Below are 57671 nucleotides of genomic sequence, written 5' to 3' on the forward strand. Positions count from 1 at the left end.
TTGATGGAGCCGATGGCGCAGAACTGCTTCCGGCCGGTGTGCTGGCGGAAGGACTCCGTGAGCGCCTGGAGCTCGATGGGGTCGCCCAGCTTCGTGCCGGTGCCGTGCGCCTCCACGTAGCCGATGGTGTCCGGGTGCACGCCGGAGCGCTCGTAGACCTCCAGCTCCAGGGCGCGCTGCGAGGGCGCGCTGGGCGCGGTGATGCCGTTGGTCCTGCCGTCCTGGTTGATGCCCGAGCCCCGGATGATGCCGTGGATCCGGTCCCCGTCCGCCAGTGCCTGATCCAGGCGCTTGAGCACGACGACGCCCACGCCCTCCCCCGTCACGATGCCGTCCGCCGCGTCGTCGAAGGTCCGGCACCGGCCCTGGGGCGACAGGATGCCCGCCTTGCCGAGCACCACGTGGGTGCGCGCCGTCAGCATCAGCGCGATGCCGCCCGCGATGGCCATGTCGCACGAGCCGCTCCGGATGCTCTCGCACGCCAGATGGACGGCGACCAGCGAGGACGAGCACGCGGTGTCCACCGGGACGCTCGCGCCCCGGAGGTTCAGCAGGTACGACAGCCGGGCCGGGAGGATGGCCGCGCTGTTGCCGCTCAGCGTGAACGCGTTGAGCTCCTGTCCCTGGAGCTTCTGGACGTACTCGCCCTCCTTGCAGCCCACGAAGACGCTGCAACGCCGGCCCTCGAGCGTGCCCGCCGCGCAGCCTGCGTCCTCCAGCGCCTTCCACGCCTCCTCCAGGAAGAGGCGGTGTTGGGGATCCATCCACTCCGCTTCGAGCGGGGAGATGTTGAAGAAGAGCGGATCGAACCGATCCACGTCGTCGATGAAGCCGCCCCACCGGCTGACGCTCTTGTTGTGCGCGTCCGGATCCGGGGCGTACCAGCGGGCGTGGTCCCACCGCTCGCGCGGCACCTCCTGGATGGAGTCCCGGCCCTCGACGAGGTTGCGCCACAGCTCGCGCACGTCCCGCGCGCCGGGGTAGCGGGCGGAGAGGCCCACCACCGCGATGGGCTCCTGGCGGCTCATGACGCGCCCCCGACGAAGCGCTCCACCGCGTCGAGGTTCAGCTCCCCTGCCTCGATGCGGTCCAGCAGGCCCAGGAGCCCGTCGTCACCGGCCGGTGCCGGTTCAGGCTTCGCCTGCACGACGATGGGGGTCCCCGCGGAGACAGGCTCCGGCGCTGGCGCGGGCCGTGCTCCCGGATCGGCGGCCGGGAAGGTGGCGCGGATGTGCTCGGCCAGCTTCGAGACGCTCGCGTAGTTGAAGAGGTCCGTGGAGCGCAGCGCGATGCCGAGCGCCGCGTTGATGCGCTCGATGATGCTGACGGCGAAGATGGAGTCCACGCCGAAGTCCTGGAACGGCTTGGACGGATCCAGCTGGACGGCGCCGTTCGCGACGACGGCCTCCACGCACGAGGCGATCACCGACTCCAGGTCCGGCCGTGCGCCCCTCGGCGTGGAGACCGGAGTCCCCTGCCCCACGCTGGCATGGCCGTTCGTCACCACGCTCGGCGACACGGTGGCGGGCGCGGACAGGGTCCTCGCGGCGGTGGCGAGGCTCCGGCGGTCGCGCTCGCCGATGATGATGTTCTGCCCCAGGTCGGAGCGGTGCTGATCCGGGTGGCCCAGCACGACGACCTTCGGGAAGCCCTCGGCGCCCAGCACGGAGCGCCACTGGTCGCTGCTGAGCAGCGGCGCGTCCTGGAGCCGCAGGTCGTCCTTGAAGCGCCACCAGCCGGGCAGCAGGCCGAAGGCCACCGTGGAGAAGTCGTGCACGGTGGTGACCTCGTTGAGGAGCAGCCAGCCACCGGGGCGCAGCAGCGTCTTCACGTTGCGCAGCGTCTGGCGCAGCTCCTCGGTCGCGTGCAGGACGTTGGCGGCGAGCACCACGTCGTAGGCGCCCGCCGCGTAGCCCTGCGGCACCACGTCCTTCTCGATGTCCAGCACCGAGTACTCCATGAACCCGTAGCGGAAGTTCTCGCGGCCGTACTGGACGAACGAGCGCGACACGTCCGTGTACGTGTAGACGATGCGGTCCGCGTACTGGCTCAGCGCCTTCAGGGCCAGGTCGGTGGTGCCGCCCGTGCCGGCGCCCACCTCCAGGATGCGGATCTTCCCACCGTCGGGAAGCTGCGCGAGCCGCTCGGCGACGTACTGGCGCAGGCTGTCTGCGACCAGCGCGTTGAAGTAGTCCGCGACGGGGTTGCCCTTGTACATGGGGCCCATCAGCCGCATCGACGACTGGGGGAACAGCAGGTCCGTGGCGGGAATCTCCCCGCGCAGCACCTCGCCGTAGCGTTCCGAGCACGCCCACATGATGGCGACGTGCGGAGCGGTCATCGGCGCCTGCGCGACCAGGCGCTCACCGCGAGCCTGGAGGCTCTGCCGCTCCAGGTGCGGCGCGGCCGCGTCCAGCGCGGGCAGCGTGGTGACGTCCGCTCCGGCCAGCTGGACGTAGCCGGCCCGGGCCAGGATGTTCAGCAGCGCGGAGAACAGGCGCGTGTAGCCCGGCGCGACACGGAGCTTCGTGCGCAGGCCGTCCACCGTGTACCGCTCGCCCGAGCGGAGGAGGACGCCCATGCGCTGGAAGAAGCCCAGCAGCATGAGCGAGTTGAAGCGCTCATAGTCCTCGCGGCTCGCGGGCGGAGGCAGCTCGCGCACCGTGCTGTCGCGCAGCGCCTGCTCCACGCGCGGCGTGAGCAGCGACACGGCCTCCTGCGTGACGGGACGCGACTCCGGGAACCAGTGGCGCACCCGCGCGAACGGGTACGTGGGCAGCGACACCTTCCGGGGCCGCTCCGCGCCGTGGAGCGTGCGCCAGGGCAGCTCCACGCCCATGCTCCAGAGCTGCGCCAGCGTGGAGAGCTGCCGCTCCTCCATCGCGACCTGGAGGAAGGCCGTGCCTGCGCGGCCCTCGGAGAGTAGGCCCGCGAGCGGCAGGGCCGCGTCCACCTTGCCGGTGAAGAGGCCCGGGGCCGTCTGCCCCTGGGCGAAGCGGGTCAGCGCGTCGATGGCCTCGGTCACGTCCCGGGCCACCACCGCCAGCCGCTCCGGCATTGCTTCGCGGCCCACCTGGAGGGTGTACGCCACGTCGGAGAGCGAGACGGGCGTGCCCTCCGGGAGGACCTCCACGCTGGCGCCGCGCTGACGCTCCGCCAGGTGCCGCTCCAGCGACGCCAGGGTCGGGCACTCGATGAAGAGACGCGGGCGCACCTCGACGTCCAGCCGGCGGCCAATCTCATCCGCGAACGCCGCGAGCTGGACCACGTCGAAGCCGGCCTCCTCGAAGGGGCGCTCCGGATCCAGGGCCGAGGCCGGGACGTCCAGGATGCTCGCGGCGGCCTCCAGCAGCGCCTCGCGGATGCGTGAGCTGTCTCCCCTTGCCGCGCTGGGACGGGAGGGCTGCTGACGGCGCAGCAGGTCCGCGAGCCGCGTGGCGGCGGCCTTCAGGGCCTCCGGCGTCCGGGCCGACAGCGGGAGGAGCTGCGGGCCGTGCGCGGCGGAGGGCGCGGGCTGCTCGGGCGGGGCTTCGATGAGCAGGTGCGCGTTGGTGCCGCTGAAGCCGAAGGAGCTGACGGCCGCCCTGCGGGGCGCCGACGGCGCGGGCTCCCAGGGCTTCAGCCGCGTGTTGACGACGAAGGGGCTGTTCTTGAAGTCGATGAACTCGTTGGGCGTGTCGAAGTGGAGCGACGGGGGGATGGCCCCGTGCCGCAGCGACAGCAGCACCTTCAGCACGCCCGCGATGCCGGCCGCGGCGATGGTGTGCCCGACGTTCGTCTTCACCGAACCGAGCGCGCAGTAGCCGCGCTTGTCCGTCCAGCGCCGGAACGCGTCCGTGAGCGCCTTGACCTCGATGGGGTCGCCCAGCCGCGTGCCCGAGCCGTGGGCCTCCACGAAGGTGATGGTCGCCGGGTCGCAGCCCGCCGCCTCGTAGACGGACGCCTCCAGCTCCGTCTGGGACGCGGCGCTGGGTGCGGTGATGCCGTTCGTCTTGCCGTCCTGGTTGATGGCGGAGGCGCGGATGACGCCGTGGATCTGATCGCCGTCGCGCAGCGCCGCCTCCAGCGGCTTGAGGACGACGACGCCCACGCCCTCGCCCGGCACGAAGCCGTTGGCACCCGCGGCGAACGACTTGCACTTGCCGTCCACCGACAGCATCTGCGCGTTGCTCGCGTAGATGTGGAAGTTGGGCATCGTGGAGACGTAGACGCCGCCCGCGAGCGCCATCTCCGTCTCACCGGCGAGCAGGCTCTGGCAGGCCAGGTGGATGGACACCAGCGACGAGGAGCAGGCCGTGTTGATGGCCATGCTCGGGCCCTTCAGGTTGAGGAAGTACGCGATGCGCGCCGCGAGGATGGACGTGTCGTTGCCCCAGATGGCCTGGGCCTCGCGCTTGATGCCGGCCTGGGCCATGCGCAGGCCGTAGTCGCCCACGTCGACCCCGACGTAGACGCCGCAGCGCTTCTCCGACATGGACCGCGCCGCGTAGCCCGCGTCCTCCAGCGCCTTCCACGCCTCCTCCAGGAACACGCGCTGCTGCGGGTCGGACAGGTCCGCCTCGCGCCCCGCGATGTTGAAGAAGGCCGCGTCGAACTTGTCGATGTCGTCGAGCACCGCGCCGTAGCGGCAGTTCGTCGCGTCGAGGTTGCGCGGATCCGGGTCGTAGTACGCGTCGATGTCCCAGCGGTCCTTGGGAATCTCGCCGACCAGGTTGTCGCCCGCGGCCAGCCGCTTCCAGAAGGTGTCCAGGTCGGGCGCACCGGGGAAGCGCCCGGACATGCCGATGACGGCGATGGAGCGCGAGGACGGACGGGACGCGGGGGCCTCACGCACCGGCTGTGCCTGGGGCGCGGGAGGGGGCACCGTCGCGAGGACCGGCCTCGGAGCTTCCACTTGCGGCCGGGGCGCGTACGCGGGCGGCGGCTCCGGGTTGACGAAGACCGGTTCAGGCTCCCGCGCGGGCGGCGCCACCGCGGCGGCCTGGGGCTTCGCCGCGTCGAGGAGGGACAGGATGTGGCGGGCCAGGGCGCGGACGCTCGAGTAGTCGAAGACGACCGTGATGGGCAGTTCGAGGTCGAACGCCTCGCTGATCCGTTCGATCATCCCGGCGCCGGTGATGGAGTCGACGCCGTAGTCCGAGAACGGCACCTCCGGGTTGATGACGTCCGAGCTGACGCTGAGCGCCTCGCTGGTGAGCTGGCCGATGCGGCGCTCCACCTCCGCGAGCGACGGCCCCGTCCGCACGGGCACCGCCTGCGGTGGCGGACGGGCCTCCACGGGTGCGCGGACCGGCTCCGGGGGCCGGGCGACCTCGCGCCCCTGCGCCGGACGGCGGCCCGCGACCGCGACGGGCTCCTCCTGGGAGACGCCCAGCTTCGCCAGCGCCTCCAGTGAGCCCTTGAAGGCGACCACCTGGGGCGCGCTGCTCGCGAGCACCTGGCGCAGGGCCTCCAGACCCTCGGCGACCTCGATGGAGTGCACGCCACGCAGCTCCATGGCGCGCTGGTACTTCGGATCCGTGACGGCGCCCACGGAGCCCCAGTAGCCCCAGTTGACGACGCTCACGGGGAAGCGCGCGGAGCGGCCCAGCCACCCGGCGAAGGTGTCCTGGAACAGCGAGGCCGCGGCGTAGTTGCCCTGCCCCGCGTTCCCCGAGAAGGACTGGATGGACGAGAAGAACACCAGGAAGTCGAGCGGCTCGTCCTTCAGCACCTGGGCCAGCACCGCGCTGCCCCGGACCTTGGCATCCATCGCCTCCACGAACGCCGTGACGTCCATGCGCTCGATGGGCGCGTCGCGGAGGACCAGCGCGGAGTGCACCACGCCATGGACCGCCCCGAAGCGCGCCTTCGCCTGGGCCATCACGTCCCGCATGCTCGCGGGGCGCGTGACGTCCGCGCGGACGTGCAGCACGCGGGCCCCGCGCGCCTCCATCGCCGCGATGCGCTCGCGCTGTCCTTCCGTCAGTGGGCCGCGTCCGGTGAGGACCAGCCGCGCCTGGAAGCGCCCGGCCAGGTCCTCCGCGAGCGCCAGCCCGATGCCGCCCAGGCCGCCGACGATGACGTAGACGCCGCCCTGGCGCAGGACTCCGTCCCCCGCCGCCTCGAGCCTTGCGGGAACGAGCTGCCGGACGTGACGGCGTCCCTCGCGCAAGGCCACGTCCAGACGGCCCTTGTGCTCAGGCTCCGCGACCAGCTGGGAGACGAGGACGCCCGGGGCATGGAGCGCGTCGCGCGCCCCCACGTCGATGCAGCTCACCGCCAGTTGCGGGTGTTCCTTCGCCAGTGACTTGCACAGGCCGTGGAGGCTGGCGCCGGACGGACGCGCCTGCTCCGTGCCGGTGACGGGGAACGCGTCCGCGGTGACGACCACCAGCTCCAGACGCTGCTGGAGCACGCCCAGCCGCGACAGGCCCTTGAGCATCCGGAACAGCGCCAGCACGCCGCGCTCCTGGCTGGCCTCCAGCGCCTCCACGTCCTCCAGCGCGGCCGCTCGCGCGTCGATGCCCGCGAGGAAGTAGAGCCGCCGGGGCTGCCCTGCCTCGTTCCACCACGCCTCGACGCCGGCCTCGTCCGCGCTGGACCACTCCCAGCGGCCCTCGGCCTCGCGCCGGGTGCGCGCTCCCAGGCGGACCCGCAGCACGCCCGCGCGGGCATGGACCGCAGCCAGGCCGTCCTCCAGGCCCAGGCTGTCCGCCCCCGCGACGATGACCGCGCGCCCCAGTTCCCGGTCCTGCGCCGGCAGCGGCGCCTCCGCCCAGCGGGGCAGGTAGAAGAAGCTCTGCGGCCGCGCCTTGCGCTCGCGGAAGCCCAGCTCTCGCAGCTCGACGCATACCTCGCCCTGCTCATCCAGCAGCGCGACGTCGAAGCGCGCGGGGTCCTGCATCCGCACCCGCGCATACGCCCTGCCCGACGCCGGCAGCGGGCGACGCACGTCCACGCCTCCCAGCGAGAAGGGCAGCATCAGCGCGCCGGAAGACGACGTGAGCGCGGCGACGGCCTGCGCTGCCGCGTCCAGCAGCTGTGGCGGGAGGCTCCAGCGGCTGCCCTCCGGCGCGGTGCCCTCCAGGCGGCCCAGGGCCTCGCTTGCGTCGCTCCACACCTCGCGCAGGGCGCGGAAGGTGGGGCCGTAGTGGATCCCCATCCGGGCGAAGCGCTGGTGCAGCACCTCGCCGTCGACGTGGTGCGTGCTCCGGGCCTGGAACGGACGGAGCGCGAACGGTTCGGAGCCCGCGCGCTCGACCGCCGCCTCGATGCGTCCCTTGCAGTGCAGGACCGCGTCGTCGCCCTCGCCGGAGCGGACCTCGAAGAGGGCGTGGGCGCCCTTCTCCTCCAGCGTGGTCCACAGCACCTTCTGCCCACCGTCGAGGACGCAGGGCTGGAGCCAGAGCACCTGCGAGAGGGACACCGGCCCCTCGCCGTGCGAGGCCGCGAAGGCCTCACGGGCCAGTTCGAGGTAGGCCATGCCCGGCAGCACGCCCGCGCCGTTCACGCGGTGATCCGCCACCAGCGGCGACGAGGCCTCCAGCACCGTGCGGCGACGGACGGCCGCTGCCGGTGCCTGCACGGTCCGGGGCGCTTCGGGGAGGGCCGCGCCCATGACGGGCGTGACCCAGTGACGCTCCTGCGCGAAGGGGTACGTGGGCAGCGGCACGCGCAGGTGGGGACCCGGGAACAGCGCCGCCCAGTTCAACGGCGCGGCCTTCACGTAGAGCGACGCCAGCGAGGAGAGCTTCTCCTGGGCCCCTTCCCCGACCTGCGCGTCCGGCGAGGCCAGCTCCGCCATCAGCGTGCGGCCCAGCTCCTTGAGGAGCGGATCCACCTTCCGCCCCGCTTCCTGCGGGTCGGACGTGAACTGGTACGGCACCTCGCGTCCCGCCAGGGCCGCCTCGATGCCGTCGAGCAGCTCGCGGTGGCTGCGCACCACGAACGCCGTGCGCGCCTTGTGGTGGGCCCGCCCCACGAGCAGCGTGTAGGCGATGTCGCCCAGCCGGTGCGACTCACCGTGGCGGCGAAGCCAGGTGGCCATGTCCTCCAGCCGCCGCATCAGGGCCTCCTCCGTCTTGCCGGAGAAGACGACGAGGCGCGCGGTGCCCCTCGCCTCCCGGGGCACGGAGGCCCGCGCGGGGGGCTCCTCCAGCAGGACGTGCGCGTTGGTGCCGCTGAAGGCGAAGCCGCTGAGGGCCGCGCGGCGGGGACCGTTGCCGGGCACGGTCCAGTCGCGCAGCGTGGTGTTCACGACGAACGGCGTCGCGGCGAAGTCGATGTTGCTGTTCTGCCGCTCGAAGTGGAGAGAGGGCGGCAGCTGCCGGTGCTGGAAGGACAGCAGGACCTTGATGAGGCCGGCCACGCCCGCGGCGGCGGACGTGTGGCCCAGGTTCGACTTCACCGACCCGAGGAAGCAGAACTGCTTGCGGTCGGTGTAGCGCGAGAAGGCCTCCGTGAGCGCCTCCACCTCGATGGGGTCGCCCAGCTTCGTGCCCGTGCCGTGCGCCTCCACGTACGTCACGGACTCCGGGCTGATGCCGGCGCGCTGGTAGACCTGGAGCTCCAGCTCCGTCTGCGCGTCCGAGCTGGGCGCGGAGATGCCGTTCGTCTTGCCGTCCTGGTTGGTCCCGGAGCCCCGGATGACGCCGTACACGTGGTCGCCGTCACGGAGCGCGTCCGCGAGCCGCTTGAGGACGACGACGCCCACGCCCTCGCCGGGGACGAAGCCGTCCGCCCGGTCGTCGAAGGCGCGGCAGCGCCCGTTGGGCGAGAGCATGCCGGCCTTGCTCATCTGGATGTACGGATCCTCGGTGATGTAGAGCGTCACGCCGCCCGCGAGCATCAGGTCCACGTCGCCCGCGAGCAGGCTGCGCACGGCCAGGTGCGTGGCCACGAGCGACGACGAGCAGGCGGTGTCCAGCGCCAGCGCGGGCCCCTTGAGGTTCAGGAGGTACGCGATGCGCGCGGCGAGGATGGAGTTGGAATTGCCCAGGAGCTGGAGGGCGGGGCTCCGGTCGGGGTCCGCCAGGCCCACCAGCCGGTTGTAGTCGTTGTTCATCACCCCGACGTAGACGCCGCAGCGGGCCTTGCTGAGCTGCTCCGGCGAGTAGCCCGCGTCCTCCAGCGCCTTCCAGGACTCCTGGAGGAACAGGCGCTGCTGCGGGTCCATCAGCCGGGCCTCGGCCGGGGAGATGCTGAAGAAGAGCGGGTCGAACTTGTCGATGTCCGACAGGAAGCCGCCCCACTTGCTGTAGGAGCGCTCCTTCTTCTTCGGATCCGGATCGTAGTAGCGCTGGATGTCCCAGCGCTCCGGGGGAATCTCCGTCACCGAGTCCACGCCCGCCGCGAGGTGGGCCCAGTATTCGTCCAGGTTCCGGGCGCCCGGGAAGCGCGCGGACATGCCGATGATGGCGACGTCGGTGGACGCGGCCACGGCGGGGGCCGGAGCGGGAGCCGGAGTCGGCTCGGGAGCGCTCGCCGTGGGCTTGCGCTTCAGGGTCACGTGGAACGGAGGAGGCTCAGCCTCCAGCGCGTCAGGTGCGCGCGGGCGGTCAGCCACCGGGTTGGACACGCGCGGCGCGGTGGTGGAAGCGCGGGGCTCCGGCTCGGGAGCACGTGGCGCGGGGATGGGCGCGCGAGTGACCGGCTCGGCGGCCTGCGGTGCGGGCGCCGTTGCCGACGCGGCGGCGGGGACCTGCGCGGCCAGGTACTCGGCCAGCCGGAGGACCGACGGATGGTCGTAGAGCTTGTTGACCTTGAGCTTGAGCTGGAGGTCCTGGCTCAACCCCTTGGTCAGCTCCACCATGAGGATCGAATCCAGCCCCAGCTCGAGGAAGTTCTTCTCCTCGTCGATGTCCCCGGGCTCGCAGAAGAGCACGCGCGCCAGGGCCCCCTTCACGGTCTGCTTGAGACCTTCCGACCGGGCCCGGGCCTCCGCTGGCTTCACGGCGGGAGCAGCCGGCGGCGCGACGACCTCGGGCGCGGCGGCGCGGACGGTCTCGACCGGGGCCACGGGGGCCTCCTCGCGCGGCGTCTCCCTCGCCGAGGTCTGCCCGGGCCGCCGCAGCTGGATCTTGGGTCTGTTCACGATGGGGACCTCATGTCGGGGGGGCGGCGGGGACGCCGGAGCGACCTCCGCGGCGGAAGGCGTGGGCCGGCTGGAAACAGCGGGCGGCAGGACGACGGCGGGTGCGGAAGCCACGGGCTCCGCCGCGCGCTGGACCGTTGGCGCGCGGTGCTCGCCAATCCAGTGGCGCTTCCTCACGAACGGATAGGTGGGCATCGAGACGCGCTGCCGCGAACGCCCCGCATGCAGGGCCGCCCGCCAATCCACGCGCGCCCCCGCCACCCAGGCACGCGCCAGCGCTTCGGCGTCGGCCGTCTCCGCCGGAGGCGATGCGGCCGCCTCCGAGAGCCCCCGGACGCGGCCGTGGAAGACAGGGCCCGAAGCAGGCTGCTCGGACGCGAAGGCCTGGAGCGCGTCCGCCAGCGCCTCCTCCGTGGAGGCCACGACCGCGAGCCGCTCCTCCATGGCCTGCCGTCCCACCTGCGACGTGAAGGCGATGTCCGCCAGCGCCGCATGACGCGCCCCACGGCCGCGCGCCCGCGCGTTCCCCACCAGGAACGCCGCCACCTGCCGCGCATGGACCCGGAGCCGCTCCAGGTTCTTCGCGGAGAGCACCAGGACGACCGGCCCGGCCCCGGGCGCGTCCGGCCGCGGCGGCGCCACGTACTCCTCGACCAGGACGTGCGCGTTCGCCCCGCCCGCCCCGAAGGAGCTGATCCCCGCCCGGCGCGGCACCTGCCGCACGCGCCCGCCCTCCTCCACCTCCGGCCTGCGCCACTCCGTCAGCTCGCGCTGCACGTAGAAGGGCGACGCGTCGAAGTCGATCTTCGGGTTGGGGCGCTCCGAGTGCGGCGACGGGACGAGCATCCCCTCGCGCAGCTGCAGCACGACCTTGGTCAACGCCGCGATGCCCGCCGCGGACTCCAGGTGCCCGATGTTCGCCTTCAGCGACCCGAGCGCGCAGAAGCGCCGCTCCTGCGTGTGCTCGCGAAACGCGCGCTGGAGCGCGGCCACCTCGATGGGGTCCCCCAACGACGTGCCCGTCCCGTGGGCCTCCACGTAGCTCAGCGTGCGCGCGTGGACGCCGGTCTCCGCCAGCACGCGGGAGATGACCCGCTGCTGCGCGTGCGGATTGGGGACGGTGTAGCCGCTCGTCTTGCCCCCGGCGTTGACCGCGCTGCCGAGGATGACCGCGTGGATCCGGTCGCCGTCGACGAGCGCCTGCTCCAGCGTCTTCAGCAGGACGGCGCCCACGCCCTCGCCGTCCACGAAGCCGTCCGCGCCCTCCCCGAAGGCGCGGCACGCGTCCCCCCGGGACAGCATCTTCATGCTGCTGAGGGCGTGGTAGTGCATCGGGTGGAGGATGAGGTTCACCCCTCCCGCTATCGCGGCCCGGCACTCGCCACGGCGCAGGCTCTCACACGCCAGGTGCAGCGCCGTGAAGGACGACGAGCAGGCGGAGTCCACCGCGAAGCTGGGACCGGACAGGTTGAGGTGGTACGAGACGCGGTTGGCCACGGACCAGTACGGGCTGCGCGCGGCGGTCCGCTGTCCGGCGCCCCACGCCTCCGACGCCACCCACCCGTAGCCGCCGTTCATCACCCCCACGAACACGCCCACGTCCCGGTCCAGCGACGGCGCGCTCACGTCGTAGCCCGCGTCCTCGAAGGTGGCCCACGCCACCTCCAGGAACTGCCGCTCCTGGGGATCCATCGCGTCGGCTTCACGCGGGGAGAGGTTGAAGAACGCCGCGTCGAACGCGTCCGCGTCCGCGATGAACCCGCCCCACCGGCTGTAGATGGCCTCCGGCGCCTCCGGGTCATCCGAGTGGAAGCGCCGCCAATCCCAGCGCGTGGGAGGGATTTCGCTGATGCAGTTGCGGCCGGCCTTCAGGTTCTCCCACAGTGCGTCAAGCTTTTCCGCCTGGGGATAGCGGCCACTCATCCCAACGATGGCGATGGCCTGGGCGCGAGCCCCCGGACGGCGGCCCTGCAGAAGGCGGATCAGCAGCTCCCGCTTCTCCCCTTCCGACAGCATCGGGCCTCTGGTTCCGTCTCCGCTCACGAGCAGCACGCGCGGCCATCCCCCGGCCGTCCCTCATTGAATGGCCCACCCCGGATCCCCGATCCGGGTGCGGCTAGATAACAAATGGAAACGCAGGTGGAAACCAGATCTCGCCGATTAATCCCGTGACCTGAACTTCACCGGCATCCCATTGATTCCTGAGTTGCGGGACGGTGTGGTTCTTTCCCAGATCGCTCGGGGAGTGTGGGCGGAGGATCACGACTGCAATCCCTCCCCAGGAACGCTTATGCTGTTCTCCTTGTTTAAGCCCTGAAACGCGCTGTCACGGCGCACTCCGCCCACCCCGCAGCACCGTTCCCACAGGACACCACATGACCGAGCCGCATCTTTCGAATGGCCGTTACGTCGTCGTCACCTCGGACGGCCACGCCGGACCGCCGGCCCGCACGTTCCGGGACTACCTGGAGAAGAAGCACTGGAGCGCGTTCGAGGACTACCTGAAGGAGAGCCGGGGCACTCCGGATGGCAAGCCCGCCGCCCCCGCCGGGGCGCCCGCGGAGGCTTCGTCGGACACCTTCGTGGAGAGCATGAAGACGATTGGCCTCTCCGAGGAGGCCGCGTCCGAGTTCACGGCGACCGTGTCCTTCGCGGACGCATCGGAGAGCCTGTGGGACCCGGCGCGTCGGCTGGCGGTGCTGGAGAAGGATGGCGTGGTGGGTGACGTCATCTTCCCGGACGGCAACGTGGACAACGAGCCGCCCTTCGGCGCGGGGTACGCACATGGCCGGCGCGGCATTGGCCAGATGGGCGGCGGCGAGCCGGGCAAGCAGCCGCAGCTGTACCCGGTGGAGCTGGTGGCCGCGGGGGCGCGCGCCTACAACCGGTGGCTGTCGGAGTTCTGTGCCACCAACCCGGGACGTCACGCGGGCGTGGCCATCCTCCCGACGCATGACGTGGGCTTGATGGTGGAGGAGGTCAAGCGCGCGCATGCCTCCGGGCTGACGGGCGGCGTGCTGCTGCCGCTGCTGCTGCTGACGGAGATGCGCGGCTACAACGACCCCATCTACGAGCCGCTCTGGTCGGTGTGCGAGGACCTGGGCATGCCCGTGAACGTGCACGCGGGCGGTGGCCAGCCGCCGTACGGCACGTCGCCGGACGCGTTCCTCATCCGGATGACGGAGCTCAGCTTCTACGGCTCCGCGCCCCTCTGGTACATGATGTGGGGCGGCGTGTTCGAGCGGCACCCGAAGCTCAAGGTGGTGTTCACCGAGCAGTCCGCGTACTGGGCGCCGCAGAAGCTGGCGGAGCTGGACTTCTTCTACGACATGCCGTGGTTCGCGGCGGTGCGCCAGACGCTGCGCATGAAGCCCAGCGAGTACTGGGCGCGCCAGTGCTACGTGGGGACGTTCATGTTCCGCGAGGAGGCGGAGCAGCGGCACGCCATCGGGTTGAAGAACATCCTCTGGGGGTCGGACTTCCCGCACCTGGAGGGCACGTGGCCGCACTCGAAGAAGTCGATGCAGTTCACCTTCTCCGGGATGCCGTCGCTGGACGTGTCGATGATGGTCGGAGGCAACGCCATCGACGTGTACAACTTCGACCGGCAGAAGCTGGCCCAGGTGGCGGCGAAGGTGGGCCCCCTGGCCGAAGAGGTCAACAAGCCCCTGACGCAGAGCCCGCCCGGACACCTGGGCATGGGCTTCCGCTACGGCCTGAAGTCGGCCGCGCCGCCGTCGACGTCCGCGGCGTAGCGCTCCATCCGGGGGCCCCTTGCGTGCGGGCCCCCTGGGTCGTTGAAGAGGGGTGGTAGCGTCCCGGGCGTGACCCCTGCTCCCAACCCACTGGCCTCCGCCTTCCTCGCGGCCTCTGGCTGCGCGCCCGCTTCGCTTCCGGAGCCCGCGCGGCTGGAGGGCCTGCTCTCCCTGGCCATCGAGCGCGCCGGCTCGCGCTGGCCCGGCCTGGGGATGGAGCCCCGGACGTTCGTCGCGTTCGTCGCGGAGCGGCTGACGTCCCCTCCGGCCCTGCTGGCGGCGCTCGCCGGGGACTCCCCTGCCTTCTCGGAGCTGTACCTGACCTTCGGGTGCCTGCGGCGCCAGCGCGCCGCGCTCCAGTTCTTCGAGGACGACTACCTCCGCGAGGTCGGCGCTTTCGTGTCCGGTGTGGACCGCTCGCCCGCGTTCGTGGCGGAGGTGCGGCAGCTGCTGCGCGAGAAGCTGTTCACCGCGGAGCCGGGCTCCGAGCCGAAGATCGCGGAGTTCACCGGCAGCGGCGCGCTGGGCGGCTGGGTGCGGGTGGCGGCGCTGCGCATCGCGCTCAACCTCAAGCGCTCCGAGGCGCGGGCCGACGCCGCCGTCCAGGACTCCGTCGAGACCGCGTTCGGCGAGCAGCTGGGGCCGGAGCTGGAGCACCTCCGCTCGCGGTACCGCGAGGCCTTCACGGAGGCCGTGCGCGCGGCGCTGGCGCAGCTGTCCGACCGGGACCGCACCCTGATGCGCCTGTACCACGTGGAGGCGCTGGCCCTGGAGGCCATCGCGGCGCTCTACCGCGTGCACATGTCCACCGTCTCGCGCTGGCTCAGCCGCGCCCGCGAACAGGTGGCGGAGACCACGACGCGGCAGCTCTGTGAGCGCCTGGGCGTCGGCGCGTCGTCGGTGGACAGCATCGCCGCGCTGGTCGTGAGCCAGGTGGACTTGAGCCTCACGCGGCTCTTGGGCCCGGGGGGCTGAACTTTCGCTGCAAGGGTTTTTCCGGCCGGTGTCAGGGCGTCAAAAGGCCCCCTTCCGGGCCTCACCGAGGAAAGCCCATGCGCATCCCTTCCTGGCTGTCCGTCGTCACCCTCGCCGCCGCCGTCTCCGCCTGCGAGCCGTTCCCGGAGGCCCCCGACTCCGGCCTGACGCAAGTGCAGTGGCCCGGCGAAGACTTCTATCCGGAGGGCATCGCGGCCGCGAAGGACGGCACGCTCTACGCGGGCAGCCTGGGCACGGGCGCCATCGCTCGCGTCAAGCCGGGAGCGCTGGGAGCGGAGGTCTTCGTCCCGGGCCGTCCCGCCTTCGGCGTCTACGGGCTCGCGGTGGACGAGGCGCACGACACGCTCTGGGCCTGCACCTACGACGACCTGCTTCCGCCCGCGCAGCCCTCGCACCTGGCCGCGTATGCGCTCTCCACGGGCGAGCAGAAGGCCAGCCACCCCATGCCCGGTGAGAGTGGCTTCTGCAACGACGTGACCGTCGACGCCGCGGGCAACGTGTACGCGACGGATTCGTACGCGAACATCATCGTCCGGCTCGCGGCCGGTGGGACGGAGCTCACCACCTGGGCCTCGGATGACGCGTTCGCGCCCTCCGAGCCTGGGGCCTTCACCCTCAATGGCATCGCCTACGACGGGGCGAGCAGGCTCTACGTCGTGAAGAGCGACACGGGCACGCTGTTCTCCATCGACATCCAGGCGGATGGCAGCGCGGCGCCGCCCGTGACCCTCCCGGTGACGCCCGCCCTGGAGACGCCGGACGGGCTGGAGTGGGTGGATTCGCAGCGGCTGCTGGTCGTGGAGAACACGGCCGGTCGGGCCTCCATGGTGACGCTGGGTGAAGGCGCCGGTACGAAGGAGGTGCTCGCCAACGGGTTCGTGGAGCCGACCGCCGCCGCGCTCACCGAGGACGGCGCGTGGGTGCTGGAGTCGCAGATGGGCTTCCTCTTCGGCACGCCGGGGACGCCGGCCCTGCCCTTCCGCGCGTACCGGGTCGCCGTGCCCCCACTTCTGCCCTGAGCACGAACGCCCCTAGAGTCGCGTCCCACCATGTCGGGATGTCCCTCCGAGGAAACGATTCTCGCCTTCGTGGAGGACCGCCTGCCGCCAGAGCAGCGCGCCCTCACGGAGGCCCACCTCTCACGCTGTGAGGGCTGCGGCTCGCTCATCGCGGCCGTCGCGGCGACGTGGCACGCGGAGGGCCGGCTCGCGGAGGCGGACCCTCCGCGAGCCTTCGGCCCGGGGGAGCAGGTGGGGCCGTACGTCATCGTCGAACATGCGGGCAGTGGCGCGATGGGGGACGTGTACCGGGCGCGCGACGGCAGGCTGGGGCGGGACGTGGCGTTGAAGGTGCTCCCGGCGCGGTTCGCCCAGGACGCGGAGCGGCTGGCGCGCTTCCGGCAGGAGGCCCGCGCGGCGGGGGCGCTGTCCCATCCGCACCTGCTCGCCCTGTTCGACGTGGGCACCCACGAGGACGTGCCGTACCTCGTCACCGAGTGGCTGGAGGGCGTCACCCTGCGGACGCGGTTGATGCGGGGACCGCTGCCGCTGGAGCAGGTGGCGCGGCTGGGCATCCAGTTGGCGCAGGGGCTGGCGGCCGCGCACGCGCGCGGCGTCATCCACCGCGACCTCAAGCCCGCGAACATCTTCCTCTGCGCGAACGGGAGCGCGCGGATCCTCGACTTCGGCCTGGCGCGGCTCACCGAGCGCACCGAGGACGCCGCGCTGACTCAGAGCGGCGCGGTGGTGGGCTCCGCCGGCTACATGGCGCCGGAGCAGATCCGCGGACAGGGCGTGGACGCGCGCGCGGACGTGTTCTCGCTCGGCGCGGTGCTCCACGAGGCCGTGAGCGGCCAGGCCCCCTTCGGCGGCAACAGCCCGGTGGAGCGGATGAGCGCCACGCTCCGCGATGAGCCGCCCGTGCTGCCCGGAGCGCTGGGGACGGTGATCGCGCGCTGTCTGGCGAAGGCCCCGGGGGACCGGTTCCAGTCCGCGCAGGACCTGGCCTTCGCGCTGGAGTCCATCGCGGCGCGCGGCGCGCCCCTCGCCGTGCGGCGGCGCCCGCTCCCCCGCCCTGCCCTCTTCGCGGCCGCGGCGGCCGTGCTGCTGTGCGTGGCCGCCGGAGTCTTGGTGCTCGGACGCGGGCAGGCAGCGCCAGCGGTGCAGGCGTCGCGCCCGACGTACCGCCCCGTCACGTTCCGCCGGGGCCACGTGCTCAACGCGCGGTTCTCCGCGGACGGACACACGCTGCTCTATGGCGCGGCGTGGGAGGGAGGACGCGCGGAGCTCTACAGCGCGCGCACCGAACGTCCGGTGTCACAGCCGATGGGAACTCCCGCGGACGTGCTCGCCACGTCGTCACGCGGAGAGATGGCGGTGCTGCTCGAGCCCCGCTTCTTCGACGCGGACCATGGCAGCGGGACGCTGGGCCTGATGCCGCTGGGCGGTGGCGCGCCGAGGGCCGTGCTCGACGGCGTGCTGGAGGCGGACTGGGGACGGAGCGACGGACCGCTCGCGGTGGTGCGCCGCGTGGGCGAGAACTTCCGGCTGGAGCAGCCTCCCGGCACGGTGCGCTTCGAGTCCCAGGGGTGGATCAGCCACGCGCGCGTGTCGCCTGACGGAGCGCGGATCGCGTTCCTGTTCCACGCGCACCCGAAGGACGACCGGGGCGGGGTCTGGGTGCTTGAGAAGGAAGGCCCGCCCCGGGAGCTCTCCGCGGACTGGGCGAGCGTCCGCGGGCTCGCGTGGGCTCCGGATGGACGCGAGGTCTGGTTCACCGCCTCCCGCACGGGCGCCGACTCCGAGCTGCTCGCCGTCGACCTGCGAGGCGCGCTGCGGCCAGTGGACCGCATCGCCGGGAGGATGCTGCTGCATGACATCTCCAGCGAGGGCACCGTCCTGGTGGACCACCCGGTGATCCGCACCGGGCTCGCGTTCGGGCAGGCGGGGGCGGAGCGCGACCTGGCGTGGTCGGACTCCTCGTTCATGACCGACATGTCCCGCGACGGCCGGACGCTCATCTTCGTGGAAGGCGCGGAGGTGGAGGGCCCCACCTACGGGGCCTACCTGCGGACCACCGATGGCGCCCCTCCGGTCCGCCTGGGAGATGGCCTCCCCATGGCGCTGTCTCCGGACGGAAAGCAGGTGCTGACGGCCCGCTACGGCAAGCGGATGGAGTACCTGCTGCTGCCCACGGGCGCCGGGGAGCCGCGTCCCCTGTCGCTCGCGCCGGTCGCCACGGTGCTCACCGCGCGCTGGTTCCCGGATGGGAAGCGCCTGCTCCTGCGCGCCAGCGAGGAGGGCCATCGCGCCCGCCTGTGGGTGTTCGAGCCCGGTGCCGGAGCCCCCACGCCCATCACGCCGGAGGGCACGGGCTTCGACACCGCCATCTCCCCGGACGGCTCACGGCTCGCGGCGGTGGATGCGGAAGGAAACCTCCGCGTGTTCTCCCCGGCGGGTGAGGCGCGAAGCACCGTCCCCGGCCGCTTCACGGGCCAGAACGTGGTGGGCTGGGACGCGAGCGGAGAAGCCCTCTACCTGCGGCGCGTCTCGCTCCCGGTGCAGGTCTCCAGGGTCGACGTGAGGACCGGCGTGAGCACGCCGCACCTGACCGTCCCCGCCCAGGGAAACACGCCGGGCCTCATCTCCGTGATGACGCTGGCGCTCTCCGCGGACGGAAAGTCCTACGCCTACAGCTACAGCGAGGCGCTCTCACGGCTGTTCCTGGTAGAGGGATTGGCCGGCGCAAGGCCCTCCGGTCAATGACAGTCACAGCCCTTCAAGGAACCGCGCCGCTCCGGACCATGCCGGGCCGCGCGGTTCCCTTTGCTTCACATCACTTCACGTCCGCGGCCTTCAGGTTCTGGTTCACGAAGTCCCAGTTCACCAGGCTGGTGAGGAAGGTCTCGATGAACTTGGGGCGCGCGTTGCGGTAGTCGATGTAGTAGGCGTGCTCCCAGACGTCGATGGTGAGCAGCGCCTTCTTGCCGTGCTTCATCGGCAGGTCCGCGTTGGCCGTCTTCATCACGGACAGCTTGCCGCTGCTGTCCTGCACCAGCCACGCCCAGCCGGAGCCGAACTGCGTGGCGGCGGCGTCGGCGAACTGACGCTTGAACTCCTCGTAGGAGCCGAAGTCGCGGTTGATGGCCTCCGCGACCTCCCCCGTCGGCTTGCCGCCGCCGTTGGTCGGCGTCATGCAGTTCCAGAAGAAGGTGTGGTTCCACACCTGGGCGGCGTTGTTGAACACGGGGCCGTCGCTGCTGAGGATGACCTCCACCAGCGACTTCGCGGCCTCGGGCTTGCCCGCGGTCAGCTCGTTGAGCTTGTTGACGTAGGCCGCGTGGTGCTTGTCGTGGTGGTACTCCAGCGTCTCCGCGCTCATGTGAGGGGCCAGCGCGTCCTTCTTGTACGGAAGCTCGGGCAGCGTGAAGGGCATCGGGTACGTCCTTTCTGGGTTACGTGAGGTTCGTCTTCGGTTTCACGACTTCGGGGCGGGCCCTGGCTCCGGGTGCGCCGTCAACGCGCGATACGCCCGGTTCCAGTAGAGCAGCGGCTCTGCCTCCGCTCCCCGCTGGATGCGCTCGACGCGGCCCACCAGCAACAGGTGATCGCCGTAACGGTGCACATCCAACAAAGCGCACGCCAGACCCACCAGGCTGTCCTGCACGAAGGCGCTTTCGTCGAACACCAGGCCTTCGGCCTCCCCCTTCGCGCAGCGGACCGACACGTCGCGTTGGGAGGTGGACAACACGCTCACACTGAAGCGACGGGCAGCCTCCACGCGCTTGAGCGTGCGGGAGGACTGCTGCAGCGACAGGACAATCAGCGGAGGCGTCAGGGAGAGCGAGCTGAAGGAGCTGACCGTCGTCGCCGCGACCCCGTCCGTGTCCCGGACGGAGACCACCGCCACCCCGCTCGCCCAACGGGACATCGCCTCCCGGAACTCCAGGGCCGACACCCCTTCAGTACCGCTCTGAGTCATGTGCCGGTCTCTACCACCCGCCCCGCCACCCGGTCAGCACTTCCTCCAATCCATTGGCGGAATACCAACGCAGTGGCACCGCCCCTGGGACCCCCGGATGGCCGGATCCGCCGGCCCGCCCGTATGCTGTCCGGCCGGAGGCGCCCATGGATCCGTTGTGGGGGGAGACGCTGAGGCGTCTGGATGCGCTGCTCGTCCAGGTGTGTGACCTGGAGGAGGCCCGCGCGTCGAAGCTTCGGGGTGAACAGGAGAGTGGCTGGGATGCCGTGCGCACCACCGTGCGCCCCTCCGCGGCGGAGCTGGCCTTCAGCACCGCGCTCGCGGAAGAGCCGCTCCTGGGCGCCTCGCCTCCCCTGCCCTTCGCCCGGCTGCGGGCCTCGCTGCGCGTCGACACCGTGGAGGAGGAGGCGCTGCTGCTGCTGCTCGCGGCGTGGCTGGAGCCGCGCTACCCGCGCCTGTTCGCCGTGCTCCAGGATGAGACGGCGCAGGGCTGGAACGTGGAGCGCCTGCTGCTCACCGTGCTGGGCCGCACGCCGGCTCGCGCGCAGCGCTTGATGGCGTCGCTGACCGACAGCGGGCTGCTCGTGGGAGGCGGCCTGTTGCAGACGGGCGCGGGCGCCTTTCCGCCCATGCTCCGGCCCGTGGACCTGGCTCCGGAGGTCCGCGAGGCCCTGCTGGAACTGCCCCGTCCCTCCGTGCTGGGCGACCTCCCGTTGGAGTGGCATGGCGCGGACTCCCCGCCGTCCGGTGAGCACGCGGCGCCGGGGACGTTCGGCGTCGTGCATGGCGAGGGTGAACGCCTGGGCGTGGCGCTGGGGCTCGCCGCGGAGGCGGGCGTGCCGCTGGTCGTCGCCCGGTGGGCGGGCACGCTGGAGCCCGCGCCCATGGCCCGGGCCCTCTGGCGTCTGGCCTCCGTGCGTGGTGCCCTGATGGCCCTGGACATGTCCGGGTGTGAGCGGGGGCTGGCGCTGTCCGTCACGGAGACGCTGTCCGGCCTGTGCCAGCGGTTCGGCGGGCGGGCCCTGGTGCTCGCGGACTCCGCGCAGCCTGTCGCCGTGCCGCACCACGAGGCGCCCGCGCCAGGCTTCATCCAGCGGCGGGCCCTGTGGATGGAGGAGGCCCGGGCCCGTGGACTGTCATTGACGGAGGCGGACGCGGGACGGCTGGCGTCTGGCTTCCGGGGCGGGCTCCAGGAGATCCGCCGCGTGTTCGACTCCGCTCCAGGAGGTGATGCGGACGCCCTTCGCGCCGCCGCGTCGCGGCTGGTGCAGGTGCCGCTGCGCCATGGCTACCGGCTGGAGACGTCGCGGACGTTCGCGGACCTCGTGGTGCGCGACACGACCCGCGCGGCGCTGGAGCGCCTGCTGTTCTACGTGGCCCAGCGCGACCGCGTCGCCGAGGAGCGGGGCCTGTCGCGCCGCTTCCGGCTGAACACCGGCCCGGTGGCCCTGTTCTCCGGACGCTCCGGCACCGGGAAGACGCTGGCCGCGGAGGTCATCGCGCATGCGGTGGGCCGGCCGCTGTACGTCGTCGACCTGTCGCGGCTCGTCAGCAAGTACGTGGGCGAGACGGAGAAGAACATCGACGAGGTGCTGTCCCACGGCGAGCGCGCGGGCGCCGTGCTGTTCTTCGACGAGGCGGACTCGCTGTTCTCCGCTCGCACGGAGGTGAGCAACGCCAATGATCGCTTCGCCAACCTGGAGGTCGGCTTCCTCCTCCAGCGCATCGAGCGCCATGACGGGCTGATCATCCTGGCCACCAACCTCCAGACCGCCATCGACGAAGCGTTCCTGCGCCGGTTCCACGCGCGCATCGAGTTCCCCTTCCCCGAGGTCGAGGAGCGCCGCCGCATCTGGGAGCTGATGCTCCCGGAGGGCGTGCCTCGCACGGGACAGCTCGACCTGGCCGGGCTCGCGCAGCGGCACCGGCTGGCAGGCGGCGACATCCGCAACGCCGCCCTCAAGGCCATCTTCCTCGCCGAACAGGCCGGCGCGCCGCTGGCCCAGGAGCACCTGGAGCGCGCCGTGGCCCTGGAGCTGTACGAGCTGGGCCGGCTCTCCCGGCGTCCGGAGGCGGAGGCTCCCTCGGACGCGGGGACCCGGCTGCGCCGCGTGGCGGAGGTGTTCCAGGAGGCGCTGGACACGCAGCTGAGACAACACTTCCTCAAGGAGGTCCACATCCTCCACGGCTCTCCCACCCGGGAGGCGCTCGCGGGGAAGCGGCCCGCCGTGTCGCTCGCGCTCTACCGGCTGGCCGTCACGCAGAACGGCGCGCTGCGGCTGGGTTTCATCGTCTCCGCGTGGTCCAACCGCGCGGAGGAGGAACACGAGCTGCTCGGCGTGCTGCATGGGCTGCTCGCGCGCGGCCTTCCGCACGAGCTGGATGGCCGCAAGCTCACGCCTCGCGTCCAGGAGAGCTACGACTTCGACCTGCTCCACCGCTTCTGGAGCAGTCATGGACATCCCATCCGGGCCTCCCTGGTGCTGGACGTGGAGATGACCTAGCGTCCCCTTCACTGATGGTGCGGGGGGGTCCGTGCGCATCCGTGAACAGGGCTCGAAGGCGTCCGCCAAGGCCTCGATCCGGAAGGGTTCCGGGCGCACACCCTCGTCCACTTCGGCCCTGCCCCGTGCACCGGGCGTCGTTCCCCGGGGCCCGGCCTCCTCCAATCCCGCGCGCGAGCTGGCGGCCCGGCTCGCGTCGCTGAAGGGCGCGTCCCCGGCCCTGCATGGGCCCGTGCTTCGCGAGGCCGCGCGCGACCAGGAGCGCCGCTGGAGCGACCCGGCGTGGCGGACGCTGGGCGGTCCTCGCTCGCACCTCTTCGAGCCGTGCGCCGGACACCCGCCGGAGGTCGCGCTGCTGTCCACGCCCGGCGCCGTCGAGGCGGAGCTGGGCATCCACGGGCTCGCGCCGCGGCCGAACACCGGGCTCGCGCAGCCAGCGGGTGCGTCCCAGCCCGCGACCCTCGCGCAGCAGGAGGAGGACGCCCGGCGGCGTGCGGCGGCGCGCACGTCCGTGTTGCCTCCGGGCTCCGCGGATCAGCTCGGAGACCTGGCCGCGCGGCTGGCCGAGGCCCGCGCCTCCGATCTCACGCCCTCCGCGAGCCCCACCCCGCTGGAGCTCGGCACGCTCACGGGAGGCCCGGTAACACTCGATGGAAGCGTCGAGGCAGGAGGGTTGGGGGGCAGCACGTCGCCCATCGGCGCGCCCCCGCCGGAGACCACCATCGATGCGCCCAGCGCGGGCGGTGAAGCAGCCACGCCGGATCCAACGCCCGAGCCCGCCGCCATCCCCGCGGGAACGGCCCCCGGCGGCATGGACGAGGCCGCGCGCATCGACACGGTGGTCTCCGCGCTGTCCGCGAGGGGCGACGTCCGCATCGTCATCCGCCCGGCCTCGCGTGGCGCGGGGCCCGGAGCCGTCGCGAGGCCTCCTCCCATCCAGACGGATGCCACGGTCGACACGGGCATTCCCGAGGAGCGTCCCACGCTCGCGGTCCCCGTGGCTCCGGCCGCGATGGACGCGCAGAAGCAGCTGGCCGAGGCCCACGCGCAGGGCGTCCAGGGCATCCAGCAGGGACTGGAAGCCGCGCCGGATCCGACGGGTGCCATCACGGTGGAGCCCCCTGCCCCGCTGCCGGCCCCACCTCCCGCGCCCACGGCGGAAGCGCCTGTCGCGGCAGCGCCCATCCCCGCCGCTCCGGCGACGAGCGAGGGCGCGGACCCCGTCACGGCATGGAAGGGCCGCATCGCCGGCACCACGGCGAAGGTGCCGGAGCCCCAGCTTCCTCCCGCGCCCCGCTACACGTTCAAGATCATCCAGGCCGCCGTGGACCCCAACGCGGTCCGCGCCGCGCGCCTCAAGCAACTGGAGGACGAGGGCAAGAAGGCCATCACCCCGGCGAAGCAGCCGAAGGACCTGCCCGCCATCCCGGACGACCCCACCGGCAAGGCCTCCTCGCTGGTGGACGCGAAGTGCGAGCGAAAGCTGGAGGTCCGCAACGCGAAGCTCCCCGACCTGCAGAAGACTCCGCTGGGCCACGTGCCGGAGATCGGCTCGCAGCTCATGCGCGACGACGGCGGGCACATGCTCATCAAGGGCCCGCTCGGCGACATCGTCTACAAGCCCGGCGGCCCGAAGCCCACCGACCCGGAGAAGCTCAAGGACTGGACGCTCCTCCAGAAGAAGATCACCGCCGCGGCCGACAAGCAGAAGAAGGCGAAGGCCCAGCCCAAGGAGCCCGCGAAGGGCCTCACCGTCCTGGAACAGGCCGCGCCCGCGCCCATCAACGTCCCCGACTTCGCGCGCGTGGACATCGGCGACGTGCTGGCGCGGCTGCTCGCCGCCCCGGACAAGTACGCGGACGCCTCCGTCCAGAAGGCCCGCGAGGCGTATGTCCCGGGCGGCCTGGACGCGACCTGGGGCATCGCGCTCGTCACCGCCGAGCGGCCCATCTTCGCCGCGGAGCTCCAGCGCGTCGCGGAGGCCGCGCAGATCAAGAAGGAGGACCTGGACGCGAAGGTGGAGGCCCGCCGCAAGCAGCTGGTGGACTCGCACACCGCCACCACCGAGACGCTCAGCAAGGCCCACGAGGACGCGAAGACGAGCCTGGCGGACAGCGGCAAGACCTTCGCCGACTCCCTGTCGCGCATGCGCGCCGCACTGGACGCGCAGTCGGAGGCCAAGGCCGCCGCCATCAAGGGCGGCGTCGACCTGACGGAGGCCCGCCGCAAGCGCGACGCCCTCATCGCCGCGGTCGACACCAAGGTGGGCAACTGGGTCGTCCGGTACGACCAGAACGGCAAGCGCTTCAAGGATGCCTTCGCCAAGGCCGCGACCGACCAGATGCGCGCCTACGAGCTGGCCGCCCTCCAGGACGAGTGGGAGCTCAAGAAGGACGCCGGCGATGATCCGGTGAAGCTCAAGGCCGCCACGGAGGCGTACCGCCCCACCAAGAAGTGGTTGGACGACCGCCGCAAGGAGATTGGCGCCGTCGTCGCCCAGGCGAAGCGCGACATCGACCAGAGCGTCGAGCGCTACCAGACGGAGCTGCGCGGCGCCGGCAAGGAGGCCAAGGAGGTCATCCGCGACTGGCACGCGAAGCAGATCGGCTACGAGCGCGGCTTCTGGGACCGGCTGCTCGGGTGGATCATCGACTGGCTGGCCGCCGCCCACGACGAGAGCCGCGCGTGGGAGACCGCGCGCGCGGCGGAGAACAAGACGTCGTTGGATCAGAACATGCTGTTCCTCGCTGAGGTGCGCCTGCGCCAGGGCGAGGCGCTGGACGAGGAGGCCATCAAGAGCAACAACGCCCTCAGCGAGGAGCAGAAGGCCATCCTGCTCTCCTACTACGGCAAGGGCGGCAAGGACCCCGTGCAGGCGCTGGCGGAGGGCCTGGCCGTGCGCATCATCGGCCAGCGCAAGAAGCCGCTCATGGAGGCGCTGGAGAAGGAGCTGCTCGCCTCCACCGACCTGGAGCGCCTGAAGACCGTCGTCGACCAGCAGGAGCCCCTCTTCAGCAACCGCGCCCGCAACATCAGCCTCAAGGTCTGGGAGGGCGTGGACCAGTGGGGCACGGACGAGAAGAAGATCTTCGACGCGCTCGCCAACCTCAACCCGCTGCAGGGCCACTACATCGAGGTCCTCTACAAGAGCGAGCACGACGAGGATCTGCGCGAGCGGCTCAAGAGCGAGCTGGACGACTTCTTCAGCACCACGACGCACGACTGGGACAAGGCCGAGGCCCTGCTCTCCGGCAACGCCGCCAAGGCCGCCGCCGTGGAGCTGGACGACGCCATGGAGGGCACCTTCTTCGGGACCGGCTGGGGCACGGACGAGGACGCCATCCTCAACCTGCTGCGCGGCAAGACGCAGGATCAGATCGAGGCCATCAAGAAGGCCTACCAGGCGAAGTACGGCCGGGACCTCGTCACCAAGATGGACGACGAGCTGCGCAGCGGCGCGCTCAAGACCCACGACGTGGACGAGATGCACGCCCTGGTGGAGGGCCGCACCGAGGACGCGCGCGCCATCGAGATGGACCGCGCCATGCGCGGCAGCTGGTTCTTCGGCCTGGGCACCGACCGCAAGGCCATCGAGGGCGTCTACGACCGCATCCGCAAGGAGACGGAGGCCGACGCGCAGCAGTACGGCTGGGACTCCAAGACGTTCCGCGCGGAGCTGCTCAAGCGCAACCAGGCCATCGACGCGTCGTATGAGAAGCAATACGGCAAGGACTGGACCGAGCGCACCGCCGGGGAGAGCGCGCTCAGCGCCGCGTTCCACGACGAGATGCAGGGCGACGAGCTCAAGCTCATCGAGGGCCTGCGCGACGACAAGGGGCTCCAGGTGGATGCGGCGCGCATCCACATCGAGCACACCAGCATCTTCTACGCGGACGACAAGATCATCCGCGACGCGATGTCCGCGGAGGGCAAGCGGCAGATCGCCGACGCGCGCCGCGACGGCTACCTGGACATCCAGGAGCGGATGGACATCGAGCGGGGGCTGGACGAGGCGAAGGTCAAGCCCGCCAGCGAGGGCCCGCTCACGGAGGAGGACCGCCGGAAGGGCCTCATCAGCGAGGTGGAGTTCCTGGACAAGTGGAGCCCGGAGAAGGTCCAGGCCCGCATCGCGAAGGAACGCAAGGAGGTGGACGTCCAGGCGAAGGCGAAGGCCCAGGCCAACGCCCCGGCGAACATGAAGGCGCTGGCCGCCGAGTACGACGCCGCCTACGTGGAAGGCACGCACCTGCAGGCCACGTTCGAGCAGGCCGTCCTGATGGACACGTCCGGCGCGGACCGGGACGCCGTGGCCGCGCTCCTGCAGAAGGGCTACCTCACCGACGCGGAGATCGTTCAGTACGCCGTGCAGGGCGTGGGCACGGACGAGGACGCGCTCAAGGAGGTCTTCGCCGGCAAGACGAAGGCGGAGATCCAGGCCATGGCCGAGGAGTGGGCGAAGGACCACCCCGCCGACCCCGGCGACACGCGCACGCCCTTCGAGCGCTTCCGCGCGCGCATCGACGAGGAGCTGAGCGGACGCGAGGCCTTCGACATCCTGGACATGGTGGACTACGGCGAGCCCGTCACGCCCCGCGAGAAGGCGGACCGGGCCTGGCGCCGGGTGCACTTCGAGGCGCGCTCCACCAACGGCATGGCGTCCTCGGAGTACCAGCTGGTGCTGGACCAGGCGTCCGCGCTGGACGCCGAGGTGTCCGCCCTGGAGCGGCACGAGCGGATGCGCCCCAAGCCCGGGGACAAGAACTACACCGCCGACGGGCTGCGCAAGTGGCAGGAGGACTGGGAGAAGAAGTCCGAGCGCGTGCAGCGCCAGGGCGAGTACGCCGACGAGTCGGTGCAGATGCACCGCGAGCAGGTGGACTTCATCACCGACCGGCTGGTGACGGTCCTCACCGCGGTGGTGATGGCGGTGGTGGTCATCATCGGCGTCATCGTCAGCATCTTCGCCCCTCCCGTGGGCGCGGGCTTCTGGGCCGCGTTCGGCGCGTTCATGGCCAGCACACCGGTGCTGGTGGGCACGGCGGTGGCGACGGCCGCCGTGACGATGCTGACCAAGGCCGCCCTGAAGGGCAGCGCCTACGGCTGGGAGGAGGCCGCCACCGACGCGGGCGTGGGCGCCGTGGACGCGCTCACCGCCGCGGCCACCGCGGGCATGGGCACGAAGCTGCTCAAGCTGGGGTTCCTGGCGCGCATGGCGGAGGAAGGCGGGATGCTGGCGCGGGTGACGGCGCACGGCCTGGCCCAGGGCGCCGAAGGCCTGGTGCAGTCCGTGCCCTCCGCGTTCCTGGGCAACGTCCTCAACGACCAGAACTACAAGGGTGGCAACGCCCTCTTCAACGTGCTCGCGGGCACCGCGTTGCAGGCGGCACCGGGCGCGGTGATGGCCGGCGGCCTGGGGGCGCTGGGCGGCATCTCCAAGCCCCACGTGCCGCCGCGCACCGGCGACCTGCTCTACTTCCGGGGCACGCCCAAGGAGCGGCTGACGCTCTTCAAGAAGTGGAAGGCGGAGAACCCCGCCGGGAACATGAAGGAGTTCCTGCGCGAGTTCGACGACAGCCTGCTCAAGCAGATGTCCGGCGACTTCGACAGGAAGCAGCTCCAGCGCGCGATGCGCAAGGAGCTGCTGGAGCACATCCCGCCCGCGCAGCGGAAGGCCTTCGCGAACACGCCCATCGAGCTGGTCTCCGAGGCGGACTTCGAGGCGCTCACCGGCAGCAAGACGGGTCAGGCCGTCACGATGTTCCGGCGGGGCAAGCCCACCATCGTCGTCAAGGCGGGCGCGGACCTGTCCGACCTGGGCGAGGAGGGCCTGCACCTGCTCCAGCGCCAGGACAAGGCGACGCGCGAGCTGGTCAAGTCGCTGGACGAAACAGCCCTGCGGCACTGGGACCAGCTGCCCATCGAGAAGCAGCTCGAGCTCTACCGCAAGAAGCTGCTTCTGGAGATCGACGCGCAGGAGTCGCTGCTGGCCTCTCTGGAGGGCAAGCGCGGCGTGTCCATGGACCCCGCGGAGGCGGCCCGCCGCATCGAGCAGGGCGAGAAGACGCTGGAGAACCTGCGCCAGCGGATGAAGGAGGTGGACGCCTTCACGCCCCTGGACCTGGCGGAGTTCGGCCAGGGCGTGCGCGCGAAGCCGCAGTACCTCAACGAACCGCCGCGCCTGTTCGCCAAGAAGCCCCCGACGGCGAAGACAGCGGCGCGCAAGCGCGCGGGCGGCAAGAAGCAACAGGCGCCGGTGCTCACCGTGACGGACACGGAGCCGGTCGTCTTGCAGACGGGCCGGGCCAATGACGCCTGGCCCAACACCGTGCAGCACGCCGCGCATCCGGAGGTGGGCCCGTTCTCGAAGACGCCGCCGCTGAAGGACGACCCGTTCATCGAGGGCGCGGAGCGCCAGGTCTTCGACCAGGCGCAGCGCGAGCGCACGACGCTGAAGCTGGATTCGAAGGACACGGTGGCGCAGATCGGCCCGGCGTGGGAGGAGATCAAGCCCGGCACCACGGAGAGCCGCTACTACAAGCTGGTGGAGGTGACGCGCGTCAACGGGGAGAAGGAATACCTCCAGCTCATCATGTCCAAGCGCTCCGGCAACCGCTGGGAGGTGCGCGGCAGCCTCACCACCGAGGCCGGCGGGGAGCTGGAGAACATCCAGTCCAAGAAGATGACGGAGGCGGTGCTCGGCAACCCGCTGGGCCCGACGGAGAAGTTCCGGCGGCTGGACTTCAAGCCCCTGGGCGAGGCGCAGGGCAGCGGCTTCGACGAGATCATCGTCGAGTTCGACCACGCCGCGGATCCGAAGACCGCGAAGCTCCACGTCGTGGAGGTCAAGGGCGGCGGCCATGCTCCGACGCTCGAGAAGTTCACCGCGGTGGGAGAGAACCTCCGCCAGAACCTGGACGAGCTGCGCGACAAGCTGACCGACCTGGCCTGGGCGAAGGCGCACGGCCTGGGGCCCGCGCACCTGGAGGCCCTGGGCAAGGCCATCGACGAATGGCAGCTCTCCATCGAGCTGCGCATCGGGCCGAAGACGCCCATGCCCGCGCCGGGCCGGGACCTGGTGGGCCGCGTCGAGCGCATCGCGGATGCGTGGCGCAAGCTGTCCCTGGTCCACGCGGTCATCCCGGAGGGAGCCGCGGCCCGCGCCGAAATCGAGGCCTTGATGAAGGACTTCAAGGCCGCGCTGCACAAGGGCCGCGTCAAGCCCACGATGAAGGCGCTGGAGAAGGTGGAGAAGGCCCTCAAGGGCACGAAGCGCAAGCCGGGCCTGCTGGCGCAGTACAACATCGACCCCAACGAGCTGAAGAGCCTCATCCACAGCCTGGACCCGAACGTGAAGCCGGGGGAGATCGCCCGCATCACCGAGCCGTTCGAGGCCGCGAAGCGCGTGCGCACGCTTGGCCCCACCGGCAACGTGCTGGGCTGGGGAGACTTCGACATCACCGTGTCACGCAGCTGGAGGAGCCGCCGGTTCAAGCCCTTCGAGCTGGCGCAGATGCGCGACCTCCAGGCGGGGCTGGAGGCCATCCCGGAGCTGGACCCCGCGACGTTCGGCACGCTGTCGCTGCGCGACCGGCAGCAGGCGCTCAAGAAGTCGGTGGGCGCGGCCATGGACGCGCTGGGCATCCCCCAATCCCGCCGTCCCCGGGTCCAGTTCCAGAACCTGCCGGCGGGGGACTACGGCTGGATGGAGTGGAACTTCCACATGACGCCCCAGGGGCGGCTCTCGCCCCTGAACCGGCGGGGCGTCATCGTCATCAACGAGAACCTGGGCGTGGGCGACGCGGTGGGCACCGCCGTCCACGAGTCGCGCCACTACTATCAGGCGTATCAGGCCTACCAGTACTCGCTGGGCCGGCAGTCGCATCCGTTCTCTCGCCGGTGGTGGCGCAACCTGCCCGGCTCCGGCGGCCACTACTACGGGCCGGGGAACCCCCGGTACTTCCGGCAGCCCATTGAAACGGACGCGGAGAGCTTCGGCCGCCGCGTCATCGATCTCTTGCCGCCCAACTGGCCTCCTCCATGATGAGGTTCCGACATGCGCGTCGCCCCTTCCACCACCGTCACCTGCTTCGTGTGCGGCTCCTCGTTCACGGTCCACAACAAGGTGGACCTGGACGGAGGACGGCGGACCGTCCTCCAGGAGCCGTCCGCCTGCCCCTTCTGTGACGCGCCCCTGCGGAGCATCCCGAAGCTGGACGTGGGCGTGGCCAAGAGCCTGCTGCTCACCGAGGCCGGCGCGCCGGAGGAGAAGAAGGCCTACGGGACGGTGGAGCGGTTCCTGGAGCGCTTCACCCGCACGGAGGCGGAGGTGGACACGCTGCTGACGCTCGCGCGCGAGCTCGACCTGGGGGCCTGGGAGGCGAGCAACCTGGCGCGGCTCCAGCGGAGCAAGGACGCGGGGTTGAAGGCGGAGACGAAGTTCGTCGCGAAGCTGCGGAAAGAGGCGGAGGACGGTGGCCTCTTCGAGCGATTGCAGCGCGCCGCGGCGCCCGTCAAAGATGCGCACCGCGCCCTGTGGAACCGCCACATGGCCGTCTTCCAGCAGCGGAAGCAACCGTAAGGCGGGATGACATGGCCGAGTCCTCGAACAGCGCTCCAGGCACGTGGGCAGGGCTCTTCTCCTCCGACTGGGGAGAGGACACCCACGCTCGGGAGCTCATGAAGCGCTTCACCGCGATGGCGCTGGCGAAGCCGAACACGCCGGTCACGCACCTGCGGACGCTGGCGGACGTGCTGGCGTCACTCATCGTGCTGACGGGTGCTGAGGAGGCTCGAGCGGCGGCGGAGCCGCTGGTGCCGATGTGCGAGCCCGCGCTCACACAGGCCGGACGGCTCTTCGAGTCCGTGGATCCCCCGCGCGTCGCCATCCAGGTGCTGTCCTTCGTGAACGCGGCGGAGGCCTGCGGGGCCACGCAGGGGCTGGTGGAGGCCTCGCCCGCGAAGGCGTGGCTGGAGGCCATCGCGAAGACGGTGAAGAAGCAGGACGAGCTGTTGCTGTACCGCTGCGGACTGGTGGCGCTGTGTCTGGGCGAACCGGACCTGGCGGCGAAGCTGGTGGGGGGCGGGAAGCTCCCGGCGACGCTCACGCCCGGCGAGCAGTTCGGCTTCAACGTCCAGGGCTTCGTGCGCTACCTGGCGACGGCGATGAAGGTCCGGGCTCCGTCGGAGGCGGTGCGGCCCGCGTGGGAGTCCTACGTGGAGGGCTTCCCGAAGAACAAGGCCGCGGAGCGGGCTTCGTGGAGCGACCTGGTGTGGGCCGCGCGCGCGTACTTTGTGGGCGTGGAGGGGCGGCCGGTGGCGCGGGTGGGCGAGTCGTTGCATGCGCGCGTGAGGCCGGCCTGATGCGCTCCCCTGCCCTCGTCGCGCGGCCGGAGGTTTCGTTCGAGGCGATGGACGGGGTGTTGTCGTCGCTGGGGTGGTTCCTCCAGTCGGAGAGCCAGACGCCTCCCATCCTCCCCGGTGAGCCGGAGCTCGCGGTGTACGTGCACCGGGGGACGGACACTTCGCTGCACTACACGTTCAACCCGGTGCTCCGGCTGCGGGTGCTGGAGTTCTCTGGCCGGGATGCGGTGGGGCAATGGGCGGCCGTGCGCAAGGCGGTGCCGGTGCTGGATGCTCCGGCGCTGGCGGCGCTGCTGACGTCGTCGGAGACGCGGGAGGTGCTGCTGGGGTTGCTGGCGACGGAGGCGCTGCGCGAGCGCTCGTCGCTGGACCGCGTGGCGGCGCTGCGGTTCCATCCGGAGTTCAGCGTGTCGCGGACCGCGGAGCGCGTGCTGGCATCGCTGGTTCCGGATGGGACGGAGGAAGCGTTCCAGCGGCTGAAGGCGGAGAAGGAGGCGCATCCGGACCGCTCGGTGCTGTTCGCGCACCTGCCCGGCGAGGAGCAGCGGCGGCAGGTGCTGCGCTGGCTCATCCACGATTACGCGGCGTCGAACCCGGACATCGACGCGGTGTTGAACTCCGCGCTGGTGGACGAGGACGCGGAGGTGCGGATGACGGCGGTGCTCGCGGCGGCGCGGCTCCAGGCCCGCGCGGTGCTGCCGGCGCTGCGCGAGGCGAACATTCCCACGTCGACGCGGGAAGGCGCGTCCCCGCTGGATCGGCATTTCTACGCGGGCCTGCGGGACGTGGTGGTCAGGTTGCTCGCCGGCCGGCCGCCGCCCCCGGAGGGCTCACCGAAGCGCGAACGGATGGAGCCACTGCTGCGCGCGCTGTTGGGTCCCGTGGACGTGCGGAACGACATCGAATTGCTCATGTATGCGCTGACGACGCCCGTGGATCCGGGACCGCGCCCCGCGTCGTTGCCGGAAGCGCTGGTGGAACGGGAGGGCACGTACCGGCTGCGCCGCTCCGGGCTGGAGGCGCGCTGGGTGCCGCCCGTGGAGCACTGGTTGGGGACGGAGGGGACGCTGCGGCGGGTGAAGTCACCGGGGTACTTCGTCGCACGGGTGCCCGTGAGCCGGGCCGCGGCGGCGTGGGCGATGGCGGCTTCGCAGGGACCCGTGGGGATGGCGGGGCGGGACGCGGCGGAACCCCTGCCGTGCCCGCACGTCGAGGCGGAGCAGGTGTGCGCGGCGTTGGCTCGCATCGAAGGCGTGGAGCTGCGGCTGCCCTCTGGCGACGAATGGGAGATGGCGGCTCGGGGGCCGGATGGGCGGCTGTTCCCGTGGGGCAATTCGCTGATGGAGGACGGGGCTTCGCGTGCCTCGCCGTGGGGCGTGGAGAAGCTCGTGGCTTCGCTGCCGCAGTGGACGCGGGAGGGCTTGCTTTGCGGCGGACGGGAGCAGCCGCTGTGTTCCTCCCGCCGCGAGGTGGATGCGACGGCTGTGGGGACCGTGCTGTGGGTGCTGGCCACTCCCTGACCTTCAGTGGGGGCCAAGCCATCCCGCGTGGAAGTACGGTCCGAGCGGATGCGTCCAGGGCCCCTGCTGCCGACGCTCCGCGTCAGGGAAGCGAGGCAGGCCCTCCTCCGGAGGCGAAGCGCCTCAACTGGTCCGACAGTCGGACCAGTTGCCCAGGGCCGCGCCCGTCAGGGGCTACTTCTTCGGCATCCGGATGCTGGGGTTGGCAGCGACCCGGGGCGCGCTCTTCGCCTTGAAGTTGCCTCCGGCCGCGGCCTTCATCGTGGGGCCCGCGGCCGCGCTTCCCAGTTGGGCCCGGGGTGTGTCGGTCTTGGGCTGCTGCGAGGGCGCGATGGACTTGTTCATGGCCGGCTTGCGGTCAGGCGTCTTGCGCGTCTGCGGCGTCATCGTCTTCATGGCTTGCCTCCTGGGATGCGGCCGGCGGGGATGCCTTCCAGCTTGAGCAGCGCGCCCGATGCCGCTGGGACCTCCAGTTCCACCAGGCCTCCGGGACCCGTGCGGTGCACTTCCGCGCCGATCTCCAGGCGGCAGCCCACCGCCGGACGGCCCGACTGATCCTGGGCCAGCAGCCTGCGCCGGTCGTCGCTCACCACCACTGACGGTCTCCTCAGCGCGACCTGGGCCTGCGCGATGAGCACGCAGCGCTGGCCCTTCACGCTGGCTCGGACCTGGGCCCGGACGCGGGCGACTTCGGGTGTCTTGCCTTCGGGCGGCCTCGCCAGGAGCGTGGCCCTGGAGGACGGCGGGCCCGGGAGCACCGCGCCTTCCCAGAGCGCTTCGAACCCTTCATCCAGCCCCACCGCCGCGAGCGATATCGGCAGGCGGATGGGCTCCGCGCCGATCCAGAGTTCCTCGGGCGCGTCGATGGCCACTTCGGGATCCAGCTGGACGTCGGCGATCCATGACCAGCGCTCGGTGAGCAGGTCCGCGAGCCAGCCGGCCTCCTCGGGCGACATGCGCGACAGGGCCTTCTCCACATGCGACGGGTCCGCCAGCCGTTGGAGCGCGGCGGCGCCATCCTTGAACCTCGCGCTCTCCAGCAGGCCGTCGAGCTGTCCTGGAAGGTTCTTGGAGAGGGAGCGCAGCAGGTGTCCCAGCCGCTGCCTTGGAGGAAGTCCGCTCATCCTCGCCTCCTCCATTGGGAGCGGCCGGTCATCCGGCGCCGCAGTCGCTGTTCTGCTTGATGAAGCGTGTCGTGGTCCCGGTCCGTGACGCGACGTCCGTTCACGAAGAAGGCTCGCGCACCGGTGTCCATTTCGTCAGCCGGTGCTTCAACCCACGCGAGGTCTTCCTCCAGCGCTTCCTGTCGGGGCGATGCTTCGACTCGCGGCGGAGGAAGCAACGTCTTCACTTCGATGTGCACCGGCCCTGGTGTTGGGCGCCCCTCGCTCCGTGATGGGGAGCGTGCAGGTTGTACTGGAACGCTCCGCTCCGATGCGGGCTCCCGCGCGGTCGTCCTTTCAGGCTGGGCGGCACCGTCGTGACGTCGCGGCCCATGTTCGTCCTGGAACGGTGGGGCCTTTCGCATGCCCGGTGCAGGCAGTCCGTCCAGCACGGGGGGTGGTCTTCGCCGTGGCGATATCCGTGCCGGTGGCAGACCGGGCGCTGCGGGGGAGGCCTCTTGTTGAGGCTGCGCAACGGCGCGGGCAACCCGATGGCGACGCGCGGAGGGCTCCGGGGGCCTTGCGCTGATCCGTGGGCGTTCAGTGTTTCTTTCCTCGGGGGGCCGTGGCACCCGGTTCCTTCGGAGGGCGGGGGCCTCCACCGCTGGCTCGACATCGGAGTGCACCCGGGGAGCGTCCTGCTTCGCGAGCACGTCCCGGGTGACATCCGGAGCAGGAGCCTCCCGAGCCTCCTGGATGAGGGCTTGGGCAGGGCGTGACTCCACGCCTTCCGTGTGCGGCGCTGGAGCGTTGGGGACCACGGGGACCGCGTTCGCGAGACGGGGCTGCTCCTCATGGATTCGGGCTGGGGCTTCGACCGTGGGTCTGGGTTCCTGCGCCTTCGCCGACACCCCTTCGGGCCTTGGAACGCGACGACGGACGGGCGCTGGGGGCTCCGTCCTGGTGAGGCTCGGGGCCTGGACAGGCAGCCGGAGCATGGGGGCTGTCACGTCTCCAGGCTCGGTGAGGCCCATGGACCTGGGGCCCTGCGTGGGCGACGCGGTCTTCACCGCGCGGCCTGTCTCCCCTCCCCGCCTCTGCGCACCCGGCGTTGGCAGGGACGGAGGCAGGGGCGGATCCACCTTGAAGTCCCCCGCCTCTCCCCGCTCCAGCGGATGGAGCACCCGGTCCAGCTCCGCGAGCAGCGCGGCCACCGCGAAGAGGTCGTCTCGTGCTTCTCTCATGTCGGCACTCCCAGCCAGGACTTGAGGACCGTGGTCGCGGCCCGCAGCTCCGGATCCCTCAGCACCGTCTTCGTCACGCCGCCGTCCTGCACCGTGATGTTCGCCGTGCCGGGATCCAGCTCGATGGGCAGCATCACGCCCGTGGCGAGGCTGGGCCCTCCGAAGCCCTTGAAGTCGCGCCGCAGCGTCACGTCGCGCACCAGCGCCTTCGGCAATTGCAGGTCGCGCAGCGTGATGACCACGACCTCCTCGTCGTCCCCGCAGCACAGGGGCGTGGGCGTCGTCGTCACCTCATCGTCCGCCCGGGCCGCCGCGCCCGTGCGCACGTCCACCGTGTCCACCTGGGCCACGCCCTGCCACCAGGTGCCTTCGTCGTCCGCGCCTCGCACCAGCAGCAACTCCCCCGGCCTCGCCACCTGCACCGGCTTGCTTGAACCGGACGCACTGGCGGCAGGCATCCCGTCCAGGAACAGCCGCGTCGCGCCCACCTCCACCGGAGGCACCAGCTTGAACGTCTGCCCTGGATACGGCGCGGCCACCGCCGGAGGCACCAACCCCAGCGCTCCCCCGCCCTGCCCCAGCAGCAGGTTCAGCTTCGCGCCCAGCGCGATGAGCTCCTGCACCACCCCGTCCGCCTGCGGCCCCGCCGCCGAGTGCCCATCCAGCAGCTCCTGCGTGGAGATGGACACGGCGCTCCCATCCACGGGGGATCCGCTCCTCACCAGTCCCGCCACCCCTGGCAGCTTCGCGCCCGTCGCGATGGACACGTTCAGCGGCGCGATGCGCAGGCGCTTCTCGGTCCCTTTCACCTCCCAGCCCAGCACCAGCGCCAGCGTGGGACGGTCGCCTCCCACGTGCGCCACGTGCCCTGCCTGCACCAGCCCCAGGTCCACCGTGGGCGTCACCGACAGCGCCGTTGCCTGCGTGGGCGTGTCCTTCACCAGCAGCACCGGGCCCACCAACGGAATCCCCGTGGACTGTCCCGCGAGCACCCGCGCCAGGCTGTCGCAGAACGGCTTCAGCACCTGCCGCAGCAGCGGCGCCAGCGCGGTCCGGTTGCGCGCGTCGAACCACCTCTGGCGGAACACCCAGTGGAAGCGCAGCGACCACTCCAGCGTCCGGAGCATCCGCAGCGGCCCGTCCGGATACGCCAGCCGCGCCGCCACCGCTTCGTCCATGCCCTTCCCCGCCTCGGTGTCCAGCGTCGTCAGCTCGTTGGACAGCTGTCCGGGGATGCCCGGGGAGTCCGCCCTCCGCAGCGTGGTCTTCAGCGACGCCAGGCCGGACACGGAAGCAATCACGGTGCGCGGAGGCTGGAGCGCCGTGGCCACCGCTCCGTAGTCCGTCGCCGACGCCTGCAACGAGTCCGCCGCGCGCTGGAGCGCATCCGTCAGCTCCGGCGTCGCGCCCTGCTCCTGCACCGTGGCCTTCGCCTGGAGCAGCACGCTCCGGTCCGACAGGCACTCACTCTTCCGGGCCGCGGCGCCCGAGGCCACCGCGTCGAAGGCGCTCGAAAGCGACGAGACGGACAGCCCGTCCAGCACGTGGCTGAGAGACACCGTCTCCGACGTCGTCGTCAGCTTCGCCCGCCTCGCGGTGCGCAGGCCCGTCCACGTCCCCAGCTCCGCGACGCCGCTCTCCGCCGCATCCTTCCGCTGGTCCGTGGTGAAGAGGCCCGCGTCGATGGCGGCCGGCACGACGCCGCTCACCGACAGCGGTCCGAAGTCATACGTGGGCACGCGCACCGCCACCTCGCCGCCGTGCTTCTCGTCGCGGAACGCGAACAGCGTCACCGTGCTCGCGAGCACCGCGTCTCCCGTGAGCTTCCCGTCGCTGTCCGTGCCGATGGTGCCCACCGCGAACTCCAGCTCCTCCACTCCCGGCAGCCGGCTCTCCGTCCCCACCAGCGAACCCGCGGACACCGCGGGCAGCCCTTCGCCCCGGGGCGCGCAGGCCAGGGCCGGCGCCAGCGCGATGCCCACCGCGCGACGGCGGGCCCGCTCGATGACGTTGAACACGGGCAACAGCGCGCACACCGTCTGCACGTGCGGCGCGTCCTGATCCGCCACGCCGTCCACGCGGTCCAGGAAGGCCTCCAGCTGCTTCCAGGCCGCCTGCCACCCGTCCAGCTCCATGCTCAGGCGTGTCACCGCGCTCACGGGCCATTTCCCTTCTTCGGCGTGCCCGCGGGCGGCGTGGACGTGTCAGCCACGGGCGGCTGCGGGCTCGGCGGACGCTCGGACGCGCCGGGCCCTCCGAACCCCATCGCCAGCGAACGCCCTCCCCTGCGCTGGGAATGCTTCGTGGAGAGCATGCCCTCCAGGATGTCCTTCTGTTCCTCCACGTGCTCCTTCGACTGGTCCAGCACCTCCACCAGCGTGGAGCGACTCCGCTCGGCGGCGGCCTTCAGTTCCTCCGGCGTGCGCCCCACCGCCTTCACGAAGTCCCCGGGCGCGTCCTCCACTGCCTTCACGAACTTGTCCGCCTGCTTCTGGGCCTTCGTCTTCAGGTTGCCCCAGGCGTCCTTCACCTCGTCCGCGCTCGCCTCCAGCACCTGGGCCGCCTGGCTCTCCTCCAGCGCCTTCTTCACGTCCTGGAGCGTGAGTTCCCCCGACGCCAGGTCCATCGCGGCGGACAGCCCCAGCAGCTCCCAGAGCATCGCGGCCTTCGCCAGGTTGGGCCCCGCCGCCAGCAGGCAGATGCCACCCACGTAGCCGCCCGGGGGCCGGTTCGTCGCGGTGAGGAAGGCCTGCTTCAGCCCCGCCACGCCCCCCGTCGTGGACACCGGCAGCGCATACATGCCCGCGGACTTGAGCGCGTCCAGCAGGTCGATGATGGCCTGCACCGCCTGCACCAGCTTCATCAACACCTGCACCTTGTCCTGCATCGCGGCGGCGAGGCTCTTGATGAGCGCCGCGAGGTTGTCCACGGACAGGAGCAGCGACCGGAGCGCCTCCGGGAGGATGTGCAGCTTCTCCAGGTCCGGGAACAGGTCGCGCATGCGCGCGGACTTCCAGTCCGGCTTCACCGACTTGCCACGCGCCCGGCTGCGGCGCGGATCCAGCGAGCCCTTGGGGTACTTCTCGAACGCCTTCTTGAACGCGCTGATGTTGAGCAGCTTGCCCAGCAGGTACAGCGCCTGCCGGAGCGCATCCAGCGAGGGCGCCGCCATCACGATGAACACCGCCTGCACCGGCGCGCCGTCCGTCACTGTCGGGCGCGAGTTGTCCCCCGGGTCGTCGAAGGACGCGGTGAACCGCCCCGCCCAGCGCGCGAAGCCATCCGGCGTCACCGGCGGGCGCTCCAACGCGAAGCCCGCCTTGAAGTCCCTGGGCACGTTCGGGATGAAGCCCGTCTCCGCCAGGTTCGTCTCCGTGGGGCCGATGCCCGGTGCGTCCGCGTAGAGGTACGCCCCCGCGTTGAGCAGGTCGTCGATGATGTCCTTGAGCAGCGCGTAGGCCGCGAGGATGAGCGCCCGGAATGGATCCGGCAGCCCCAGGAGAATGGCCGCCAGCGCCTCCAGCAGCGCCTTCACGAACTGGAGCACCGCGATGATGATCTGGAGCGGCGGCTTGACGATGCCCACCAGTTGCTCCAGCCCCGGCGGCACGCCGATCACCAACGGCCGCCACGCGGGCCCGGCCCCTGCGCCCGCGCCCGTGCCCGCGTCCGTCCCGGTGCCGTCCGTCCCTTCCGCCTCCGCCAGGGCCTTCGCCAGGTCCTCGCAGCAGACCTCCAGCGCGCCGTGGAGCTCAGCGATAGCGGCGTCGTTGAACTCGGCCACGCGCGTCCTCCCGGGTGCGTTGTTCCAGCTCCATCAGCTTCTCCAGCCGCCCGGCGTCCTGGGCCAGGCCCACCGCCGCCGCCTGGAGCAGCAGGGCCTTCACCTCTTCCAGCCGCTCGCGCAGCACGGACGCCTCCAGCGGACTCCAGTCGGGCTCCTTCATCGCGTCACCCCACCGGCAAGCGCTTGACGAAGCCGAAGTAGGACCAGTCCAGCATCGGCGTCATCGAGGCCCACACGTCCAGCAGCGGCCCGTACGCGGCCACCGTCATCGGGTTCACCGCCTTGAGGATCTGCGCCAGCATCGTGAAGTGGATGGCCAGCCCGTCGCCCAGCACCATGGGCGAGACGGCGGAGAGGCCGCCCACCTGGCACATGCCCAGCATCGTGTTGATGGACACGTTGCCCATCAGCGCGTCGATGGAGATGGCGTTGAGCGAAGGGCCCGGCAGGTCCGGCATCGTCGCGGCGACCTTCACCGACTTGCCCGCGGCGAGGTTCACGTTGCCGCCGGACGTGACGCCAAAGCCGCCCACCGCCGTCTCCTGCGACGCGCCGGACACGGTGCGCGTGTGGCTGCCCTGGATGCGGTCCTCGCGCGGGCCGCCCACCGTCTCCTTGAGGCCGGTGCCGCCCACCACGCGCGAGTAGCCCGCCACGTCCACCTTCTCCGTCAAGGACCCCGTCACGTGCAGCGACACGTCCCCGCCCACGTCGCGGGTGTGGCTGCCGTCCACCGACTCCTCCTGCGCGCCGCCCACCTCCAGCCGGTCGTCGCCGTCGACCTCCGCGGAGCGGTTGCCCTCGTTCACCGTGCGCTCGTTGCTGATGAGCCGGTCCAGGCCCTCCGCGGACAGGATGACGCGGTTGCCCTGCCGGTCGTGGATCTCCACGCGCGCGGACTCCGGCCGGTCGTCCAGGACGATGTAGTGGCCCGTGGCGGACTTGAGCATCCGCACGCCCGGGACCGCGGACTGGGGCGGATAGTCGTGCTTCGGCACTTCACTGACGTCCGGGGCCACGCGCGCGGTGGAGTCCGGCTGGCCCAGGTCGGAGAGCGCCGGCTGGCCCCACCACATGCCGCTCCAGATGGGCTGGGACAGGTCGCCGCCCTCGAACTCCACCCAGACGCCCGCGCCCACGTCCGGCACCACGAAGAGGCCCTGGTCCGGGCCCGCGTAGGGCGTGCACGGCATGGCCCAGCCGGTGGCCACGTCCCCCATCAGGCGCGGCACCACGCACTGGATGCGCCCCAGGTTGAGGGGGTCCGACACGTTCGTCACATAGCCGCGGTACTTGCCGAAGTAGCGGCTCTCCGTGCGTTCGATGAGCTGCTGCAGCAGTTGTTCAATCATCGCGCGGCCCCCAGGTCGTCGTCCTCGTCGTACTGGCGCACGCCGGAGACGTCCGACAGGTTGATGTAGACGGGTGTGATGCCGTCCGGCCCGGTGAGGTGGACGACGTCGTCGATGAGCTCCACCACCAGGCCCACGTACACCTGGCCCAGCGTGGTGAAGAGGTAGCAGCGCTGCCCCATGCTGGCTTCGAGCAGCTTGCGCATCACTCCTCCAGCTTCTGCACGAGCCGCATGGCCAGCTTCACGCGCGTGTCCACCCAGACGCCCACCTCGCGCTGGCGCTCGGCGATGAGCTTGCGGCGCGCGGCGCGCACCAGGTCCTGGAGCGTCACGGGCACGGCGGGGACGGGCGGCAGGCGGGAGATGCGCACCTCCAGCGCCTTGAGCACGACGGCGTCCAGGTCCAGCTTCGCGCGCGTGCCGGCCAGGTTGTCCAGCGCCGCGGCCTTCGCGTCGGACGCGTCCGGCGTGGCGGAGAGGGTGACTTCGGGCAGCGCGGTGCGCTGGAGGGCGACGCGGCCGCTGAGGGCGAAGGGGTCGGGCATGGGGGTGTCCTTGCGGAAGAAGGGGGTTCCAGCGCTACGGGTTGAGCTCCACCACCGCGTCGGCTTCCTGGACGTGCACGCCGGAGGTGGTCGCGTTGCCGACGGCCGCCACGCGCGAGCCGCCCAGGATGATGACGGAGTGGGCATACGGATCCGGCGGCGGCTCCGGCGGGAGGGGCACCACGCCCGCGTCCTGCACCGGCTTGGGGCCGGCCGTGCCGCCCGTGTAGAACGAGTCCGCCAGCACCTCGTGCAGCACGGAGACGTTGAGGATGCTCTCCTTCACGGTGGACGCCGCCGAGTCGATGCCGAGCACGCTCTTGTCCACCAGCTGGAGGGCCTTCTTCGGGTCGCCGTCCGCCGCGGCCAGCACGGAGCGCACCTGGCCCTGCACGTCCTCCGGCCGATCCGCGTGCAGCGCGACGCGGTCCACCAGGTCCTTCAGCGCGCTCGTGGGCGAGTCGTCCTTCGTCACCGCGATGCCGTAGAGCGTCCGCGCCCCCAGCCGCACGTCCATGGTCGCGGGCAGCTTCGAGCGGACGTCCTGCACGGTGGTCTGGTCCAGCACGCCCCGGCTGGGGATCTCCGCCCGGGCCTGGGGCGGCGGGGGCTGGGTGACGAGCTCCGCGAGCAGCGTGGAGAAGGCGTCGCTCGCCACGTCGCGGCGGCGCTGGAGGCCGCCCAGGAGCAGCTCCTGGTCCAGGGGCACGCCCAGGGTGGAGCCGCCGCCCACGGGAATCTGGAGCGTCAGTTTGTCCGCGGGCATCGTCCACGCGGGGCGCAGCACCGGGGGCGGCGGCGTCACCGTCTCCGCGCCCAGCACCACGTTGCCGGTGAACGTCACCGGCGCCTTCTCCACGCGCAGGACGACGACGTTGACCGCGTCCAGGCACTGGCACCGGTTGCCGCTGAAGACGGTGGAGTCCGCGCGGCGCAGGTACACCGCGCCCACGCCGCCCTCGCTGCGCAGCTCGTTGCCGGACACGGCGGCGGAGATGACCGCGCCGCCGTTGCCCAACAGCAGCAGCGCCGGCCCCCGCGCGGTGATGTCGTTGCCCTCCACCTGCACGCCCCGCTTCGCCTTCACCAGGGGGCGCGGGACGATGGGGATGGGCTTGACGAGGAAGTCCACCAGCGAGGACCTCACCAGCGCGGCCGGGGCCGACAGGTAGCGCGTGGCCGCCGTGCTGGCGCTCTGCGAGAGCACGAAGTCCGGCGCCGTCACGGTGAGCGCGCGGTTGAGGACCGGCCCCTTCGCGAACTGCTGCCTCAAGGAGCCAAGCTGGACCAGGTCCTCCACGCGAGGCACCGCCGCGAGCGTGGACACCGAGGACGGCGCCCGATTCACCGCGACGGCGCGCCCCTCCGTGCCAGGCTTGGGCACCGGGTCCGTGGCGAGGAAGGGCACGCGCGACAGCTTCACCACCAGGTCCGGAGGCAGCGTGTCGGTGACGACGAGCACGCCCGCGCCGCCGCCCCCGCTGCCCGCGTGGCGCACGGTGTTGCCGCGCACCACCGTCTCCCCGCGCCAGTCGATGGCCACCTCGTGCAGCACCGCCTGCGACAGGGTGTTGCCGCTCTCCAGGAAGACGTTGCCCTTCACCACCAGCTCGCCGGAGCCCACGAGGGTGGCGACCGCCTGGCCCAGGCCCGGCTCGCCGGCGGTGGGCAGCCCCGCGCACGCGAAGAGGTGGTTGCCGGAGACGACCGTCACGGACAGGTCCGGCCGCATCAGCAGGCCCGCCACCGCGCACCCCTCCAGCCGGTTGCCCTCCACGTCCAGCAGCGAGCCCGGGTCGGTGGGCGCCTCCGTCAGCAGGTGCCCAGCCGCGCCCAGGGCGGTAATGCCGGTGACGGTGTCGCGCACGGTGTTGTTCGCCAGGCGCACGCGGCCCTGCACGCCCGACACGAAGAGGCCGTCCGCGGGCGACGGGAAGGTGTCGAAGACGGGGACCCCGACGTCGCCGGGGTCCGGGGCCTCGCCGCGCGCGAGCTGCTCCAGGGCCTTGCGCAGCACGGCCAGGATGGACTCCAAGTCCGTCATGACGGTGATGACGGCGACGAGCGACGCGGAGACCTTGTCCGCGCGCTGGCGCAGGTACTCCCTGAGCCGCGCGACCCGCGACGCGTCGTCCTCCGCGGGGTCCAGGGCCTGCTCGACGGCGCGCAGCAGCACCGCGGCCGCCTGCAGCTCCGCCGTCACCGCGCTGGACTTCGCGACGGCCTGCTCCGCGAGGGTGGCGGGCTCGTCCACCAGCAGGTGCAGCGCCTGGATCGCCGCGGCGCTGCTGGTGCCGCTGTCCGTGTCGAGCGCGTCGACCGCCTCGCTCACGCGCTTGAGCGCGAGGACGCGGAGCTTTCCCTGCACGCCCGCGATGTCCAGCACGCGGTCGTACTGGGTGAGGTAGAGCTGGAGCGAACCGGAGAGCACCGGGCCCGCGGCGAGCCCGCGCATCGCCAGCACCAGCGCGCCCAGGGCGGAGACCCAGCGCTCCAGCGGCTCCGCCTTCACCGGCACGGGCGAAGGCGGCATGGGCAGCACGGGGAGCACGTCCAGCGTCGTCACGCGGATGCGGTCCAGCAGCCCCCGGGCGATGGCCACCTGCTCCAGGCGGCTCTGCGGCTGGGCGATGGCGGCGACCACCGCCTGGTGCGCCTGGAGCGACAGCGTGGACAGCTCCGCGTCGCCGCTCACCAGTTCGCCCAGCTGCCCCACCGCGGTGCCGAAGGCGCGCAGCTGCTTCTCCACCGTGTCGTCGGACTCGGTGACGAGGCCCGCCGCCTGCCGGTCCAGGTTGGCGGCGTACAGGCCGATGGTGGCCGTGCGCCCCTGCGCCGCGATGCGCGCCCCGTCCTCGGGCGTGACGTCCGTGGGGGGCAGCTGGCCGGTGGTGAAGTCCAGCACCTGCTTGAGCGTGGCGCGCATGCGGTCCACCACCGGCTGGAGCTGCCCGCCGGTGCGCTCCACGTCGCGGTAGTCCGCCTCCACCTGCGAGGCCAGCGCGGGGTGCAGCTCCTGGAGCTGATCCGACAGCGCCTCCTTGGACTGGCGCAGCTGCAAGAGCACGTCCGCGTTGGCCTTCGCGCCCCGGGTGCCCGGCTGGAGTGGGAGCTGCTGCAACGCGGCCTGGGCGAAGGTGCCGATGATGGTCCTCTTGGGGCCCACCGCCTGGCCGATGACAGGCTGTCGCGAGCGCTGCGCCTGCGCCTCGCGCAGCTGGGCCACCTGGCTCAGCACCCCCGCCAGCGTCACCAGGGCGGTGAGGTCGTCCGGCCCACCCTGCACGCGGCCCAGGGCACCGACGAAGGCGTCCTTCACGGTGGCGGGCAGGCCCTGCACCAGCGAGTCCAGGGCGCCCTTGAGGCGGTCCGCCGTCGTCAGCACGGCGTCCTTGCCGGAGACGGTGGCCAGGTCGAACTGGGCCACCGTGTCCCACGCCGCCTGGGACACGTCGTCCGGAGCGGTGAAGCTGCACGCGCGCGCCAGCGACGAGCGCACCGCATGCGACGTCTTCGTGTGGTCGTTGAAGCCCTGGGCGGAGCGCATGTCCGCCACGTCGCTCACCAGCGCGTCGAGGACGTTGTCGGGCGTGGTCCCGATGTCCCTCAGCTCCTGCGCCAGGGTGTCCAGCGGCCCGTACAGCCCCCGGCCGATCTTCTGGCGTCCGTCCTCGTTCGCGCCCGAGTACTGCAACACGGTGGCGTACATGCCCACCACGGCCCCGTGCACGTCGGCGCGCTCCGGGCGGACGGTGGAGCTGGTGACACTGAGTTGCTGGAGCACCAGGGTGATGGGGGGCAGCTTCACCGGCCCCACCACGGGCGGCGGCTGCGTCGTCGTCACCGGCGCGTGCACGCCGTCCACCTCGTTGCCCTCCACGGTGATGCCGGAGCCGGACACGACGGCGATGCCCGCCGCCCGCACCTCCGCGTCCGGGAGGCCGGGCGCGCCGTAGGCCTGCGTCCGTCCCACCTGGAGCAGCCGGTTGCCGCGCACCTGCGCCTCGTCCACGCCCGCGAGCACCACCGCGCCCCGGAGCGTCAGCTGCTCCAGCCAGCGCAAGGCGGCGTCCAGGGGAGCGCGCACGCGGGTCGTGGCGTTGGCGAGCAGCGCCTCCACCAGCGGCCTGGGCCGGGCGCGCGCGTCCGCGCTCAGCGTGACCTCCAGGCCCGGGTCCAACCGGGACAGCGCCAGGGTGTTGTCCGTCTGCGACGGCACGTCCGCGAGCGCCACCTGTTCGAAGCGGTTCTCCTCGATGCGCAGGCGCCCCACCGCGCCGCCCGTGCCCCAGGTGCGCACGGCCGCGTCCCCCAGCGCGCGCACCACGTTGCCCCGGATGCGCACGTCGAACACCGGGTGCGGGCCGCCCAGCAGGATGCCGACGCCCGGCGTGGACTCGCCGTCGCCTTCGATGCGGTTGTCCACCACCTCCACGTCCGACGCGGGGCGGCCGTTGGACGCGCCGTCATCCAGGCCGTCGCCCACGACGATTCCGGCCACCACGCCCAGCACCGACGCGGCGGGCACGGCCGGCAGGGAGATCCAGCAGTCGCGCACGCGCAGCGCCCGGCCCGACAGCTGGATGCCCACCTGGAACAGGCCGTCCGACGCGGCGTTGCGGATCTCGTTGCCCGCGACGTCCACGCCGTCGCCCGCGACCTGGATGCCCACGGCCGCGCATTCGAGGATCTGATTCTCCTCCACCACCACGCGGTCCACCGGCCCCGCGAGCCCGCCCTCCGCCAGGTCCTGCACCAGGATGCCCACCTGGAAGCCCTGGATGCGGTTGCCGCGCACCTCCACGCCCGCCAGACGTCCGTCCGCCACGTGGATGCCCGTGGTCGCGTCGCCCAGCGGCTGGAGCCGGTTGTTCGTGATGGCCAGCGCGTCCACGAAGAGGCCCGCGCGCGGGAAGGACGCGAGGAAGCGCTCCGCGAGGTACGGGGCATACGGCGCCACCGCGATGCCCGTCGCCGCGCCCACGCGGTTCTCGTCGATGACGATGCGCTCGCAGGTGCCCGTCACCAGCACGCCCGTCGCCTCCGAGCCGGCCTGGTTCGCCTGGATGAGGCAGCGGCGCAGCGTCACCCCGCTGGAGTCCGCCAGCGTCACCACGCCGTGCGGCAGCGTCGCCAGCGCGTCGAGCAGCGGCTTCGCCTCCGGCACGTCCTCCAGTGGCTGGCCCGGATGCAGGCGCTGCAGCTTGCGCAGCTGCACCAGCGTGGCCACGACGGAGCCCGCCGCGCGGCCCTGGCCGGGCGCGATGACCTTGATGCGGTCGGCGACCACGTCCACGAAGTCGGCCTCGGCGGACGGGTGCTTCACGTCGTCTTCTTCCAGCACGCGGTCGTCGTCCACCTCCGCCAGCGGCACGAAGCGCCTGCCGTCCGTGGTGGCCACGCTCTTCGTCACGACCCTGACGACGGGCTGGAGTCCTTCGCCAATCACCACGTCCTCGAAGGGGGCCTCCACCAGCTTGAAGTCCTCGATGCGCACGTCGCCGTCCAGGCCGCAGCGGTCCACGAAGAAGGCGCCGCCGGAGCCCTGGGTGCGCAGCTCGGTGGACTCGCCGTCGCCCAGGAGGTGCACGGAGGACAGGTTGCGCAGGAGCACCGGGTGCTCCAGCTTGTAGCGGCCGGAGCGCACGAAGATGGAGCCGCCCTGCCCGCCCATCCGGTCCACCGCGGCCTGGAGCGCCTCGTCGCCAGTGATGCCTTCGAGCAGGTCCTGGTCGACGTCGCCGAAGCTGCGCACGCCGTCGCCCACCACCACCGTGAAGACGCCGGGGCCCACGACGCGCTCGGAGAGCTCCACCAGCCGGTCGCGCACCTGGGCGAGCGGCAGGTAGCGCGGGCGCAGATCCTCGAAGGTGCGCACCGCGCCGCCCGTCACGCGCGCCAGCGGCACGCAGTGGTGCACCGGGCCGTGCACGGGCGCGTCCGTGAGCTGCTCCACCTCGCCCCGGGCCGCGCCGTCCGCCGCGCGCACGCGCACGGTGAAGGACCAGTACTCCGTCGCGCGTCCCTCCGTGTTGGCGAAGGCCAGCGTGATGCCGTCGTCGAAGCGGTAGCGCACGTTCGGCACCAGCAGGTCGCCGCCGTCCCACCGGCGCACCGCCGCGCCCTGCGTGGGGCTGAAGGCGCGGCCCAGCGTGCCTCCCACCGCGAATGGCACGGGGTCCGTGGTGAGCACGGCGCTCGCGTCCGCCAGCTCCAGCTTGCCCGTGTCCGCCTGGACGCCGCGCAGCCGCCGCAGCACCGGCAGCGACGGGCCCTCCGGCTGGAGCCGCGTCACGCGGTCCTCGATGACGACGAGGTCGCCCGCGCGCAGCTTCGCGGCGCTCTCGGGGGAGACCTGGAGCGTCATCGCATCCGCCGCCGCGGGCGCGGTGAGCGGCAGCACCGTGGAGCCGTTGTCGCGCGACCACAGCACCACCGGCTGCGCGCCGCCCTGGAAGAACTCCACGCGGAAGTGGAGGTTGTCGGAGCCCACGTAGCCCTCGCCCGTGGAGGCGTTCTCCGTGGCGAGGCAGCGGTCGCGGCACGGGTCCAGCGGCTCCGGCGGGAAGCGATCCGGCAGCGCGCCCTTCGGGATGTTGGTGGTGAGCCGCGCTCCGCTGGTGGGCGTGGGCAGGACCTCCGCGTCGGTGGCGGCCAGGCCCTGGAGTGCGCGCACCTGGGTGACGAGCCGCAGGCGCACGGTGGTGTCCTGGCCGTCCAGCGCGGGCTCCTCCAGGAACGCGTCGTCCAGGTGGGTGGTGGTCTGCTCCCAGCAGTCGAGGAAGAAGAAGTGGTGCAGCGTGCCGTCCGTGGGCAGCGCGGCCAGCGGGGTGGCTTCCGGCAGGTCCGGCTGCGCGGAGTAGCGCAGATCCTGCTCCAGGAAGATGCGCACGCCGTCGAGCAGCATGCGGCCCGCGCCCGGCAGCGTCCCGTCACCGCCCCTTATGATGATATCGGCCCCCAGCGCCGCGTCCTCCACGCGCAGCGCGCTCACCCACGTGCGGGCCACGGGCGGCAGGCCCAGCACGCCCCAGGTGCTCAGCTTCGCCGGGTCCACGTCCGCGAACGCGGAGACGGGGAAGCGCACGTCGTTCCAGCCGGAGGGGCGCTGGCCCAGGCCGGCGGAGATGATGGTCTCGTGGCCGTCCGTGTCCGCGACCACCACGCGCAGGTCGATGATCTCATCGTCGGTGGGCGGCCGTTCGAAGCGCAGGCCGATGACGAGCGCCGACGCGGTGAAGTCCGTGCCGTCGGAGCGCGGCACGGCCGTGAGGTCCAGGGGCGCGGGCAGCGTGCGGCGCAGCGCGATGTGGCCCCGGCTGCGCACCACGAAGGGCAGCGTCTCCGAGTCGTAGCGGTCCAGGCGCAGCTCGCGCGGGATGGTGCGCTCGTCGCCGACGGGCAGCCCCTGCCCCGTCCAGCCGAGCACGTTGCGGATGGGGTCCACGAGGTACGTGTCGACGATGCGAAAGCCGTCGTCGGGCGAGCCCTCGGCGACGTCGGCGGAGCGGCGGCGCGCGTCCACGGTGCGCAGCCGCACCTCCTCGTTCCAGTCAGCGTCGAGGCTCATGCGCCCCATCTGCTGGTAGACGCCGGAGAATCGCCGGGCTTCGTCGAAGCGGGACCTGGAGGTGTACGCTTTCACGGTCATGGTCGGCTCATCCGAATGAGGTCGTCCTGGCTGCGGTCGGCGTGGAAGGGCGTCACGCCAATGGGCATGCTGTCGTCGGTGCGCGCGGACAGCTCGCGCTCGTGGTCGGAGCGCTCGCCGTGGGCGCCGGGGACGCCGCCGCGCTCGGAGGCGTGGAGCGCGTCAGGGCCGTTGTTGTCGCCGAGTACGAGGTAGCCCGGGTCGGTCTGGCGGTTGGACTGGAACGACACCGTGTGCACCCGCGACTGGTGCGACACCGGGGGCTGTCCGCCGAGCGCGTGGAGGCTGTAGCGCAGCCAGCCCAGGTCCGGCCGGTCCGTGCGCACCTCGCCCGCGAAGGCGCAGGAGGACGCCTCCAGCACGCCCGCCTCCGTGGCGCCCAGCACCGTGCAGTGCCGCAGCCGCACGCGAGCGCCCGCCGCGCGGATGGCGACCGCGTCCCGATCTCTCGCGTCGAAGGTGCAGCCCGCGGCGACGAGGTGCACCCAGGGCGGCAGCTCGATGACGCCCACCATGCAGCCGTAGAGGCGCAGCTCCACGTCGGCGGGAGGCAGCGAGCGCCGCGCGCTGATGTCCTGGTGGCCGCCGCCCGGCATCCACAGGCCCACCTGTCCGGGCGCGCCCAGGTTGCACCAGCGCAGGTCCGCCTGACCTCGCGCGAGCACCAGCTCCAGCCGCCCCGCGAGCCACAGCCCCGCGAGCCACACGCCCGTGGCCGCGCTGCCGCCGAAGCCCGGGTAGAGCGCCAGCGACAAGCCCTGCTCGTCCGCGCCGATGCAGGGGACCGCGCCCGTGTCCGCGGCGAAGAGGGACAGCCCGCTGTCCAGCCCCTGCGACAGGCGCTCCGGCGGCAGGCGCGGCGAACCGATGAGGCCCAGCACCGGAGGCGCTCCGGAGCCGAGTCCCTGCGCGACGGTCGCGACGATGGGCCGCTCCTGGCCTCCGGCCGCCAGCACTCCGCCCGCGCGCTCCGGGGAGATCCACGCGGTGACGGGAAGGCCGGTGCCGGAGCGGTCTCCGGGACGGTCCGGAGGATCGATGAACGGGAGGTCCGGCTCCGCCCAGGCGGCGGGCGGACGGCGGTCCGGCGGGAGCAGCCCCGCGCCCAGCGAGGCGCCCCGCCCCACCCGCGCGGAGACGGTGACGCGGCCCACGGGTGCATCGTCCTGGAGCACGACGCGTCCCAGGCGCGGATCCACCGCGACGATGCCGGAGGCGTTGCTGGGCGCGAGCGTCGTCCACGGGCCCAGGCTTCGCTGGCGCAGCTTGAACGGCTGGCGCTTCAGCCGTCCGGGAATCGAGTAGCGACGCGCGCCGCCGACCACGGAGGCATCCCGGGAGTGGTACGCGCCACCGGGCCGGGAGTCGAGCGGGAGCGGCTGACCCTCGCGGGGTTCGATGAACACGGCGCCGTCGTTGGCGACGTTGAAGCGCAGGAGCTCCTCTGGCAGCAGGGCCAGCTCCGGCAGGAACGCCAGGTGTCCGCGCCCGCCCAGTGAGAAGGCGACCTCCGACGCGGGCAGCGGCGCCGGATCCACGAGGAGCACGCGGCCGTCGACGTACAGCGCCTCTCCTGGAACCGGAGGGTTCGTACCCGAGGGCTCCAGCGGTCCCGCGACCCAGGCGCCCTCTCCCGCCTTCAGCGTCATCCTTCGGGGACGCGTCGTGTCCGCCCAGACGAGCGCCTCCAGCCCCTCGGCGGTCTGCGTCGCCACGAGCACGCCGGGCAGGTTCGCGGGGATGGGCAGCGGGGCCAGGGGGCGCCAGGCCGGGCTCGCGGAGGCCGGGTCGCAGGACATCACCGGCACGGCCAGCTCGCCCGTCACGGCTTCGCCGCCCAGGAGCACCAGGCCCTGCGGAGTGCTCAGCAGCGTCGCGGCCTTGCGCTCCTGGCGGTTGCGCACCGCATGGGGCCGCCACGGCCCACCCGCGACCGGCAGCGACCAGAGGTCTCCGGTGGGCGCGCCGCCCAGGTCGCCGCCGTGGACGAACAACCGGCCACTTCGCACGCACAGGCCAGGCGCCAGCCGCGCGGAGGGCTGCCGCGGGCTCGCGGTGTCCAGCCGCGCACCCGTCGGCGTGGCGGTGTCCAGGCCCGTCACCGACCACACGCCCAGCTTCCCCGCCCCATCCGGTGCCACCAGCAGCAGCGCGTCTCCAACGACGGCGAGGGACATGCCCGGACCATCCGGAGGCAGCGCGCCGCCCAGCTCCGCCACCTGCCAGGGCGCACCGTCGCCGCTCGCGTCGAAGCGGGCGAGGCGCAGGCTGCCGTCGGCGAGGTGTTGCTCGATGCGCGCGACCCATGAGGCGCCCGACAGGTCCACGCGGACAGCGTTGCTGCGGGGCGGTCCCTGGCGGAGGCCCGCGGCGAGGGTGCGCCACGAGCCGTCCACGTCGCGCAGGCGCGGCTCGCCGCTCACGCGTTCGACGAGGAGCGCCGCCGTGGTGCCGCCCAGGAGCTGGTTCGCTTCCGGCGTGACGGTGACGGTGTTCAGCGCGTCCGATGTCAGCTCCGTGGACAGGAGCACCGTGTCCGAGTTCTCACGCGCGGCGAGCAGCGTGAGGCGCCACCTGTCCCCTGCCGACGGCCGGCCCCGGTCCGCGAACCGGAGCGTGGGGGCAGGCCCGACGGGCGCGGTGGGCAGGGGGCCACGCAGGAGCGGCAGGGCTTCTGGTCCCACCAGCGGAATGCCGTCGATGGAGACGGTGATGGCATCCGCGCGTTCGGCGGCGTCGGCGTCCTCGGCCAGCGCGGTGGGAGTGAGCAACATCGCCGCCGTGCGTCCCGTGGTGAGCGACGGAGGCGCGGGCTCGTGGCGCGCGGTGAGACCGCCCGTGAGGTCCGCGCGCTCCAGCGGCTTGAGCCAGACCAGGGGGCCATCGCGGTCAAGGGGATCCACGCGGAAGCCCTGGTAGCCGTTGGGCAGGGTGTGCACCGTGGCCGGGGTGACCTCCTCCAGCTCCACGGGAGTCAGTCGCGCGGTGCGGATGAGCGCCACGTCCGGGCGTGCCCAGCCCAGCAGGTCCAGCGTGCGCGGCGTCGCGGCATGGCGGCCAGCGTCCGCGCTACCCAGCCGGCGCAGGGCCTGGTCCAGCGTCTCTCCCGGTGCGATGCCAATGACGGGACCGCGCTCCACGACACCGTCACGGGGACGCTCGACGCCGGGCGAGCGGCGGGTGAGCGGATCCGCGAGGCCGATGGGATCCCACACCACCGCGCTGCGACCGCGCCAGGGCAGCACGTCGTTGAGGTCCTGGGTCTCCAGCAGCGAGCGGAAGGACTCATCCACCTCCGCGTCCCAGAGGCTGGTGACGGAGAGCACCTCCTCCAGCGACGCGAGCGTGCCCTTCCGCCTGCGCCACGCCACCGCGCGAGCCACCACCCCACGCTGCACGCGAGGGTCGTCGGTGAGCAGCCGAGCGCCCATCAGCTCCGCGAGCAACGGGAGCGCTTGCGGCCCGGCGCGCTCCACGAAGTGGTCATCCCAGAGCTGGTCCACCGCGCGGGAGAACGCGTCCAGCTCCATGCCCAGCACGGCGAGCAGCTTGAGGAGCGGCTGGTCCGCGAGCGTGGAGTCCCGCGCCGTGTAGAGGCCGGGGAGCAGTTGGATCAATCGCTGGGAGGGAGGGCTCATGGGAAGCGCACCTCCAAACCGGTCCGACTGTCGGACAGGTTTCCGCGGCCCGGTTGGTGCGGAGGCCCTCCCGGACCGGGCTCTCCCAACTGGTCCGACTGTCGGACCAGTTCGCGCGGTGCGCCGCCGCCAGGGAGCCCAAGCCGGGTTCTCATCTTCTCATCCACGTGGACAGACCCCATGTCCGAGGGCCCGGAGCGGTGGTCGGACAGGCACGGCGAGGCGTGGCTCATAGGTCCTGGGCCTCCTCGTAGGACAGCTCGACGCCGTCGCTTTCGCCGGACGGGGGTGCCCATGCCAGCAGTTCGCCGGGCGTGGTGACGATGCGCTCGAAGAGGGTCGGCGGCGTGCCTTCGCGATGCAGCCGCTGCACCACCACCGAGCGCAATCCATCAATGCCCGCGAGCGCGCCGTACACGTCCGAAAGCTGGAGGTCCTGGCCCAGCTCCACGCGGTCCGGATCCAGCAACCCCAGGTCGCGCTCCGGGTCGCGATCCACGCCCAGGCGCAGGCGCGTCTCCTGGAGCACCGCGACCGGATCCGCGCCCCTCACCACGCGCAGCAGCACCTTCAACCGCACCTCCACGCGCTGCCGGTTGATCAGGTGCAGCTCCACCCCAGGCGCCACCCGCGCCGCCAGGTGCGCGTGCAGCGCTTCCAGGTCGGACGCACGCAGGGCCGCCCCCTCCGGCCCGGACACCACCACCTTCAAGGACCGGCGGCGCACGGCGTCGCGGAACACGTTCGCGCGGTGCACGCCGTCGAACACCAACGTCAGCGCCAGCACGTCCGGCAGCGACACCGCGCGGTCCATCGCGCCCACCGTGGCGGGCCCTCGCACCCGCGCCAGCGAGGGCTCCTCCGGATCCGTCCCACCGGCCAGCGGCAGCGGGTTGAAGGTCTTCTCCACGCAGGGATTCGGCGTCGCCATCGCCATCAATCGCAGCGCGGCCCGGTTCCCGCCCGTCCCCCGCCCCACGCGATACCGGACCCGCACCTCCGCGCCCAGGGGCAACGCCGAGCCGTGATCCTCGCCGCCGAAGCGCAGGCGCGCGGCCCCGGCCGGCAGCGGCTCCACCGCGAAGGCCAGCGCATCCGGCGCCGCGTCCAGGAGCGAATCCACCGGCTGCCACGCGCGTCCCCCCACCGTGAGGGACACCTCCGGCCGACGCCCTCCCGAGTGGCTCGGGTCGCGCAGCCACGTCACCGGCGCGTGAAGCAACGGCACCGTGCGCAGGTCCAGCGCGGGCACGGCGACCTCCTCCACCGTGGAGCCCTCGCTGACGAGCGCGTTGTTGCCCAGCAACACCACCCGGTCCAACGCGTACGCGCGCGACAGCGGCGGCTGGAACGTCACCTGCGTCATCGGCGTGCGCTGACCCGGCGGAATCTCCATGCGCACGCGCAGCACGCGCAGCGCTTCGCGGTAGAGCCGCTCGGTGCCCTTCGCGCCGCCGGGGCCCAGGCGCTCCACGTCCTCGGCCAGCACCAGCCAGTCCCCTGGACGCACCGGAGGCTCCTGTGACGAGAGCCCGGATGCATCCGTCAGCGCCAAGAGGTAGACCGTGTCCGTGCCGGCCCCCGCCACGCCCAGCGGCCGGGCCACCCCCGCCTCCGCGCCGAAGGCGAGGTCCGCCCGGTTCAGCGCCTCGCTTCCCTTGAGGATGACGAGCTGATCCCGCGCCTCCTGGATGAGGCTGTTCACGAAGGCATCCAGGAACGTGACCATCTGGTCCAACCGCACGGCGTGCAACGCCGGGTCCTCGTCCGCGCAGGGAGCCAGGGCCGCCTCCAGCGCGGCCAGCGCCTCCGCCTGCCGCTTCTGGAGGTTGCGAAGCTGCCTCGCGAGGATCTCCTGTGACTCGGACAACGCCCCCACGGGACGGCCAGGAGGAGGCACCGCCTGCGCCACGACCTTCTGGGCCTCGCACAGCTGTTCGCAGAGCGCGTCCAGGGTGCCCTTGCACGCGGCATCCCCGCCCAGGTCCAGCGTCTTCATCAGCGACGCCAGCTTGCGAGCATCCTGCTTCGCCCGAGCCACCCGCCGCTCCTCCAGCGGACCGTGGCGCTGCACCTCGATGCGCTCCTGAAGTCCCGCGACCACCGACCCCGGCCCGAAGATGCCACCCGTGGGCGCCGGAGCACCGGGCTCACCCGCCTCGCCGGAAGGAGTGCCGGTTCCTCCCGTGCCCGTGCCCCCCGTTCCCGTGCCTCCGCCCGTCCCTGTTCCCGTGCCCGTCTCCGCCCCCGTGCGAGGAGGCAGGAACGCGCGAAGCTCATTGAGCTCCGGCAGCAGGCGCAGGGGCGCGAGCGTCTCGAAGACGGCGGCGGCCTCTTCCCCCTCCGCCGCTGAGTTCACCGCCGTTCCAGCGGCCAGCGTGCCGCGCACGTTCGCCTTGCAGCGGAAGTGCTGGAGCCCCACCGCCGCGGTGCCCGGGCTCGGGCGGTAGCCGATGTGCCCGAGCAGCTTGGAGACGGAGTCCTCCAGCCGCGCGGTGGCGAGGAAGCCCTCCTCCGCCCACGCCTGCTGGTACGTCCACAGCACGTGCAGCGCCAGCGCCACGCTGTCGAGCAGCCCGCGCCCCAGGTCCACCGACGACGGCGCCGCGTACGCGAGCGGGTTCCAGGTCGGCGCCTCGTCCAGCCGGGAGAAGACGATGCGCGCCGACGCTCCCAGCCGGGTGCGGAGCTGCTCATGCGTCAGCGCCTGGTGCGTGGAAGGAACGCGGCTCATCGCAGCCCTCCGCAGACCTGCACCGTGAGGACGCCCTCGGAGCCCGGCCAGTACCCCCCGCGCGCGGTGGCCACCTCCTCCGGTCCGATGGGGATGACGCCCGCCTCCAGCCGCTCCTGCGCGTGGGGCTCCAGCCGGCGGAAGCGCTTCACCCGCACCGCCGTCACTCCCGGCACGCGCAGCACCGCCTGGTACAGGTCCGCGAGCTGCACGTCGCCGTTCAGGCCGGAGCGGTCCGGATCCAGCAGGCCCCCGTCACCCGCGATGGCGCCCACCACCGCGTCGCGCAATTGATCCGCCTGCGCGTGCGGCGCGGCGTCCACCTCCAGGTCCAGATCCAGCGGCACCCACCGGGGCGGCAGCGCTTCCACGTCCACGCCCAGCAGGCGGAGCTCCTCCAACCGCCGCCGCACTCCGGCCCAGCGCCGCAGCAGCTCGTCGCGGTCCAGCGTGTCCTCGTCGCGCAGCAGCACCGTCACGCGGATGACCGTGCGCAGGTCCCGACTCACGGCGCGCGCGGAGGCTCCGGCCACCTCCGGCAACTGCTGAAGCATGCGCACGTAGTCCTCGACGGTGACGGCGGACAAGGGCTGCGACACGCCTGCTGGCGCGCGGTAGCGGATGGAGTCGAGCGACTCCGGATCGCGTCCCCCCACCGCGGGCAGAGGGTTGTCCACGCGCACCAGCAGGCGCAGGTCGTCCATCGACTGGGCCAGCAGCTCGCCCGCGGACGCGGAGCGCTGCGGATCCAACGGCACCTGGAGCAGCCGCGTGAGCACGCCCTCCCCCACGTTCGCCAACGTCCCCAGGCCAATGCGCAGCGACAGCCCCAGCGCCGTCTCCCGGGGCGGCAGCGCGGCGCCGTTGACGCCATCGCCCCAGCGCAGGCTTGCACCGCCCGTGGGAGTCGCTCGCAGGACGACGACCTCATCCCCCGGTCCCTGGACGGACAGATCGTCCACCAGCGTCCACGGGTCGTCCTCCACGCTCACCTGGAGCTGGGGCGTCCCGCGCCGGGCTTCATCTCCCGGCAACGGATACCCGGAGGCCTGGACGCTGACCGGGTGGAACGGCAGGGCCCACTCGCGCTCCTCGCTGCCATCCACGACGGGTGACAGCAGCGCGCGCCACTGCGCGAGGCCGCGCGCGAAGGGCTCCGCCGAGTCCGCTTCGAAGCCCTCCGGAAGCGGTGTCACCGGCAGCCCGTGATGCGCGGGCACCACGTTGCCCAGCACCGTCGCGCGAGGCCCGGGCGCGGGGTCCCCCGGGGCCAGGAACGCCTCCGGCGCGAAGCGGCGGGGATCCCACCCGACGAAGGTCGTATCGGTGGCGAGCGCCACGGACGTCACGCGCACCACGTGACCGCCCTCGCCGCGCCCCTGGTAGAGGATCAGCCACCGGCCAGGCTCCAGCTCCGGGTAGAGGCCCGCGAGCGTGGCCCCGGTGTCCCCCGCCTGCACGGACTCCGCGAGCGTCACGGCCTCCAGCCGGGGGAAGTAGGACAGGGGCGACTCGGTGACGAACACCAGCGAGTGCTCGTCCGTGGTGGCGTTCGCCACCAGCGTGTCGGCCGGGAGCTCCAGCACGCCGCCCCCGGTGAGGAACTCCAGCGCGGTGGTGCCGGGCGGAAGCACCTGCAGGTGCAGCGCCTCCAGCCGGGCCTGCACCAGCGCGGCGAGCGCGGTGGCATCCAACCGGAAGCGCAGCATCACCGTGGCGGAGAGTCCGGGGTCCGGTACGTAGTCCAGGCCGCGCGCGTGGTCCTCCACGGAGCGCCGCAGCCGGGCGTCCTCCAGGAAGCCCTCCACCACGGCGCGCTCCTGCTGGTACGCCAGCGAGTCGAGCTGCGCGGCCACCGCCTCCAGCAGCATGGTCGTGAAGTCCGCGGGCCCGCGGTCCTCCCAAGGCGCCATCACCGTGCGGGCCCGCTCCAGCATCACCGCCAGCAGCGACTGCGCGTCACGCGCCTGGTAGTCCACCAACGCCCCGGGGGCGGGCCGCTCTGGCGCCGCGAGAAACGGGCGCGGCTGCGGATCCCGCACGTCACACCCCGGCACCACGTCCGGAGCCCACGCGCCCACGAACGGCGCCGGGTCGCGAGGACCGTCGCCCGGCACGGGCACCGCCGCGCGCGAGATGGCGGCGTCGGGCACCAGCCGCAGGTCCACGGTCTCCGGGGGCGGCAGGCCCCCCGCGAGGAGCACCGGAGGCACCTCTGGAGCACCGGGCGTCCGGTACGGCAGCGGCCCCACCTCCAGGAACGGCAGGCCCGCGCCCTGCGCGAACAACGCGGGCGAAGCGGACAGCTCCGCGTCCGTCTCCAGCACGAGGGGCGCGCCCACGATGGCCGTGAAGAGCGAGTCGTACGCTCGGATCTCCCCCGGCCCCAGCCGCGGCCCATGCGCATGCCGGTGCCAGGTGAGCT

The 57671-nt window shown here is 72.2% G+C and carries 25 protein-coding genes (2 of these 25 cut by a window edge); 9 read left to right on the forward strand and 16 right to left on the reverse strand.

Features of this window, described 5'->3' with window-relative positions:
• Positions 1 to 1028, reverse strand: the start of a protein-coding gene (locus tag AABA78_RS36585; RefSeq protein ID WP_338270114.1) for a non-ribosomal peptide synthetase. 4582 nt of this gene lie to the left of the window's left edge; the window shows 1028 of its 5610 coding nt (coding positions 1-1028); the start codon lies at positions 1026 to 1028; the stop codon falls past the left edge of the window.
• On the reverse strand, positions 1025 to 12091 hold the full coding sequence (locus AABA78_RS36590; RefSeq protein WP_338270116.1) for an SDR family NAD(P)-dependent oxidoreductase: 11067 nt from the start codon (positions 12089 to 12091) through the stop codon (positions 1025 to 1027). Before AABA78_RS36590 ends, AABA78_RS36585 begins: the two co-directional genes overlap by 4 nt.
• 359 nt (positions 12092 to 12450) lie before the next feature.
• Between AABA78_RS36590 and AABA78_RS36595 the strand changes: the two genes are divergently transcribed.
• From AABA78_RS36595 to AABA78_RS36610, 4 genes are all read left to right on the forward strand, one after another.
• Complete coding sequence (locus AABA78_RS36595) at positions 12451 to 13830, forward strand: amidohydrolase family protein (protein WP_171420287.1); 1380 nt, start codon at positions 12451 to 12453, stop codon at positions 13828 to 13830.
• A 69-nt stretch (positions 13831 to 13899) separates the two neighbouring features.
• The gene (locus tag AABA78_RS36600) at positions 13900 to 14805 is read left to right on the forward strand and encodes a sigma-70 family RNA polymerase sigma factor (protein WP_338270118.1); all 906 of its coding nucleotides are present in this window, start codon (positions 13900 to 13902) and stop codon (positions 14803 to 14805) included.
• 77 nt (positions 14806 to 14882) lie between these two features.
• Entirely contained in the window at positions 14883 to 15845 is a 963-nt protein-coding gene (locus AABA78_RS36605) for an SMP-30/gluconolactonase/LRE family protein (RefSeq protein WP_338270119.1), read from the forward strand.
• A gap of 30 nt (positions 15846 to 15875) precedes the next feature.
• A complete protein-coding gene (locus AABA78_RS36610; RefSeq protein WP_338270121.1) occupies positions 15876 to 18590 on the forward strand; it encodes a protein kinase domain-containing protein in 2715 nt (904 codons plus the stop codon).
• Positions 18591 to 18660: 70 nt separating this feature from the next.
• On the opposite strand, the gene AABA78_RS36615 is transcribed toward AABA78_RS36610, so the two are convergent.
• Together AABA78_RS36615 and AABA78_RS36620 are read right to left on the reverse strand one after the other, a co-directional pair.
• Positions 18661 to 19260, reverse strand: a complete 600-nt coding sequence (locus AABA78_RS36615; RefSeq protein ID WP_338270122.1) for a superoxide dismutase — start codon at positions 19258 to 19260, stop codon at positions 18661 to 18663.
• A gap of 42 nt (positions 19261 to 19302) precedes the next feature.
• Positions 19303 to 19806: a flavin reductase family protein gene (locus tag AABA78_RS36620; RefSeq protein WP_338270124.1), complete on the reverse strand. Its 504-nt coding sequence runs from the start codon at positions 19804 to 19806 to the stop codon at positions 19303 to 19305.
• A 146-nt stretch (positions 19807 to 19952) separates the two neighbouring features.
• On the opposite strand from AABA78_RS36620, the gene AABA78_RS36625 reads away from it, so the two are divergent.
• From AABA78_RS36625 to AABA78_RS36645, 5 genes are read left to right on the forward strand one after another with little or no spacing between them, the layout of a single operon-like run.
• A complete protein-coding gene (locus tag AABA78_RS36625) occupies positions 19953 to 22310 on the forward strand; it encodes an AAA family ATPase (protein WP_338270125.1) in 2358 nt (785 codons plus the stop codon).
• 31 nt (positions 22311 to 22341) lie between these two features.
• Entirely contained in the window at positions 22342 to 30351 is an 8010-nt protein-coding gene (locus AABA78_RS36630; RefSeq protein ID WP_338270126.1) for a hypothetical protein, read from the forward strand.
• A gap of 12 nt (positions 30352 to 30363) precedes the next feature.
• Positions 30364 to 30888 (forward strand): hypothetical protein, encoded by a 525-nt coding sequence (locus AABA78_RS36635; protein WP_338270127.1) that lies wholly within the window; start codon positions 30364 to 30366, stop codon positions 30886 to 30888.
• A gap of 11 nt (positions 30889 to 30899) precedes the next feature.
• The gene (locus AABA78_RS36640) at positions 30900 to 31670 is read left to right on the forward strand and encodes a hypothetical protein (RefSeq protein WP_338270128.1); all 771 of its coding nucleotides are present in this window, start codon (positions 30900 to 30902) and stop codon (positions 31668 to 31670) included.
• Positions 31670 to 33190: a formylglycine-generating enzyme family protein gene (locus tag AABA78_RS36645; protein WP_338270129.1), complete on the forward strand. Its 1521-nt coding sequence runs from the start codon at positions 31670 to 31672 to the stop codon at positions 33188 to 33190. Before AABA78_RS36640 ends, AABA78_RS36645 begins: the two co-directional genes overlap by 1 nt.
• A 174-nt stretch (positions 33191 to 33364) precedes the next feature.
• On the opposite strand, the gene AABA78_RS36650 is transcribed toward AABA78_RS36645, so the two are convergent.
• From AABA78_RS36650 to AABA78_RS36705, 12 genes are all read right to left on the reverse strand, one after another.
• Positions 33365 to 33586 carry a hypothetical protein gene (locus tag AABA78_RS36650; RefSeq protein WP_171420255.1) on the reverse strand — a complete coding sequence of 74 codons (222 nt, stop codon included), beginning with the start codon at positions 33584 to 33586 and terminating at the stop codon, positions 33365 to 33367.
• Positions 33583 to 34314 carry a hypothetical protein gene (locus AABA78_RS36655; protein WP_338270130.1) on the reverse strand — a complete coding sequence of 244 codons (732 nt, stop codon included), beginning with the start codon at positions 34312 to 34314 and terminating at the stop codon, positions 33583 to 33585. Before AABA78_RS36655 ends, AABA78_RS36650 begins: the two co-directional genes overlap by 4 nt.
• 1219 nt (positions 34315 to 35533) lie before the next feature.
• Positions 35534 to 37696 (reverse strand): hypothetical protein, encoded by a 2163-nt coding sequence (locus tag AABA78_RS36660; RefSeq protein WP_338270131.1) that lies wholly within the window; start codon positions 37694 to 37696, stop codon positions 35534 to 35536.
• The gene (locus AABA78_RS36665) at positions 37693 to 39321 is read right to left on the reverse strand and encodes a hypothetical protein (protein WP_338270132.1); all 1629 of its coding nucleotides are present in this window, start codon (positions 39319 to 39321) and stop codon (positions 37693 to 37695) included. The genes AABA78_RS36660 and AABA78_RS36665 overlap by 4 nt, the downstream gene beginning before the upstream one ends.
• Positions 39290 to 39484, reverse strand: a complete 195-nt coding sequence (locus AABA78_RS36670) for a hypothetical protein (protein ID WP_338270134.1) — start codon at positions 39482 to 39484, stop codon at positions 39290 to 39292. The genes AABA78_RS36665 and AABA78_RS36670 overlap by 32 nt, the downstream gene beginning before the upstream one ends.
• Before the next feature lie 4 nt (positions 39485 to 39488).
• A complete protein-coding gene (locus tag AABA78_RS36675) occupies positions 39489 to 40676 on the reverse strand; it encodes a phage baseplate assembly protein V (RefSeq protein WP_338270135.1) in 1188 nt (395 codons plus the stop codon).
• Complete coding sequence (locus tag AABA78_RS36680; protein ID WP_171416179.1) at positions 40673 to 40882, reverse strand: hypothetical protein; 210 nt, start codon at positions 40880 to 40882, stop codon at positions 40673 to 40675. Before AABA78_RS36680 ends, AABA78_RS36675 begins: the two co-directional genes overlap by 4 nt.
• Positions 40882 to 41223 (reverse strand): hypothetical protein, encoded by a 342-nt coding sequence (locus AABA78_RS36685; RefSeq protein WP_171416177.1) that lies wholly within the window; start codon positions 41221 to 41223, stop codon positions 40882 to 40884. Before AABA78_RS36685 ends, AABA78_RS36680 begins: the two co-directional genes overlap by 1 nt.
• 34 nt (positions 41224 to 41257) lie before the next feature.
• Entirely contained in the window at positions 41258 to 48874 is a 7617-nt protein-coding gene (locus AABA78_RS36690) for a hypothetical protein (protein ID WP_338270137.1), read from the reverse strand.
• Positions 48871 to 52512: a phage tail protein gene (locus AABA78_RS36695; protein ID WP_338270139.1), complete on the reverse strand. Its 3642-nt coding sequence runs from the start codon at positions 52510 to 52512 to the stop codon at positions 48871 to 48873. The genes AABA78_RS36690 and AABA78_RS36695 overlap by 4 nt, the downstream gene beginning before the upstream one ends.
• 229 nt (positions 52513 to 52741) lie before the next feature.
• A complete protein-coding gene (locus AABA78_RS36700) occupies positions 52742 to 55246 on the reverse strand; it encodes a baseplate J/gp47 family protein (protein ID WP_338270140.1) in 2505 nt (834 codons plus the stop codon).
• Positions 55243 to 57671, reverse strand: the 3' portion of a protein-coding gene (locus tag AABA78_RS36705) for a baseplate J/gp47 family protein (RefSeq protein WP_338270141.1). The gene runs 1342 nt beyond the window's last position; the window shows 2429 of its 3771 coding nt (coding positions 1343-3771); the start codon falls outside the window, past its right edge; its stop codon occupies positions 55243 to 55245. The genes AABA78_RS36700 and AABA78_RS36705 overlap by 4 nt, the downstream gene beginning before the upstream one ends.

Origin of the sequence: Corallococcus caeni (genome assembly GCF_036245865.1) — a bacterium.
Classification (GTDB): domain Bacteria; phylum Myxococcota; class Myxococcia; order Myxococcales; family Myxococcaceae; genus Corallococcus; species Corallococcus caeni.

What these genes read in the sequence shown, in the direction of transcription:
- AABA78_RS36595 (WP_171420287.1), top strand. Translation starts at nt 12,451, where the DNA reads ATGACCGAGCCGCATCTTTCGAATGGCCGTTACGTCGTCGTCACCTCG.
- AABA78_RS36690 (WP_338270137.1), bottom strand. Translation starts at nt 48,874, where the DNA reads ATGACCGTGAAAGCGTACACCTCCAGGTCCCGCTTCGACGAAGCCCGG.
- AABA78_RS36675 (WP_338270135.1), bottom strand. Translation starts at nt 40,676, where the DNA reads ATGATTGAACAACTGCTGCAGCAGCTCATCGAACGCACGGAGAGCCGC.
- AABA78_RS36635 (WP_338270127.1), top strand. Translation starts at nt 30,364, where the DNA reads ATGCGCGTCGCCCCTTCCACCACCGTCACCTGCTTCGTGTGCGGCTCC.
- AABA78_RS36620 (WP_338270124.1), bottom strand. Translation starts at nt 19,806, where the DNA reads ATGACTCAGAGCGGTACTGAAGGGGTGTCGGCCCTGGAGTTCCGGGAG.
- AABA78_RS36695 (WP_338270139.1), bottom strand. Translation starts at nt 52,512, where the DNA reads ATGAGCCCTCCCTCCCAGCGATTGATCCAACTGCTCCCCGGCCTCTAC.
- AABA78_RS36610 (WP_338270121.1), top strand. Translation starts at nt 15,876, where the DNA reads ATGTCGGGATGTCCCTCCGAGGAAACGATTCTCGCCTTCGTGGAGGAC.
- AABA78_RS36590 (WP_338270116.1), bottom strand. Translation starts at nt 12,091, where the DNA reads ATGCTGTCGGAAGGGGAGAAGCGGGAGCTGCTGATCCGCCTTCTGCAG.
- AABA78_RS36645 (WP_338270129.1), top strand. Translation starts at nt 31,670, where the DNA reads ATGCGCTCCCCTGCCCTCGTCGCGCGGCCGGAGGTTTCGTTCGAGGCG.
- AABA78_RS36685 (WP_171416177.1), bottom strand. Translation starts at nt 41,223, where the DNA reads ATGCCCGACCCCTTCGCCCTCAGCGGCCGCGTCGCCCTCCAGCGCACC.
- AABA78_RS36670 (WP_338270134.1), bottom strand. Translation starts at nt 39,484, where the DNA reads ATGAAGGAGCCCGACTGGAGTCCGCTGGAGGCGTCCGTGCTGCGCGAG.
- AABA78_RS36650 (WP_171420255.1), bottom strand. Translation starts at nt 33,586, where the DNA reads ATGAAGACGATGACGCCGCAGACGCGCAAGACGCCTGACCGCAAGCCG.
- AABA78_RS36625 (WP_338270125.1), top strand. Translation starts at nt 19,953, where the DNA reads ATGGATCCGTTGTGGGGGGAGACGCTGAGGCGTCTGGATGCGCTGCTC.
- AABA78_RS36700 (WP_338270140.1), bottom strand. Translation starts at nt 55,246, where the DNA reads ATGAGCCGCGTTCCTTCCACGCACCAGGCGCTGACGCATGAGCAGCTC.
- AABA78_RS36680 (WP_171416179.1), bottom strand. Translation starts at nt 40,882, where the DNA reads ATGCGCAAGCTGCTCGAAGCCAGCATGGGGCAGCGCTGCTACCTCTTC.
- AABA78_RS36615 (WP_338270122.1), bottom strand. Translation starts at nt 19,260, where the DNA reads ATGCCCTTCACGCTGCCCGAGCTTCCGTACAAGAAGGACGCGCTGGCC.
- AABA78_RS36655 (WP_338270130.1), bottom strand. Translation starts at nt 34,314, where the DNA reads ATGAGCGGACTTCCTCCAAGGCAGCGGCTGGGACACCTGCTGCGCTCC.
- AABA78_RS36605 (WP_338270119.1), top strand. Translation starts at nt 14,883, where the DNA reads ATGCGCATCCCTTCCTGGCTGTCCGTCGTCACCCTCGCCGCCGCCGTC.
- AABA78_RS36640 (WP_338270128.1), top strand. Translation starts at nt 30,900, where the DNA reads ATGGCCGAGTCCTCGAACAGCGCTCCAGGCACGTGGGCAGGGCTCTTC.